This window comes from Bacteroides sp. MSSM.1001136sp1_RTP21357st2_D2_RTP21359_211015, assembly GCF_040913205.1.
Taxonomy (GTDB): domain Bacteria; phylum Bacteroidota; class Bacteroidia; order Bacteroidales; family Bacteroidaceae; genus Bacteroides; species Bacteroides ovatus.
This window is the reverse complement of sequence record NZ_JBDFVF010000015.1, coordinates 1-57,671: the sequence shown is the minus strand read 5'-3', so window position 1 is coordinate 57,671 and position 57,671 is coordinate 1. Positions and strand designations below refer to the sequence as shown.

The window sequence follows — 57,671 nt, the reverse complement described above, 5'->3', positions numbered from 1 at the left end:
TTTCAATAACAAGATTGCCTTCCCGGAGCACTAATGCTTTCTCGGGTCTTACATCCAATAAGGCTCCAATATTACGTTTGGCTTTATCTACCGCTTTATCCTGAAACAGTTCTCCTACTGTATAGAATAACATCACGGCTACTCCTTCCGGATATTCACCAATATAGAAAGCTCCCAAAGTAGCTATAATCATTAGAGTGAACTCACTGAAATAGTCTTTTTCCCTGATACTTTCCCAGGCTTCTTTCATCACTGGAATTCCTACCGGAAGATAGGCCACGATATACCATATCAAGGCAACAGATCCTTCACGGAAGAATGCTAAATCGAGAGCATTCATAATTATTCCACTTGTCAGAAGCAGGAGAGAGAATATCACTTTCCCATATTCATGGAATACCGAAACCTTTGCATCAACCTTTTTTTCTGCTGCGCATGAATGAGCGCCACAACTACAATGTCCCATAACTTTCATTATTTAGTTGATGCAAAGGTAGCAAATGATTTATGCAACAAAGTTGCAAAATCGGTTTTAGAACATATATCCCAACGAGATCATCAGGTTTCTGTTCTTCATTCCTACTTCTTTGATTACCTCAATAAGTCCGAAATCATAGCTTATGGCAACTTGATATTTCTTACTGAACTCAACCCCGGCTTTTAGTCCAAGACCGAAGTCGAATCGTTTTAGACCATCGTCTCCAAATATATCTTCGGACATCGAGTTACCTCCTAATTCCGCAATATCTGCAATATCACCGTCCACTTTCAATTTTGCTTTTCCAAACAGCCCAACAGCCATATAAGGACCTACACTACCAAATAATGAAAAATCATCATTGACGGCATATTTATACCCGACACGTACCGGCACTTCCAGATAGTATGGATTAAATTTTATGCTCGCAAGTGATCCTCCATCAATTTTAGCACCTTTCAATGTAAACAATGCAGCGAAGTCCATATAGGCACCACTACCATTCGCATCCTGCGACAATCCCAACTCTGCTTTAACACCTGCGTGAAAACCTATCCTGCTATCAAAACCTGTAATGGTGTATTTACTAACATTCATACCTGCCATCACACCCCATTTCAGATTGTCTTGAGCATTGATACTCACCGCACTTATCGCTACTAAAGCGAATAATAATAAGGCCTTTTTCATACGAATAAATAATTTAATTATTGTTTAGAAATTATGTGAGGCAAAAATAACAATAATTCGCATAACTCCGAGAGATTTAGTAAAAATATAAAAAATAAACGATATGAATCTTATGAGGTATAGTCATAGCAAGAGAACCGGACTATTTCAAACGATTTTACGAGATATAGAACAAAAACACTCTGTACAGAGAAAAAACAAAGAATGAAAGACTGTATAACTTAATTAATTGTTATCTTTGCACAATCAGTCGTAGCGCGACTGTATTGTTTGTTTTAAGAAAAAAAGCGTTTAGCTGATTTCTGTGCCAGAGAAAAGTCGAAAATTCCAAACACACAGAGAAGCAGATAGATGCTCCTTGCAATATGCGGGGAGTGTTTCCTGTTTGTGTGTTTAGGGCTTCGACTCCCTCTCTGGCGGATAGGCAAATGCTCTCCGCTTTTTTTGTGCCTATAAATTTGCAATAGATACAAACGACAAATTAGTAATAATCACAAAGGCAAGTCAATTCGGGTGGAGCGGCACCCGAACGACTACAGAGTCGAAAACGTAACATTTAGATGTTACTACTTGCCTTTGAAAATATAAGAGACAGAGGCTAGCTACACCTGCAAGGGGAACAAATGGATTCATCCAGGAGTTCCCCTCTATTTTTGTGAAGATGTGTACTATTGGAAAGACAGATATTAGGTCTACATATAAATTTGATGATTCTTATTGTCAACCAAAGCTTTTCCCAAATAATATAATGATTATCATCGGTTTACATGCTGACAATAAGCCATGGCAATAGCCTGACAATAAAAAAATTAGAACTTTTATTGTCAGCCTGTTCTTTGATCCCTTTGGGGCAAGGTTATGGGATTCATTCCAATATGTCGATATACTCTAACTTAATTCCCAGCTTGATCCATGTTATAAACTACTGAAGACTATCATTGTCTACAGTAACAATACCATCGACATAAAAAACACATACGCTTTATAAAATGAGTATGCCCCTGTTAAATGAATGCTACATAACCGGTATCTTTCACTTACCAAGCAGGTATTGTTCCATTAAAGTGTCGGTGTTGTTAACTCCCCACGGCCGTGACGAGATCTTCCCACGGCTGTGGTAGGAATTCATCACGGCTGTGGGAAGAAGTCACCACGGCCGTGGAGAACTAAAGATACCAGTGCTTTAGTGGAACAATACTGATACCCTAGAGGAACTATACTGGCGTGTTAACGGAACTATATAGGTATATTAATGAAAAGATATCACTTTGGAAAGCTGTTATAAAAATGCGGCATTACTTCGAAACATGTTCATAAAGCTATTGTTTATCAGGTTATTAAAAGGATCATAAGAGATAAAAATAAGGCTGACAGTAAAAGTAGATATATTTTATTATCAGCCTATTATCAGCATCTATTGTCAGGTGATATAGCATTGATATTCATATACTTAAATACTATTCTGACAGTTTGACAATAAAACAGGTACAAATCAATAGAAACGATCATAAAGTTTTTAATTGGGAAAGGCAAAGAATTTATAAAAAGAAAGAAAAAGTTTGCTGTTCCCTTCAGAATAAACATCTTTGTAACCGTGGTTACAGTAACCTCAGTTACTAATATAATTCACTGACTATGAGGTTTTATAATAGAGAGGAAGAACTGAAAAAACTGAAAGAGCTAAAATGAAAAAAGACCTTCTCCTTACAGTTTTATTCCTCTCACTAATATATTTACCCAGCGATCTAAAGCTCTTTCCATCAAATTTAACGAAGAACCGAATAACACAAAAGCATCCTATAGCTTACAACATACATATATTCATCTAATATTCAAATATTTATATTAATAGAGTATATTCCACCCAAGACAATATATCAAAATAATCTTTCATATACAATATAAATCTGCAACGTATAAAAGTAATTTAATGACAGGATAAAAAAGAAAAGATTAAGTTTTATCATTTTTCACAGAACAAACATGACCGTAACAAAGAAAACATACTGCAATAAAAGCCTTTTACAATTCTTTTACTATCATAGAGTTAGGTTACGGGAAAATCTCCGGATAAACCTTGTTTCGAGAAGTTTTTTTGTTACTTTTGCCGCAAACTAATATATTTCAGTGCAACGGGAATCTTATTATAATATGAAAGACATCACCTTATGGAACATCATGTTGAAAGGTGACACAAAGCCATTAGAGGTATTGTATAAGAGACATTACGAGCTTCTATTGAATTTTGGACTCAAATATGTTTCAGATGAAGAATTTGTTAAAGATTGCATTCAGGATCTTTTCGTGAAACTTTGCAGCAGCACCCGTTTGTCTCCCACCGATTATGTGCGTTCCTATCTGCTGACTTCTTTGAAAAACCTTATATTCGATAAACTTTCATCTTTAAAATCCACCGAAGATATCAATGCGCTTCCCTTCGACTTAACGATAGAAGACACCTCACTGGAAGTCTTATTTAAGGATAATGATGAGGATATACAAATGATTAAAAATCTGCAAGAGGCTTATAAACAACTGTCCGAGAATCAACGGATGGCGATTTATCTTCGTTACATTAAAGGCTTATCCTATAGAGAAGTTGCAGCTGTCCTGGAGATTAATCCTCAATCTGCCATGAATTTAGTATCCCGCACACTGACGAGCCTTCGCTCTAAAATGACCTTGAAAGAATATCTCTTTTTCCTTCCTTTTTTTCTTTCTTAAATGCTACTATTTCCTTTGTCCGGTTCACCCAATTTGCTGAAGAAATCTTTTTCTGCAAAATAATGAAAGAAAAGTGAGTAGACTTTTTCTTTTCTCCCGTTTTAAATATAAAAGCAAAAAATGGAAGGCAAGAAAGCAAATATACATCAGGTGATACGCAAAGTAATTCTACATGTTCGGAAACAGGAGAGAAATGTCTCAACGACCGAGCTGGATGAATCATGGAGACTTATCGAAAAACAAATCCATGCAACCAAAAAGAAAAAGTTGCATCAACGATTACTTTATGCGGCAACTTATTCATCAGCTGCCGCAATCCTGCTATGTATGTTTTGGCTGGGTAAACAGTTCATCTCTTATTACCATGCAGATGACAGCGCATTAGTCGATTTCGCATTGAAAATGCAGGCAGCCCCATTACAAGAAGATATTCTATTATTGATACCGGGCGAAAAGAACATAGAAGTAAGTGATACGGATGCAAATATCATTTATTCTCAAAATGGCATAGTGGTGGTCAACTCCGATACAGTCAATCAGATTCAGGCACAAAAGAAAAAGCCCGAGTTCAACCAACTGATAACTCCTAAAGGAAAAAGAACTCAATTGACCCTATCAGACGGAACTCATCTATGGGTAAATTCAGGAACACGTGTTATCTATCCCACTCATTTTGAAAAAGAGCATCGTGAAATCTATGTTGAGGGAGAAGTTTTCCTGGATGTATACCGCAATGAAAAAGCCCCCTTTATAGTGAGAACGAAAGACTTTCAGGTGCAGGTATTAGGAACTTCATTCAACGTATCGGCATATTCATTGGAGAAAACGTCGTCGGTGGTGCTGGTTAAAGGAAGCGTGAATATAAAAAATCACAATCGTCAACAGGTAAAACTCACTCCGGGACAACTGGTTAATATTCATAGCAATCAACTGGATGCTCCTCAAAATGTAGATGTTGAGCCTTACATCTGTTGGATAAAGAATATTTTAATGTACACGGATGATCCTTTGGATAAGGTGTTTAGAAAATTAAATTTATACTACGGCAAAGAATTCGTGTTAGATCCGGAAGTTGAAAGCATGCAGGTTTCCGGAAAGCTGGATTTAAAAGATAAACTTGAAGACGTCTTACATACTATATCTTATTCTGCACCCATAGAATATAAAGAAGTGGGTGATAAAATATATGTGAGGAAGAAATAAGTATAGATCATTTATTGTTAAACCTTTATACGTAATATTATGAGAAACAAAAGTCCTTAAAAAGAAGGCTGAATGATAATTGCAGTATCATCCAGCCGAAAAATCAAACAACATTTAATTGTTTAATTTCTTAAAAACGTTGTAAATATATGAAAAATACCAGTAGCACATTTCTTACAAGGGTGAGAATGGCTCGCATATTATTTCTTTTTAGTGTTTGTTTTCTTTCTTTACACTCTTATGCAGCGAACATAGGAGCGTATGCTCAAGAGAAAAATTTAACGATTGAGACGCGGAATAAAACCGTCAAAGAAGTTCTTGATTACATAGAGAAGAACAGCGAATTTATCTTTTTCTACTATAACAAAGCCATTGACACGAAACGTATCGTTAGTTTGTCTGTAAAGGACCAACCGATAACCGTTATTCTCGATCAGTTATTTAAGAATACAGATGTCCGGTATGAAATTAAAGACCGGCAGATTTCTCTGAAAAGAGAAGAGTTGCCTACACAGCAACGTCCGCAGGATTCGAAACAACAAAAGCGCAAATTGGTAGGAACCGTTACGGATGCCTTTTCCAGCGATCCTTTGGTGGGGGTCAGTATTTCCGTAAAAGATTCCCCGGGAACAGGGACAATTACAGACTTGGATGGTAAGTTTTCAATAGAGGTTTCAAATAATACAGAGTTAACATTTTCTTATATCGGATACAAGCAGCAGGTATTGAGTGTAGGCGATTTGGGAGTTTTGAAAGTGAAAATGCAATCGGACAACGAGGTGCTGGATGAAGTGGTGGTGGTAGGAGCCGGCACACAGAAAAAAGTATCCGTAACCGGTGCTATTTCTACTGTAAAAGGTGTAGAATTGCGTGCACCGAGTTCTTCACTGACCAATAATCTTACAGGAAAGCTGGCAGGTGTGGTATCGATGACAACCAGTGGAGAACCGGGTTCCGTATCCGATTTCTATATCAGGGGAATCGGAACATTCGGGGGACGTGCAACACCTTTAATTCTGATGGACGATATCGAAATTTCGAGTGGCGACCTTAATAATATCCCTACCGAATCGATCGCCAGCTTTTCAATCTTGAAGGATGCATCGGCAACTGCTATTTATGGCGCTCGCGGTGCTAATGGAGTGCTGCTTATCAAAACGAAAGACGGTATGGAAAACACGCGGGCACAGATAAATATCACGTTCGAAAATTCATTTCTAAGACCGGCAAACACGCTGAAGTTCGTCAATGGCCCTACGTTTATGAATATGTACAATGAAGCCTTGGTGACTCGTACTCCAAGCGCAACACCCAAATATTCGGATGACGTCATAGAATATACAAGGAGCGGAATCAATCCGTATGTTTATCCGAACGTGGATTGGTATGACCTGCTTTTCAAAAATTCTACCATGAACCAACGGGCAAACATTAATGTACAGGGAGGTAGTTCGAAGGTTACCTATTACATGAGTTTGCAAGCAAATCATGATAGCGGTATGCTCAACTCCCCCAAGCGTTACTCTTTTGACACGAACATCAACAGATGGGAGTACATTTTCCAAAGTAACATATCCTATAAGATGACTCCGACAACCACTGTCGAGCTACGCATGAACGACCAGATAGGATATGCCAAAGGACCGTCTTTTTCAACTTCCGACCTGTTCTATCTTACCTACAATACCAATCCGGTGGCATTTCCGGCATCTTTTCCGGCAGAAGAAGGTGACAAGCATATACGTTTCGGAGGGGCAATGCTTAGTGGAAATTCGATGTATAACAACCCTTATGCATATATGATAAATAATTTCAGAGGATCCAATCATAATACCATCAACACCTCTGTTCGTATTAATCAGAACTTTGATTTTGTGACAAAGGGACTTTCCGCCTCTATTCTGGTTAACTGGAAAAACTATTCAAACTCATCTTATACCAAATCACTTGCCCCCTATTACTATCGCGTACAGGATGGCAGTTGGAATGTCGATTCGCCCGACCTTTATGCATTGGAGCAACTGACTTCGGGATCTGAATATATATCCCAGTCGGATATAGAGCGCTACCAGGACAATACCTTTTATATGGACGGACGCATCAATTACAGCAGGCAGTTCGGCCGACATGCCGTATCGGGAATGTTGATGTATATGATGCGTGAATACAGATCCAGCGTATTACCCAACCGCAACCAAGGATTATCTGCCCGTATCACCTACGATTACAACCAGAAATATCTGGCCGAAATAAATTGCGGTTATAACGGAACGGAACGTCTGGCAGAAGGAGAACGATTCGAGTTATTTCCTGCCATATCTTTAGGCTGGGTTATCAGTAACGAGGATTTCTGGACTCCACTGCGTTCAATTGTGTCTTTCCTCAAGCTCCGGGGATCTTATGGACTGGTAGGCAGCGATGATACGGGAAAAAGTGCGGGAGCTGCCCACTTTCTCTATATAAATGATATAAAGCTCGACGATTTGGGTTATGGAACCGGACCTGATGGAAGTGTTGTCGCCAAAGGACCCAGCGTTTCATATTATGCTGTCAGAAATGCACATTGGGAAAGAGTGAAAAAGTTCGATATCGGTATAGACATGAATCTATTCAACCAGCTCAATATTGTTTTCGACTATTTTCATGACAAACGAGATCGCATCCTTCTCAAACGAGGTTCTTTTCCTAGACTATTAGGATACGCTAATGCTGTGCCATGGAGTAACATTGGTAAAGTAGACAATCGAGGTATCGAGCTGGCTGTCAATTGGCGAAAGAAAATCACCAATGATTTAAATATGGACCTGCGTTTCAATTTGACATATAATAAGAATAAATACATCTACAAAGATGAACCGGATTACCCTTACGTGTGGCAGTCGGAAACTGGTAAACCCTTGAGTAACACGATAGGATACATTGCCGAAGGGTTATTCAAAGACCAGGCGGATATAGAAATGAGCCCTTCGCAGGATGAATTGGGAAGTACGGTAATGCCAGGTGATATCAAATATCGCGATGTAAACGGTGATGGCAAAATAAATTCAAAAGATCAGGTTATGATTTCGCAATATGGCAATGTGCCGCGCATTCAGTATGGAATTGGGCTAGACATGACATATAAATCTTTCGATTTTGGAATGTTTTTCAATGGTTCTGCCCAACGGACAATCATGGTATCAGGCATTATGCCATTTCGCGGTGATGCTTCAACCGGTGATCGAAACGTGATGCAGTTTATCGCCAACGACTACTGGAGCGAAGCTAATCCGAATCCGGATGCGAGATTTCCACGATTAGGTATTACTGACAGTCAAGTGGCAAACAACTCTGTCAACAGCACCTACTGGATGCACAACGGACGTTTTATCCGCTTTAAAACCCTTGAACTCGGATATAGTTTTCCGTACTGCCGTGTTTATATCAATGGGGATAATCTGGCTGTGTGGAGTCCTTTTAAAGAGTGGGATCCGGAATTGTCATGGAATGCGTATCCTCTTCAACGGACTATCAATATTGGAGTGCAGCTAAAATTCTAAGTTCTATATAACCAAAATATAAAATATGAAAACCATTAAGATCATATCACAATTCATACTAAGTGTAACTGCCGCATGTTGCATGGCTTCTTGCAACTATCTGGACGTTGTCCCGGATGAAACAGCCGACTTGCCCGACGCAATGAAAGACAGAGCTTCCACATTGGGTTTCCTTCATTCATGCTATACTTATTTCGAGTGGTTTTACACAGTCGAAAACTCATTCATCAACTCGACCGATGAATATGCCCGCCCCTTACTATGGGCTGACGACGGACAGAAAGCGGCATGGAACCAGCTTTCTCCTTCCAGTCAAACCGCCCCGTGGAATAGTTGTTACGATGGAATAGGACGATGTCATCTATTCATGGATCAGCTTGACAAGAGCAATCCGACGGGAGTAACCGAGAGCGATAAAAGACGTTGGAAAGCCGAAGCTTTGTTTTGTCGGGCACTCTATCATTTTATGTTACTAGAGTCATACGGACCTATACCATTAGTGACTGAACATTACAATCAAAACCTTGACAAAAAGGATTTTCCGGGCAGATCGCATTTCGATGTATGTGTAGACTCCATAGCTGAATGGTTTGACCGGGCTGCCTTCGAATTGCCGCCAACAGTACAGAACAGCGAACTGGGACGTGCTACTTCAACAGCTTGCAAAGCCTTAAAAGCGCGATTGTTGGTTTATGCCGCCTCCCCCCTGTGGAATGGCTCATTCCCTTATTCAAACTGGAAGAACACTAACTTTGAAACTCCGGGATATGGAAAGGAGTTAGTCAGCAGAACATACGATGAAAACAAATGGAAACGCGCCCTGACAGCTTGCAACGAGGCTCTTGATTGGGCACTGACTCAAGGTAACCGCAAACTGTTCGACCTTGCCACTTCCACCAGTATCAGAATAAACCAAGGAGTTCCATTGCCTAATATAGAGGGGGTTGATGACCAGTTTAAAGAGTCGGTAATGCTCATGCGTTACCTCAATACGACACGTGAGACTGATGGCAATAAAGAAGTAATCTTTGCCATCGGAAGCGGTGACAACTATGGCATCTATTCACAAATACCTCATGGCGTCACCACTTACAACGGCTCTCCTGTAGGAGGATGGGGAGGTATTGCTGTTTTCTTGAACTCTGTTGAAAGATTTTATACAAAGAATGGAAAATTGCCCCAATACGATCATTCTTTTCCCGATAAATCGGACTGGTTTGAATCGGCTGGTTTGTCCAATCCGGATATCATAAAACTCAATGTCAATCGTGAACCGCGTTTTTATGCATGGGTTTGTTACGATGGAGGTGAATATAGTTCGTTCATAGCCGATGGCTCACCACTGATACTTGAAGCGCGTAACTCGCAAAAACATGGGTACAACCCTGACAGATATAATAGAGATAATAATGCAACCGGATATTTCTCCAAAAAGAGAATACAACCTAACTTCCAATGGCGTTCTCAAGATAATGGCAATAATTACGCTCATACTCCACTGGCAGTCATACGTTTGGCGGAATTATACCTCAATCTGGCGGAATGTCATGCTGCATTGAACAACAAACAAGATGTCTTGGACAACCTGAACATTGTCCGTAATCGTGCAGGTATTCCCGATTTAGAATTATCTGACATAAACTCTGATATGAGTTTAATGGATTGGGTGCGCAGTGAACGTTATGCCGAACTATGGTTTGAAGGACACCGTTATTTTGATGCCCGGCGTTGGACAATTGCTCCGGAGGTATTCAAAGCCGGTGTCCGTGAAGGTCTTAATGCCATCGCAAAAAAAGATCCATCGTTCCGTGAGTTTAACCAAAGAGTAAAGGTGGACCAACCTTTTATGTGGACCAACAAAATGTATCTTCTTCCGATCAATGACTCGGAGATATACAGCAATCCCCAACTAGTACAGTCGCCCGAATATTAATTTAGAATTACCAGAATTATGAAAACGATATTATTGAAATTAATTTTAATACTTGGTGTATGCCAGATTGTATATTCATGTAGCAACGAATATTCGAATGATAAGTTATTCCCTGAAGAATATCACAAAATATTGTATTTCAAGAACGAGGGCAAGCATATATTTAGTTGGCAGGCTTCTGAAAATACAGTCGAAGAGCCTCTTCTGGTTATTAAGGCAGGAAGTGACCCGTCTTTGACTGCAACGGTTAACGTGCGTGCATTGACACAACAGGAAATCGATGAAAATTATAGCCAGCCCGAAAATCAAAGTTACAAGACAATAACGCCTGATGCATATTCATTTAAAGACAGAGTTCACGAACTAACGTTTGCAACTAACGAGACGTCGAAATATCTTTATCTGAATTTTGATGTAGCTAGAATATATCAGTTAATCAAATCGGCACCTGAATCCAAACTTGTTTTGGCACTCCAATTGGAAAGTACAGAAGAGGGTATTGTGAATGTTGAAATGAACCAGGTCTTATATGTTTTTGATATAAACGGGCAGCAAGTGGAATGGGGAAAAAAAGATATACAGATTGAAAGTGCGACATATAGTTCAATGAGTGTAAAACTCAAAGCCGAAATTGCAGATAATATATCCAATTTCTCTTGCGGACTCGATTTCTCACAAAACGCGCAACTGGTGTCTGCATATAATGATTTTCATTCAACCAATTATGAAACGCTTCCCGCAGGAGCCTACCATGTGAATGATTTTTCTTTTGCAAATGGCAATGATGATGCTACAACGACATTGACAGTAGCAAGTTCAACATTGCAAAAAGATAAGCACTATCTTCTTCCGTTGAAGTTTGCATCCCCCTCGTCCCCACAAATAGAGGTATCAGACGAGATTTATTACCTGACTGTTGTGGTACCTGCTGATCCGCAAGTCATTCCCGACAACAGGGAATGGAAAATATTGCTATGCAACAGCGACCAAAAGATGGAGAACCCATCATCAACGGATGGGGATAATATCGGAGCCGGAGCCATCATAGATGGAATTTTCGACAATCACTGGCATTCGAGTTATTGGGGAAAAGATGTCAATGGATTCAATAATAAAGACGACTATCACTATGGCTTCACTGATTATCATTGTTTTGATGGAATGAGAACACCTATCACAATTGTCATAGATATGAAGAATTCAATAGAAGTAAGCGATATCGGACTGACTCAACGAAGAGATAACGCGAACATTAAGAAGATAGATTTCTATGTTTCGGACGATCCTCAATTTTTATTCAAAACGATTGCCGATGGAGGAACATCTGCTGATTACTCGGCTGTGGCACTGAATAACTGGACGCTTCTCTTTTCTAAAGAGAACACTCCACGACAGAATGAAACCATCTGGTTCGGTGACAGTGAGACGATAACGCCACAAAAGGGACGATTCCTGAAAATTGTAATTTCCAGTGCATACAACGCTCCCTATGGCCTCAACGGTGTGGATTACATCGTTGTCGGTATGGCCGAATTGCAAGTAAAACAACTTTCTACAATGATTGGAAAAATAATTCAATAAGATGAAACACAGATTTAAATTTTTAACACTTTTGCTGGTATTGCTTACAATACCAGCAGGTATCTTTGCCAGAGAAAGCAAATTTACGAAGCGAGGCAGCGGACCATTGTTTTGGAATATGTACCAATACAATTTCCGGTATGGAACATCGATGCCTGAAGATGTTTGGAAAAAGAATATCGACTGGCTTGCCGAGGAGTTTTTACCTTATGGATATGATATGGCAGCTACTGACGGTTGGTTATTTAACCTCAATTCTATAGATCAATATGGTTATCTGACCAAATATGACAGTTCGTGGACATACGGGCTGAAGTATTGGGGCGATTATCTCAAAAGTAAAGGCATGAGATTCGGATTCTATTTCAACCCGTTATGGATACCTAAAGCTGCCTATGTGCAGAATAATAATATCAAAGGAACCTCCATTCCGATAACTGATGTGGTGGGCACTACAAAGTTTGAAGATCATCTGTACTGGATAGATACTGACAAACCAGGAGCGGAACAGTGGGTGAAAGGCTGTATCAGAACAATGATAGATCAGGGAATAGAGTTGCTGAAGATAGACTTTCTTGGTTACTATGAACGGGATTACGGAACCAATAGATACATCAAGGCATTGAAATGGATGGCTGAAGAAGCCGGAGATGAAATGTTGCTTAGTTACTCTGTTCCTAATTGTCGCAACGATGCCCGCAACGAGATTATTTATGCGGATATGATTCGCATAAGTAGTGACTGTGACGGTGGAGGATGGTGGTTTATCAGCGACAAAGAGCGCGGACAGATTAACGAAAGCGGACAAGGTGATAAATACCGAAGTGCTTTTGATGGATTAATCGGATGGGCTGATATTATCGGGGTGAAAGGACAAACTATAATGGATCCCGATTTTGTTCAACTCAACACATTGGCAAGCGATGCCGAAAGAGAGTTTCATATCTCAATGTTGCTGGTTAGCGGTTCTCCAATTGGTATCACCGATCAGTATAATACGATTGGTGATTGCGCCAAATTCTACAAAAACACAGAGATACTGGAATTGAATAAACTCGGTTTTGTAGGTAAGCCACTTAGTACCAGTATATGGGATAAACAAAACAGTTCGAGATGGATAGGACAACTTCCTGATGGAGATTGGATTGTCGGGCTGTTCAATAGAGAATCGACAGTGCTTGAATATGGTATTGATTTTGAAAAGGAACTGGGAATTAAAGGTGGAAAGGTGAAGAATGTACGTGATTTGTGGCTGCATCAGGATTTAGGCGCAATGTCGGGCCGATACTCGGTGCGACTTGAACCACATTCATGTAAGGTTTTACGTATCAAACCCAATTCAAAGAGATACAAAGCGGCTGTTGCCTCACTCAAAAATGGTGCAGTTATAAATAGATAATGATTATGAAAGGATACCCTCAATATTTATGGTTTGTAGTTCTCGCCCTATTACTGGTTTGCACAGGTTGTAGCAATGAGGGTGAGACAGAAGACGATAACAACCAGCATGTTAAAGTCGAAGGCTTTTATGTCAAAGGGCTTGAAAACGTAAATGCACGTGTTGAGTTTGATGTAGAGGTTGATGCCGCCGGTATATATACATTGCATGTCATGGGCTACAACTATTCCAAAGGGACAGCTACGTGTAGCTTATATGTCAACGGTCAAAAACAATCGCAACTTGGATTTCAGGAACAATCCAACTGGAGCGAAAAAGTAGTTCAGGTATCGTTGGCAGCCGGCATAAATCAAATAGCCTTTCAACGGGACGCTGGTGATAACGGACAGTTTTATCTCGATTACATAGAAATAGACTAATAGTATGTTTACCAGAAAGATGAAAATCGTTTTATTGCTTTTTGTATTGTTCTGCCTTGCAGATAATGCTAATGCTACACCTCGCTGGCGTATCCTGGATAGTGGAGCGATAGAATGGCAGATAGACGGTCGGCTCCCCCATTATGACCATATTGAAATGAGCGGTTTAAAGGTTTCAGCGGTATTACGTTATGGCGTAAACGGCGATGGGCAATTTGTGATGGAACGTTCAATGATATGGCCTATGTTGCGGACGATACCCAACAATACACATGCAAGCCTGATGCAACGATTTGCAATTGATTACGCTTCTTTGTTGTTAGTTAATGGTATGGCTCTCAACAATGAAAAAGTGAAATCGATATGTATCGACGGACGACTCACGGTAGTAAGCCTTTTTGCTATTGGATACCAGAATACAGGTACGGCACGCAATAGAGAGCCAGTACCTGTAGTCGAACTTACGAGATCATTCTTTCCTTCAACAGACAAACCGATGCTTTGTGAACGTTATACGGTCAAGAATATCTCATCAAAACCTATTTCTGTTATTGTACCTTTTCAAAAAGCCGTTTACAAAACCGATCCTGTAAAAGGAGTGGATGGATCATACACTATAGTTACCTCTATACAAAATAAGGAAGACTGTTTATACACTATTGCTCCTAAAGAATCATTGACTTTCGACGCTTCTGTTCAGGCTTATAAAAAAGGAGAGAAAGAATTGATAGTCGATATAGCAGACGAGGAACATAAACGAATGGCCTTTGTCGACAAGATATGGAACAATCTTAGCTTTGTCTCCCCTGATCCGGTAGTAAATACAGCATTTGCTTTTGCTAAAGTAAGAGCAGCAGAGAGTATCTTTGCTACCGGAGGAGGATTCATGCACAGTCCTGGAGGAGAATCATATTATGCAGCTGTTTGGGCGAATGACCAAGCGGAGTATGCCAATCCTTTCTTTCCCTTTTTGGGTTATGATATCGGAAACGCGTCCGCATTAAACTCATTCAGGCTTTTTGCCCGCTTCATGAATTCTGATTACAAACCCATACCCAGCTCTATCATTGCCGAGGGGAAGGATACCTGGAACGGGGCTGGCGATCGTGGCGATGCAGCGATGATAGCTTATGGGGCCGCCCGTTATGCACTAGCCAAAGCAGATAAAAAGGAAGCACAAGAGTTATGGCCCTTGATTGAGTGGTGTCTGGAATACTGCAAAAGAAAAATAAATGCTTCCGGAATTGTGACTTCAGATGCTGATGAGCTTGAAGGACGCTTTCCAGTAGGTAACGCAAACCTTTGTACATCAAGTTTGTATTATGACGCTCTGGTATCGGCAAGCTATCTTGCCAAAGAACTTGGCAAGCAGTCTTCTGTTTCAAAAGAATATGCCCGGCAGGCGAAAGTATTAAAAAATAATATAAACAATTATTTTGGTAGCCGTATAGAAGGGTTCGACAGTTACCGCTATTATGAAGGCAATGATATTTTACGTTCATGGATAGCTATCCCTCTGACAGTCGGGATCTTTGAAAAGAAGACAGGAACCGTCGAAGCATTATTCTCTCCCCGTTTGTGGAGCAAAGACGGCTTATTGACACAAGCCGGAACAGATACTTTCTGGGACAGATCTACTCTTTACGCTCTACGAGGAGTGTATAGCGCAGGAGCAAGAGAGAGGGCAATGGAACACATGGCATATTACTCACAGCAACGCCTGCTTGGGGAACATGTTCCATATCCTATCGAGGCCTGGCCCGAAGGAAACCAACGGCATTTGTCAGCCGAAAGTGCTTTGTATTGCCGTATAGTAACCGAAGGTCTTTTTGGTATTCGTCCGACAGGATTTAATTCATTCTCACTCTGTCCACAACTACCTGATAAATGGAATTCGATGAGATTGAATTATGTTTCGGCATTTGCATTTTCGCCGTTTGATATAATCGTTGAACGACAAGGAAATAAAATAAAGACCTATGTGCTACGTAATGGAAAGCCCGTGAAAACATATCACACAGAGAATGGGAAAGATATAAATATTACCTTCTAAAATGGCTTTTATTTAGATATGGACTATGCGGATTCCTACTCCTGATTTTAACTAAATCCGTATTCATCCGTGTAATCCATATCTAATCAATATCATTGTTGGTTTTCTTCTCGGTCTATCCGAATAAACTCCAGAAGTCGTTCTACCGCTTCTTCTTCAGGAATATTTTTCTCCACACACACCTTGCCTTTATAGAGACTGATTTTCCCCCGTCCTGCTCCTACATAGCCGTAGTCTGCATCTGCCATCTCACCGGGACCATTCACGATACACCCCATGATGCCAATCTTCAGCCCTTTCAAATGTGAAGTGGCTGCCTTAATACGGGCAATAGTCTTTTCCAAATCGTAAAGTGTACGGCCGCAACCGGGACAAGATATATATTCTGTTTTGGAGGTACGGGTACGTCCGGCCTGCAAGATTCCGAAAGCAGTAGCATCAACGACGGCATGGCTCAAGTTACCCTGATTGAACAGGAAGATGCCATCACAAAGACCGTCAAAAATCAAGGCTCCCATATCGACTGCGGACTTTATCTGCAAATTCTCCGCATCATCTTCCGAATAATGCTGGAAGAAGACAACCGGATTTTGCAAACCTTCCGTCATTAGTTGATGTACCAGTGCACGGTGCTCGCCCAAACGGTTCGGATGATTGCTTTGGGAAACAATCACTACTTCCGGATGATGTTTCAGGCAGGCTATCACTTCGTCCGTTTGTGCCATGTAGGGCATAAACAGGAATTTAAGCTCTGTATTGCATTCTCCCATTAACGGCAGCTGTGCATGATTGAATGCAGGCCAGGTTCCGTCTTCTCCCTGCCATACATCCGCATCAAGAATATATTCTACTCCGTCTTCCCGTTGATCAGGCAAGGTTCTTCCGGCATAAATATAGTCCGGTGTGAATTGCGGGTTTATCTCTGTCTTCCCATCCATACGGTCGGCAATAACCACAGGTACATGTTCACCTCCGATATTACGGACGGCTTTTGTCTTGCGACGTTCGGGAGACAGATAATTGAATTCCGGTGCTTCCAATCCCGGGATATAAGGATGATCCTGCCTCAACAGAACATAATCCACCAGTTTACGGGCCACCGGGATTTCAGCTTCAGGAGCTTCGCTCAAAGAGACCCGAATGGTATCTCCCAATCCGTCACTCAACAGCGCACCGATGCCAAGGGCGGACTTGATACGTCCGTCTTCTCCATCTCCGGCTTCTGTCACCCCGAGGTGGAGCGGGAAAGTCATCCCCTCTTTTTCCATGACGTCCACCAACAGACGAACAGTCTTCACCATTACCACTGTATTGGAGGCTTTGATGGAAATCACTACATCTGTGAAGTCCTCCACTACACAGATACGAAGGAATTCCATACAGGATTCCACCATTCCTTCGGGAGTATCGCCATAACGGGACATGATACGATCGGACAGAGAGCCATGATTTACTCCGATCCGGATAGCCGTGTGATTCTCTTTACAGATATTCAGGAACGGGACAAACCGGTCATGGATTTTCTGTATTTCCTGCGCATACTCCTCGTCTGTATATTCCAGTTTCTTAAAAGTACGAGCAGCATCTACATAATTTCCCGGATTGATTCGCACCTTTTCCGCATATTGAGCAGCCACGTCTGCCACTTTCGGATTGAAATGCACATCAGCAACCAACGGAACCATATATCCCTGGCTACGCAGTCCGATATTAATGTTCATCAGATTTTCGGCTTCTTTGATGCCCTGGGTTGTGAGGCGTACATACTCTCCACCTGCATCAACAATACGTTTCGCCTGTTCCACACAAGCCTGTGTATCCTGTGTAGACGTGTTTGTCATCGACTGGACACGAATAGAATTGGGGCCGCCCAACGGCACAGCCCCAATATTTACTTCTGTGGTTTCTCTTCGAAAATAATTGAATAGATCCATTAGTTCGTTTTATATTCAAACTTCACTTCTTTCAGTTCTTCGTTTGCTTTTACGATTTTCTTTTTCAGTCCTTCCTTGTAAGCAGCAAAAGCTTCTGCCAGTTTCTCATCGCTCAATGCCAGCATCTGGATGGCAAGGATAGCGGCATTCATCGCTCCATTGATGGCAACCGTTGCTACAGGAATGCCCGGAGGCATCTGAATGATAGAATAAAGTGCATCCACACCATCGAGCACGGAACCTTTTACAGGTACTCCGATCACCGGCAATGTAGTGTTAGCCGCAATTACACCGGGAAGGGCGGCAGCCATTCCAGCAGCAGCGATAATTACTTTAATGCCACGGTTGCGGGCATTCTTCGCAAACTCTTCCACAGCTTCGGGCGTGCGGTGAGCAGAAAGAGCGTTCATTTCGAATGGTACATGCATATCATTCAGTAGCTGTGCAGCCTTCTCCATAACAGGAAGGTCAGACGTGCTGCCCATGATAATACTTACAATTGGAGTCATTTTAATTTACGATTTTACGATTTACAATTTACGATTTAAAGTGTACAGTAAAGGTTATCCGTTTATCACGGCTTTATAGGCTTCGGCATCCAGCAGATCTTCTACAGCTTTTAAATCAGCCGGTTTCACTTTAATCAACCAACCTTCGCCATAGGGATCTTTATTTACCAGTTCCGGGTTTTCTTCCAATGCTTCATTTTGTTCGAGCACCTCACCTGCTATCGGCAGGAAAAGGTCGGAAATAGTTTTCACTACTTCAATCGTTCCGAAAGTTTCACCGGCTTCCAACGTTTCACCAACAGTCGGGATATCTACGAACACAATATCGCCCAATTGTTCCTGTGCATAATCGGTGATACCAACGTATGCAATGTCTCCGTCAACGCGAATCCATTCGTGTTCGTTCGTGTACTTCAAATTCTGTGGAAAGTTCATAATGATTAGTTTTTAGGATTTATACTGTTTTAAAATAAAAATACTCGAAATAAGATGTTACTCACCGGATGAAGTACCAAAAGGGCACATATCAGACCGACAGCAAAACCGGAAAGCACCTCACCCAGTGTGTGATGTCCCAGAACAATGCGTGCAGAACCCAATATACCGGCAATCAAAATAAACAGGCATAGCCATCCGACCGGATTGTAACCGAACAAGGCACTGAAAGAAATCAAGCCTCCGATCACCCCGCCCATTCCTGCCATGTGTTCGCTCAACTTCCATTTCAGGTTTACTGCAATGCAAATGATAGACACTACCAGGGAAGCAAGAATGATACCAGTCATATACCACGGGATATTCAGCCTACGCATCATCAGCAGGCAGAACACATACGAGATAATGGTCAGTAGAATAGGTACATAACGCTTCTTACGTTCACTCAACTCCTGACGGGCAAACCCATTGATTTTACGAAACAAGAAAATTGTAATAGTAGGTGTCAGTATGGTGAAGCAGTAAACGATTCCCAACACTATCAACTTATATTGTATCGGCATGATACGAAGATAAGAAAACAGGAATAACACCAGAAACGATAAAAACGGAATAGAAAATGGAGTAAAGACCATCGAAGTGACTCTCGCCACCTGCAACATCGTCTTATCCGCTATGATATGTTCTCTCTCTCTGTCCACTCTTCTTTGATTACTAGTTACTAATTATAAATTACAATTCTCATTCTTCATTGTCAATTATCCATTATTTCCGCAGTCTCGCCACGGGAATATTCAGTTGTTGACGGTATTTGGCTACTGTCCTGCGGGCAATGGGATAACCTTTCTCCTTTAATATATCCGCCAATTCATCATCGGTCAGGGGTTTCTTCTTGTCCTCGCCTTCAATACACTCTTTCAGGATCTTACGAATCTCACGGACAGACATCTCTTCGCCATCTTCTGTGGTATATCCGTCACTGAAAAAGTATTTGAGCGGATAGATACCGTAATTCGTCTGTACATATTTACTGTTACTCACACGGGAGATTGTCGAAATATCCAATCCCGTACGTTCCGCCACGTCTTTCAGAATCATCGGTTTCAATAGCGATTCATCTCCTTCCAAGAAGAAAGGACGTTGCAGGTCGATAATCGCCTGCATGGTAACCATCAAGGTATTCTGACGCTGACGGACAGCATCGATAAATCCTTGTGCCGCATCCATTTTCTGTTTCAGAAACATCATCGCTTCTTTAGATTCCTTAGACTGGTTAGCCCTGTTTTTTGTATGCTCCTCCACCATTTCCGTGAAGTCACGACTCATACGGAGTTCGGGAACATTGCGGTTATTGAGACTTACATTGATGGTTCCGTCATCATACGTTTCCACAATAAAGTCAGGAACTATTTGTTGGAGATTTCTGCCAATTGCTTCTCCTAAAGAAGCACCCGGACGTGGATTCAGTTTGGTTATTTCAGTAATGGTTTCCTGGAAAGTCTCTTCATCAATATCCAGTTTCTTTATAATCTTCTCCCAATGTTTACGGGTGAATTCTTCGTAACATTCTCTGATAATCCTTTCTTCCAGATTCAAGATAGGACTGGGAGTTTTCTCTTCTTCTTTTTTCCGGCGAATCTGTATCAACAGACATTCCTGAAGACTACGCGCACCGATACCTGCCGGATCGAAGTCCTGTAAGATGTTCAATGCTTCTTCCAGTTCTTCTTCGGTCGATTCGATACCGGCATAAATCGCCAGTTCGTCGCAGATACTTTCCAAAGATTTGCGAAGCAATCCGTCATCATCCAATGAACCGATCAGGTATTCCACCAAGTCACACTGGTGCTCTGTCAGGTTGCGTTCACGCAACTGTTCTTTCAGGATTTCATAAAAAGAGGTGGAGTCGGAAAATGGAATATCCTCCGCTTGTTCATCTTTCGAACGGTTGTTCTCTTGCAATTTATAATCGGGAATATCGTCTTCTGTCAGATAGTCACTCAAAGAATCATAGTCATTGGCATCGCTATCCATGCCATCCTCTGCATTCTCGGTATCGGAATATTCATTATCCGTAGCATTCTCTTCTTTACCTTCTTCAAGTGCCGGATTTTCAAGCAGTTCAGCATGGATACGGTCTTCCAACTCTACTGCGGGAAGCTCCAACAGTTTCACGACCAGAATCTGCTGGGGCGAGAGCGTCTGTACCTGCTGTTGCGCCTGAGATTGTATTTGACGGGAACCTTGTGCCATATTCGTTTTTGCTTTCTACTGTTTCTCGCTACAAAAGTAACTTTTTAACGAGAGATTACACAGATTAGGGAGATAATTTTTAATCCTATAACACAAAATTCGTTATCTTTGTTGCACGAACTTAAAAACTAGGACAATATGTTTGCCAAAGAAACGTATATGCAGCGGAGAGCCCTGCTAAAAAAGAACTTAGGCTCCGGAGTGTTGTTATTTCTCGGAAATGACGAGTGCGGACTGAATTACGAAGATAACACATTCCGTTATCGTCAGGATTCCACTTTCCTTTATTATTTCGGACTTTCATGTGCCGGACTTTCGGCTATTATCGATATAGATGAAGACAAAGAAATTATCTTTGGTGATGAGTTGTCTATCGACGCAATCGTATGGATGGGATCACAGCCGACGTTGCACGAAAAATGCGAACGTGTAGGCGTAAAAAATCTGATGCCGTCTGCTGACATTGTAAGCTACCTCCATCAGTGTGTACAGAAAGGGAAAGCAATTCACTATCTGCCTCCTTACCGCCCTGAACATAAACTGAAACTGATGGACTGGCTGGGTATTCCTCCCGCACATCAGGAAGGTTCTGTTCCATTCATCCGTGCCGTGATCGCTCAACGCAACTATAAATCTGCAGAAGAAATCGTAGAAATAGAAAAGGCTTGCGATGTAACTGCCGATATGCATATTACAGCTATGAAAGTACTTCGTCCGGGTATGTACGAATATGAAGTGGTAGCTGAAATGAACCGGGTGGCCGAATCTAATAACTGCCAGCTATCATTCGCTACAATTGCCACTATCAACGGGCAGACTCTGCACAATCATTATCACGGAAATAAAGTGAAGCCGGGTGATTTGTTCTTAATCGATGCCGGTGCAGAAGTAGAGTCAGGTTATGCGGGTGATATGTCGTCTACCATTCCTGCCGATAAGAAGTTCACCACCCGTCAGCGTGAAGTATACGAGATTCAGAACGCCATGCATCTGGAATCCGTAAAGGCTCTCCGTCCGGGTATTCCTTATATGGACGTATACGAACTGTCAGCCCGCGTCATGGTGGACGGTATGAAGACGCTCGGATTGATGAAAGGAAATACCGAGGATGCTGTACGCGAAGGTGCCCATGCGTTGTTCTATCCGCACGGACTAGGTCACATGATGGGATTGGATGTACATGATATGGAGAATCTGGGAGAGATATGGGTAGGTTACAACGGTCAACCGAAGAGCACACAGTTCGGTCGCAAATCGCAACGCCTTGCTATTCCATTGGAACCGGGTTTTGTACACACGGTAGAACCGGGTATTTATTTTATTCCGGAACTGATCGACATGTGGAAAGCAGAAAAGAAATTTACCGATTTTATCAACTACGAGATAGTGGAGACTTATAAGGACTTCGGTGGTATCCGCAATGAGGAAGATTATCTGATTACAGAAACCGGTGCCCGCCGATTAGGCAAGAAGATTCCTTTGACACCGGAAGAGGTGGAAGCTTTAAGATAAAAAGCCTCATCAAAATAAAAGAAGAACCTTTCTTCTATTCAAAATCAATAGCGGAAGCTTTTCATCCGGATGAAAAACTTCCGCTATTTTTGTCAAAGTACCAAATAGTCCATCTAAAATCACATTTTTTCTACCCTTCTTTTCCCGAATCTTGCGTAATATTGCAACAGAATTAAAATAATTCACTTTTTAATGATATAAAAACAATGAATAACACCATGAAGAGACTACTTTTATCTGTATGGCTATTGTCACTTTCCTTACTGTCCGCCGTAGCTGAAAACTATCCTTATAAAAGCGATGTGCTTTGGGTCACCGTACCCAATCATGCCGACTGGCTTTATAAAACCGGAGAAAAAGTAACTGTAGAAGTACAATTCTATAAATACGGCATCCCCAGGGATAATGTAACCGTCACTTATGAAATTGGCGGTGATATGATGCCTGTTGCCGATACAAAAGGAAGTATAACTTTAAAGAATGGCAGGGGGGTGATTCCTGTGGGCACAATGAAAGAGCCGGGATTCCGCGACTGCCGCCTGAAAGCAACCGTAGATGGAAAGACCTATTCACATCATATCAAAGTAGGATTTTCACCGGAGAAACTTCGCCCATATACAACCATGCCTTCCGATTTCAAGGAATTTTGGGAAAAGGCTAAAGCGGAACAAAAGGAGTTTCCCCTAACGTATACCAAAGAACATGTCGAAAAATATTCCACTGATAAAATAGACTGTTATCTCGTAAAATTGCAACTGAACAAACGTAGACAATGCGTCTACGGATATTTATTCTATCCGAAAAAAGAAGGAAAGTTCCCGGTTGTCTTATGCCCTCCGGGAGCAGGAATCAAAACCATCAAAGAACCTCTACGCCATAAATATTATGCGGAACAAGGATGCATCCGTTTTGAATTCGAGATACACGGCCTGAATCCGGAAATGACTGATGAAGAATTTAAAGAAATCAGCAACGCTTTCAATGGCAGAGAAAACGGCTATCTGACCAACGGGCTCGACAGTCGTGATAATTATTATATGAAACGAGTATATCTGGCCTGTGTACGCGGTATCGACTTTCTAACTTCCCTACCGGAATGGGATGGCAAAAATGTAATCGCACAAGGAGGTAGTCAGGGAGGCGCCCTGGCATTAATCGCTGCCGGACTGGATGAACGGGTGACAGCTTGTGTCGCCAATCATCCTGCATTAAGCGATATGGCAGGCTATAAAGCCGGACGTGCCGGCGGATATCCTCATTTCTTCAGGAATTCGGTAGATATGGATACTCCTGAAAAAATAAAGACAATGGCCTATTATGATGTTGTGAACTTTGCGAAATTAATCAAAGTAGATACCTACATGACATGGGGATTCAACGATGATGTATGTCCTCCGACAACCAGCTACATCGTATACAATGTACTAAACTGTCCGAAAGAAGCACTGATTACTCCCATTAATGAGCATTGGACTTCCAACGATACCGAGTATGGACATCTGCTTTGGATAAAGAAGCATTTAAAGTGAAGTTTTAATCATTCCATCTGGATGCGGGCAATTCTTTTTTCCCGTAACCTTTTTTCCAGGCATACGCTTTCCTCTTCCTGAGATAAAGCGTATCGCCACAATGTTTCATCGCCTCCCAATTAAAGATAGAATGGTGACAGATGATCTTTTCAAACCAATAAAGTATGTGATAAGTCACGAATGGTAACACCATCCACCACCATGAAAGCAGTAACGATAAAATAAGTGCTGGTATCAGGGTTAAAGAAAAACATTCCCAATACTGTCTGGCATGAATTCGGAGTTCCATATCTTCCCAGACTTCCAGATATTTATAGCGGGTAAAGAAAAACCAGCCTAACATAAAATAGTGCTTCTTCCCTTTTCCTAAGAACCACTTTGCTAAAAGACTATTATAAAAAATCATATTCACATTTTTTTTGTTGCATGTAGTCCCTTCTTAACAGCAAAAGTAATTAAAGGTTCAATATTTTAAAGTTTTGCATAACAACCATAACATTCTTTCCCTAAATATCACTCAAATATTGTTTATTTTTGTGTTCCCTTGCTTCACTACAACAAAAGGTTTATTTGTATTTTCTGCAAAGGAAACACAATTCACGAATATATCCTAATTTTTCTGCTTAATATTTAAAGCTGCTTCCTCCTAAAAATTCACGCAACAAAGAAGTAGGCGGAATTTCTTTATCCTGTACCGGAACAAAATATTTGATAAACTTCAACAATCGGTAGGCTTCACAATATTCAGGACAGTTACGCGGAACACCCATCAGAATAGGCTCGGCGTGCAAACGAAGTACGGCAAACTCAAAAAGTAGCGCTGAATTAAACATGACATCAGCATTTTCCTGATAAGGGAATATCCATTTGTCTTCACCGGCACGTACACTAGGCCAGCGTGATATGGTTTCACGTGCAGAATATCCCCGATAATTAAAGTCGCGGATGATGCGGCGCAACAAACGGTTGTCAGTAGTTGGAATCCAGTTATGGTCATCCAACGAAATAGTGGTCAATGCTGAAACGTAAATCTTGAATTTCCGTTCGGCTGGTATATGCGGTGTCAGTTCCGGATTCAAGGCATGAATACCTTCCAGAATCAGAATTGTATTATCTTCTATTTTCAGTTTATCACCTTTATATTCCTTTTTGCCAAGAGAGAAATTAAAACGGGGCAATTCCACCTCCTCGCCACGAAGAAGCGCCTGCAGCTGTTGATTAAACAATTCCAGATCGAGTGCATAAAGTGATTCATAATCATAGTTTCCGTTTTCATCCAAAGGGGTTTCTTCACGGTCTACGAAATAATTATCCAAAGAGATCGGGAATGGCTTCAAGCCATTTGTCATCAGCTGAATAGAAAGCCGTTTGCTGAATGTTGTCTTTCCCGAAGAAGACGGGCCGGCAATCAATACCAGTTTTACCCGGTTGCCGTTTTCACCACGATGGAAGATAGTATCGGCTATCTGCGCTATCTTTTTCTCCTGCAATGCTTCCGCCACATTAATCAAGTCAGTGGCATGTCCTTCTTCACAGGCAAGATTAAAATCTCCGGCATTATTAAGCCCCATGATATAACTCCAGTTCAGATATTCTTTAAAGACATCCAGCATTTTTTCCTGCTTCACAACTTCTTCGAGCATACTTGGGTTTTCACGACTCGGAATCCGGAGTAGCAACCCGTCATAATACTTCACGATATCGAACAATTTAAGATATCCGGTGCTGGGAAGCAGATTACCATAATAATAATCAATTGTATCACCCAATGTATAATAATAGGTATAAAGAGAACCGGAAGTTTCAAGTAATCTCACTTTATCATTCATCCCCCGCTCGCTGAAAACCCGTACCGCTTCCGCCGTATGACATTCAATACGGTGATAAGGAATATTTTCTGCAATGATCTCCTGCATCCGTTGCTTGATACGCGTCACATCTTCGAGTTCAATGGGGCGTCCAATCCGCAAATTGCAGAAATAACCTTTTGAAACAGGATGTTCCACAAACAATTTTCCCTCGGGAAAGAGTTCCGTGACAGCCTTAAACAAGACAAAACAAAGCGAACGGACATAAGTACGCATACCGGACTGATCTCTCACATCCAGAAACTCTACATCCTTATTATTATATACTCTGAAATTAAGTCCCTCGGAGCGATTATTGACCTTGGCACTCACTACTTGATAAGGAAAATTAAGATTAAAACCGTAATAAATATCCAAAAGTGAGCTTCCGATAGGGAATTCTTTGGAATTATTGTTATTTTTGCAACATATTTGTAACATCTGTTTCATCGAGTTCGTTAAAAGGTGAATAATTTGGGACTAATATACTTATAATCAGATTGAGAACAAATAACCATTAAAAATATTATAGATGGAATATTCTTTTTATGATTTTTTAAAGCTCATAGGCTCATTGGGACTCTTCCTCTACGGAATGAAAATCATGAGCGAGGGCTTACAAAAGGTCGCGGGTGATAGATTGCGAAGTATTCTAACGGCAATGACCACCAACCGGGTAACGGGAGTTCTAACAGGAGTGTTGATTACAGCCCTTATCCAGTCTTCTTCAGCAACGACGGTGATGGTCGTTAGTTTCGTGAATGCCGGGTTACTTACACTTGCCGAATCCATCAGCGTTATTATGGGTGCCAACATCGGTACTACTGTAACTGCCTGGATCATTTCAATTTTCGGATTTAAGGTCGATATGGCTGCTTTCGCTCTTCCCCTCTTAGCCATTGCCCTCCCGCTCATCTTTTCTGGAAAAAGCAACCGCAAATCCATCGGTGAATTCATTTTTGGTTTTTCTTTCCTTTTCATGGGGCTCTCTTATCTGAAAGCAAACGCCCCCGACCTGAATGCCAATCCGGAAATGCTTGCCTTCGTACAGAACTACACGGATATGGGATTCTTTTCCATTATTCTGTTCTTGCTCATCGGTACAATATTGACCATGATTGTGCAAGCCTCTGCAGCTACCATGGCAATCACATTAATTATGTGTGCCAACGGCTGGATCAGCCTGGAACTGGGAGCAGCACTCGTATTGGGAGAAAACATCGGAACGACTATCACGGCCAATCTTGCCGCACTTACAGCCAACACACAGGCTAAGCGGGCAGCATTGGCCCATTTTGTTTTTAACGTGTTTGGGGTCATTTGGGTATTGATTGTCTTCCATCCTTTCATGGATCTAGTAAACTGGGTAGTAGACACCTTCTTTCAAAGCAGTAATCCTGAGGTTGCTATTTCCTACAAGCTATCTGCTTTCCACTCTATCTTCAATATCTGTAACGTATGTATCTTGATATGGGCAGTTAAACTGATTGAACGTACCGTATGTGCTCTTATCCACCCCAAAGAAGAGGACGAAGAGCCCCGTTTGCGGTTTATCACCGGTGGTATGCTTTCTACCGCTGAACTTTCTATCCTTCAGGCACGTAAGGAAATCCATCTTTTCGCAGAACGTACCCACCGGATGTTCGGCATGGTGCAGGATCTGTTGCATACGGAAAAGGATGACGATTTCAATAAGCTGTTCAGCCGGATAGAGAAATATGAAAATATCAGCGACAATATGGAACTTGAAATAGCCAACTACCTGAATCAGGTGTCCGAAGGCCGTTTGAGTTCTGAAAGTAAGTTACAGATACGCGCCATGTTGCGTGAAGTGACAGAAATTGAAAGTATTGGCGACAGCTGCTATAATCTGGCACGTACCATCAACCGGAAACGTCAGACTAATCAAGACTTTACCGAGAAACAATATGAGCATATTCATTTCATGATGAAGTTGACTAACGATGCACTTGCCCAAATGATTGTGGTAGTAGAAAAACCGGAGCATCAGAGCATTGACATCAACAAATCCTTCAACATCGAAAACGAAATTAATAATTATCGTAACCAACTGAAGAATCAGAATATTCTGGATGTGAACAACAAAGAATATGATTATCAGATGGGAGTTTACTACATGGATATTATCGCCGAATGCGAGAAACTTGGTGACTATGTAGTGAATGTAGTGGAAGCCAGCAGTGATGTGAAAGAGAAAAGAGCTTCTTAACAGATAAAATAAAGAATAAAAAAGGAGAATCAGTAGTATCAATACATACCTGATTCTCCTTTTTATATCTAATAGTATCTTTTATAAAATCAATTATATACGTATGATTCAGCCAAACGCCAGAACAATGTAGATTCCGGAACAGTAGTTGTACGAAGCACTTTTGCAGTCCCGCCTTCCGAGGCCGGATTTATATTGGCAAAAATATTCCATCCCTTATAAAAAGAGCAGTTACTATAATAGTATGATTTGTCACTGCCTGTCAATGTAAAAGAACGGTCGGCATACTGATAACTCACCAATGTAGCTTTTCCGGCAGAAGACCCTTTACCTGACCAGTTGGAAATAGCAATTCGCCCCACCCTTTTATCTCCATTAAAAACAAAGAAATCTCCTAACGTCGCCACAAGAGCGTCCGCATCATCTGAGGTTCCGGTCCAGTAACCACCCATACCATTACGCTGGTCTACTGTCTGAAGCTTTTCCGAAGAAAAACTAGTGGGAAGTGTCATTACTATTTGCCCGTTCTCATAAGGAAAGCTAAGAGTCTCAATCACTTGCCAATCAACACCCGTCACTTTCACCTCAACCCGGTCAAATGTGAAGTCCGCAGGTATATTCTGTATATCTTTTACTACAAGCGTGCTATAATTCGGAACATCCGGAGCAGGAGGTTGCTCTTCATTCTCATCGTCGCTACAACCAGCCATCAAAAGGCTGAATATCAATAATACAAAGATTACAGGGTATGATAGATACCTTAGATCGGTTATGACGGTTGCTCTATTATACATAACTTCCGTTTTTTGCATCAAAGATATCACATTTATAATCAGCAGAATAATTTCCAACCATAAAAATAAAAAATGACCGGGTATATATTTATACACCCAGTCATTCTCCTCTTAATAATTCTCTCTCTTGGTTTTATCCTTCGTACGGTTCAAAGTCTTCTTTTCCGACTCCACATAATGGACAAGTCCAATCATCAGGAATATCTTCAAATGCTGTTCCTGGTTCAATTCCACTTTCCGGATCTCCTTGTTCGGGGTCGTAAATATATTCACAGACCGTGCAAATGTACTTTTTCATAACGTTCGTATTTTTAATTGGTTTTCTAAATAATATAACACAAATAGCAAGATATTTGTTCAACACTATTTTTAAACTAAAGAAAAAAACTATCTTTGTAGTCATATTATCAAGCTAAAACAACAATATTATACTATGCTTATAGCACTATTGTCTACCTTAATAGTTTTATGCGCAGTCCTACTAATCAGTTTTTTATTGGAACGTAGGAAATGTCTGCGGATGCAACAACGATTGTTCCGTGAATCCAGAAAGTTGGAACGCACCAGCCATATTGCCGGCGCCATCTTGAAAAATGTGCATGCCTTTATCCTATTAATAGACAATGATTTCAAGGTACTGAAAACTAACTATTACCAAAAAACCGGAACCAGAAAAGGAACAGAAGAGAAAAGAGTGGGCGACTTGTTGCAATGTCGCAATGCATTGGCAGCCGAAGGAGGTTGCGGCACACATAGTTTCTGCGGTTCTTGCCCGATACGTACCGCCATACGACAAGCTTTCGAACAGAGGCGAAACTTCACGGATCTTGAAGCCACTTTATCCGTAGTTACATCTGATAATACTACCGTGGAATGTGATGCAGTAATATCCGGTTCTTACTTCCTTCTGAATGAAGAAGAGAACATGGTAATCACCGTACACGATGTTACCCGCCGAAAACAAGCTGAAAAGGAGTTACGGCTAGCCAAAGAAAAAGCAGAAAAAGCCGATATTTCAAAATCTGCCTTTTTAGCCAACATGAGCCATGAAATCCGTACCCCTCTCAATGCTATTACCGGATTTGCAGAGGTATTAGGCAGTGCAACTACAGAAGAGGAAAAGGCCCAATATCAAGAAATCATAAAAATGAATGCCGACCTCCTGATGCAACTGGTCAACGACATTCTCGATATGTCAAAAATCGAAGCCGGAACATTGGAATTTGTGCAGACAACAGTTGACGTCAATCAGTTACTTTCAGATTTACAACAACTTTTTCAAATGAGAGTCGATGACGCCGGAGGAAATATACAAATTATAGCGGAATCATCCCGTTCTTCCTGCATGATTCAAACAGATCGGAACCGAGTGGCGCAAGTGCTTTCAAACTTTGCCGGCAACGCCATTAAGTTCACCCATAAAGGTAGCATCCGCCTCGGCTATGAAGCTAGAGATACCGAGCTTTACTTTTATGTCAAGGATACCGGAACCGGAATTCCAGCAGAGAAATTACCGGATGTATTCGAGCGCTTCGTGAAACTGAATAAAGATAAAAAAGGAGCCGGACTGGGACTCTCCATATCTCAAACTATTGTCGCCAAACTTGGCGGTCAAATCGGAGCGAATTCCGTAGAAGGTGAAGGCTCTACATTCTGGTTTACAATTCCTTATCGGTCATGTGGTAAACCACGCTAACAAATTCGACTTCATAAAAAGTTTTAATTAAACATTCTATCACAATTTTATGTTGTATTTTTGCGGTTCAAACTAAACGCATGTATCTGCATGAGTACAAATAAAAATGACTATTATCATTTAGGACTTACTGATGACGAAGTCCTACAAAGCAGGGAGAAAAATGGTATTAACCTGTTAACGCCCCCCAAGCGTCCTTCTCTCTGGAAACTTTATCTGGAAAAATTTGAAGACCCGGTTGTCCGTGTATTATTAGTAGCAGCCGCTTTCTCATTAATTATCTCCATCATCGAAAACGAATATGCCGAAACAATCGGAATCATAGCCGCTATCTTATTGGCTACCGGAATTGGTTTCTTCTTCGAATATGATGCCAGTAAGAAGTTCGATCTGCTGAATGCAGTCAATGAAGAAACCCTGGTAAAAGTGGTCCGAAACGGACGCGTACAGGAAATCCCTCGTAAAGACATAGTGGTAGGTGATATCGTCATTCTGGAAACAGGTGAAGAAATTCCCGCTGATGGAGAGTTGCTGGAAGCTATTTCTCTGCAAGTGAACGAATCCAATCTGACCGGAGAACCTGTTATTAATAAAACTATTGTAGAAGCTGATTTTGATGAAGAAGCGACTTATGCCTCCAATCTGGTGATGCGTGGCACTACAGTGGTGGATGGACATGGTACCATGCGCGTGCTGCATGTGGGAGATGCTACTGAAATCGGAAAAGTAGCCCGGCAGAGTACAGAGGATAACCTCGAACCCACCCCGCTGAACATACAGCTCACCAAACTCGCAAATCTAATCGGAAAGATAGGTTTCACCGTTGCCGGTCTGGCTTTCCTTATTTTCTTCGTGAAGGATGTAGTGCTATATTTTGATTTCGGTTCGCTGAACGGATGGCATGAGTGGCTTCCGGTTTTCGAACGGACACTGAAATATTTTATGATGGCAGTTACGCTGATTGTAGTAGCTGTACCTGAAGGATTGCCAATGAGTGTTACGCTTAGTCTGGCATTGAACATGCGTCGTATGCTTTCTACCAACAATCTGGTGCGGAAAATGCATGCTTGCGAAACAATGGGAGCCATCACCGTGATTTGTACGGATAAAACCGGTACACTGACTCAAAATCTGATGCAAGTGCACGAACCCAATTTCTATGGTATAAAAAATGGCAGTGACTTGTCTGATGACGATATTAGCGCACTTATCGCAGAAGGAATCAGCGCCAATTCAACAGCTTTTCTTGAAGAATCAACCAATGGAGAAAAACCCAAAGGCGTAGGAAATCCAACCGAAGTGGCTTTATTGCTCTGGCTTAACAAACAGGGAAGAGATTACCTGCAACTCCGCGAACAAGCTCATGTTCTCGATCAACTCACCTTCTCTACCGAACGGAAATTCATGGCGACTCTTGTTGAATCCCCATTGATCGGAAAAAAAATACTTTATATAAAAGGAGCTCCTGAAATTGTTTTGGGTAAGTGTAAAGAAGTTGTTCTGGATGGACGGCAAGTGGATGCGGTAGAGTATCGTTCTACAGTGGAAGCACAACTGTTGAGCTATCAGAATATGGCTATGCGTACACTTGGATTTGCATTCAAGATTGTCGGAGAAAATGAGCCGAACGATTGCACAGAACTTGTTTCAGCCAACGACCTCAATTTCTTGGGAGTGGTTGCCATCTCCGACCCGATTCGTCCGGATGTACCTGCTGCGGTTGCGAAATGCCAGTCTGCAGGTATCGGTATCAAGATCGTGACCGGTGACACTCCGGGAACTGCCACGGAAATCGCACGCCAGATAGGTCTTTGGAACTCTGAAACTGATACGGAACGAAATCGAATCACCGGTGTTGCATTTGCCGAATTGAGCGATGAAGAAGCACTAGACAGAGTGATGGACTTAAAAATCATGTCTCGCGCCCGTCCGACAGACAAACAACGTCTGGTACAACTGCTTCAACAAAAAGGAGCAGTGGTAGCGGTAACCGGAGACGGAACGAATGATGCCCCGGCTTTGAATCATGCTCAAGTAGGTTTGTCAATGGGTACAGGTACTTCTGTAGCTAAAGAAGCCAGTGATATTACATTGCTCGATGACTCCTTCAACAGTATCGGAACCGCTGTTATGTGGGGACGTTCACTGTATAAGAATATCCAGCGTTTCATCGTTTTCCAGCTAACGATCAACTTTGTGGCATTGCTTATCGTTCTGCTAGGCTCCGTAATCGGTACGGAACTTCCGCTGACTGTAACACAAATGTTATGGGTGAACCTGATTATGGATACTTTTGCCGCTTTGGCTCTTGCCTCTATTCCACCCAGCGAAACGGTGATGCTTGAGAAACCTCGTCGCAGTACCGATTTTATTATCAGTAAGGCAATGCGGTCTAATATAATAGGTGTGGGCTCTATCTTCCTCATCGTATTGCTCGGAATGATTTATTATTTCGACCACAGTACGCAAGGAATGAATGTACACAACCTGACTATTTTCTTCACCTTCTTTGTCATGCTGCAATTCTGGAATCTGTTCAATGCCCGTGTATTCGGTACTACCAATTCGGCATTCAAGGGACTTTCCAAATCGTATGGGATGGAGCTTATTGTACTGGCTATTCTTGCCGGACAATTCCTCATCGTACAATTCGGTGGAGCCGTATTCCGCACGGAACCGCTCGACTGGCAAACCTGGCTTCTTATTATAGGCGTTTCGTCCACGGTGTTATGGGTTGGAGAACTTGTTCGCCTTGTTCAACGTATTATTCACAAAAAAGACAGAAATGAAAAGTAAAGGAATAAAAAACCTTCTTATTGATTTAGGTGGTGTACTTATCAATCTCGACCGCCAACGTTGCATTGAGCACTTTCAGAAGTTAGGGCTCCAAAACGTAGATGCATTGCTGGATATCCAGAACCAGGACGGACTCCTGATGCAACAGGAAAAAGGATTGATTACACCTGCCGAATTCCGTGACGGAGTTCGTAAAATGATAGGCAAAGCAGTTAGCGACAAACAAATAGATGCAGCCTGGAATAGTTTTCTGGTAGATATACCCACACAGAAACTGGATTTATTATTAAAATTACGTGAGAAATATGTCGTCTATTTATTGAGCAATACCAACCAAATTCATTGGGAATGGACATGTGCTCATTTGTTTCCTTACCGCACCTTTAAGGTGGAAGATTATTTTGAAAAAACGTACCTCTCTTTTGAAATGAAAATGGCCAAGCCCGAACCGGAGATATTCAAGGCAATCATAGAGGATGCCGGTATCGAGCCGAAAGAAACGCTTTTTATTGATGACTCTGAAATGAACTGTAAGACAGCCCAAAATTTAGGAATTTCTACCTATACAGCGAAAGTAGGCGAAGACTGGAGCCATCTTTTCAACCTCAAATAATTTTAGAGATATGCAGATTATACGTGACACATCGGCAATTACCCCGGAACCCTGCGTAGCTACCATCGGTTTCTTTGATGGAGTACATGCAGGACATCGCTATCTGATTCAGCAAGTGAAAGAGATAGCCGCCGCCAAAGGTCTACGCTCTGCATTGGTTACTTTTCCCGTTCATCCCCGAAAAGTGATGAATGTGGAGTATCGTCCGGAACTTCTGACTACCCCCGAAGAAAAAATAAGTCTGCTTGCAGACATCGGGGTAGACTACTGCCTGATGCTTGATTTCACTCCGGAAATTTCCCGGCTCACTGCCCGGGAGTTTATGACACAGTTGCTAAAAGAGCGTTATCAGGTAAAATATCTGGTTATCGGCTATGACCATCGTTTCGGACATAACCGCAGCGAAGGTTTCGAGGATTATGTACGTTATGGAAAAGAAATTGGCATAGAAGTAATTCGCGCCAAAGCGTATACCAGCAATATAGAAATAGGGAACGAACCCAACATTCCGGTGAGCTCTTCCCTGATCCGCAAACTTCTTCATGAAGGAGAAGTTAGCCTGGCCGCCCATTGTCTGAAATATGAATATTTCCTTGACGGGATCGTAGTAGGCGGCTATCAGGTAGGCAGAAAGATAGGTTTCCCAACGGCCAATTTACGGGTGGATGATCCCGATAAACTGATTCCTGCCGATGGCGTATATGCCGTATGGGTAACATTTGACGGGAAAACGTATATGGGGATGCTGAATATAGGTGTCCGCCCGACGATTGACAATGGTCCGAACCGGACGATTGAGGTGAATATCCTCCACTTCCATTCTGACATATATGATAAATTCATCCGGCTTACTTTTGTTAAACGGACACGTCCCGAACTGAAATTCTCCAGTATCGACGAGTTAATAACACAGCTCCATAAGGATGCTGAAGAGACAGAAACAATTCTTAAAAAATAGATTCTTATGCAAAAGTCATTTATGAGCATCTCTTTGGTGGTAATAGCTATATCCATGTTAGCTATGTTTATCTATAGTTTCTTTACCACTAAATAAAAAAACATGAAAACGGCTATCAAATTAGTATTAATAGACCTTCTCATTGCGCAGATTATTGCTCCAATCCTGATTATGATTCCCTGTACGATCTATTTGTTCGTCACCACGGGAAATCTGGATAAAGTCACTCTGACGCAAATGATTATGATCCCAGCACAACTAGCCGGTCAGATTATGATGGGTATTTATCTATGGAAAGCCGGTTATATCAGTAAAAAGAAGGCAACATGGTTACCTGTGTCAGCCCCTTATCTGGTCTGTAGTGCCATTGCAATCCTAACTTGCGGGTTTGCAGTTTCCTCACTAATGAGCCTGCTGGATTGGATTCCCAATATCATGGAACAATCTTTCAACATTCTCCAATCCGGTTGGGGCGGCATTCTTGCAATAGCCATCGTAGGTCCCGTACTTGAAGAGTTATTGTTTCGCGGAGCCATCACCCACGCTTTACTTCAGCAATACAATCCGACTAAAGCAATTCTGATTTCCGCACTTCTGTTCGGTGTCTTTCATATAAATCCCGCCCAGATCCTTCCGGCTTTTCTGATCGGTATCCTGCTGGCATGGACTTATTACAAAACAGGCAGTCTGATACCTTGTATACTGATGCATGTACTAAACAACTCATTGTCAGTCTATCTTAGCATCAAATACCCCGAAGCAGAAAATATGGACGACCTGATTAACGGTACCCCGTATCTCATCGTCCTATTCGGGTCAATCCTCCTGTTTATCGGTATCATACTGACCATGAACCACCTGACTTCCCAAAAGCAGCAATAAAAAAGGGAAGTTTTTACTTCCCCTCTTTCGCTTTGAATGCTAATGCATACATTCGTATTTGTTTTACCATCGACAGCAAACCGTTGCTACGCGTTGGCGATAGATGTTCTTTCAGCCCGATCTTGTCTATAAAATAAAGATCTGCATTCAAGATTTCATCAGGAGTATGTCCGGAAAGGACTTTAATCAATAGGGCAATAATCCCCTTTACAATCAAAGCATCACTTTCTGCTTTAAAAACGATTTTACCATCCACATCATCTGCTTGAAGCCATACCCTGCTCTGGCATCCTTCAATCAGATTTTGTTCCGTCTTATATTTTTCTTCAAGTGGTTCCTGTTCATTTCCCAGATCAATAAGTAATTGATAACGGTCCATCCAATCGTCGAAGTCACTGAATTCCGCAATCACTTCATCTTGTAGTTCATTAATTGACATTATAGTAATTATTTAATTAGACAATATACCAATGTGCGAATAGCAGATGCCGTATTTAAAACCGGCATACCAATCTATCAACACCTTATTATATTATTTCTCAATTCTATTATTTCTCATTGTAAATCACTTCCAATACCGTCTGACCGACTGCTTTCAACGTATTCTTATCAATATGTTCCATATTGTCATTGACAGTATGCCATGTCGGGGTAAAATCACCTTCCTGATTGTAGGGAATGATATCGATCGTTTTAATACGTGCCAGACGATTTATGAACAGATGGTCGTCTGTTACAAATCCTCCGTTTCCATCCATGAAAGTCTTTCCGTAACCCGCTTTCTTTGCCGCTTTCCAAACCTTCTTATTTATGTCCGGAGCAAATTCTTCCGAATACCCTTCTTTCATAAACACACTGCCTTCACCTCCTACCATATCGAGCAGGATACCAAAACGTGCATTATATCCTTGTACATGAGGATTACGTGCCCAATACTGCGATCCCAGACACCAGAATTCCTCCTTATGCTTTCCTGTATAAAACTGTGGCGCACCGTAGTCCTCTGCATCCAACAGAATGATATCAATCCCCAATTCCGGTTGTTGCTGATTGACCAGACGAGCTATTTCGAGCAAAGCTCCTACCCCACTGGCACCATCATTTGCACCCAGAATCGGAGTTTTATGGTTCTTCTCGTCAGGATCGTTATCAGCCCATGGGCGTGTATCCCAATGTGCAAACAAAGCGATTCTCTTTTTACTTTCCGGCTTATAAGAACCGATAATGTTTCTCGCTTTCAACAACGTACCGTCATAAGCAATCAAATCAGCATATTGATTAGTCACTTGAGCACCGAAAGCCTCTAATTGACTGGCAAGGTAATTGCCACAGGCAACATGTTCTTTAGTGTTAGGAACACGAGGTCCGAAATCTACCTGATTCTTTACATACAAATAAGCACTATCCGCATCAAACTGAGGTACATTCACAACTGTCTTTTCGTCTTGTTCACTCGTACTATTTGCCTTGTTACCTCCACCGCAAGAGAATGCTGATAATAACAAAAAGGCACTCATTAATACTATCATAGTTTTCTTTTTCATCGTCCTTTTATCTATTAAAGCCTCAAAATTAGTCATTTTCACCACAGCATCGTTCAGATGGAATGGATTATTAACATATAAACTTTAGTTCCACATTTTTCTTTCCCACCACAAGCTCTACTTTTGCACCGTTGATAAGCGGGAGATTATGAGTCACATGCCCCACCGGGAAATTGAAACAGACGGGATAATCATACTCTTTTACTAAATCTGCCAAAGCAGCATACAGTTCCTTGCCCAACGAACAGTCTTCTTCATATTCTGTAAATTGACCGATAATCAATCCGGACAGTTTTTCTAACACGCCCCCCAGTTTCAAATTATACATCATACGTTCGATGGCATGCGGACGTTCGCTAACATCTTCAATAAACAGTATAGTGCCTTCCGCCGGAATATCATAAGGAGTGCCACGCAAACCGTAGGCTACCGCCATGTTACCGCCATGCAAAACGCCTTGTGCCGTCCCCTGCTTGTTCAGTTTATGCTTCTCGCACATGTAAGAAGGAATATTTCCCAATAGAATATCCTTCAGATAGTTCGCACAAAGATCGTCTTCCGGTTCCACCGTAAGATGACGTGCCATCAATGAATGAAGGGAAGCATATCCATTTTTCTGAAACAGATTGTGCAAAGCGGTTATATCGCTAAAGCCCAGTAACCATTTCGGATGTTCACAAAAGGCCGTAAAATCAATTTTATCGATCAAATGTACCGCCCCGTACCCTCCACGGCTGCAAAGAATAGCCTTCACTTTAGGGTCGTCCATCGCATCCTGCAAATCTTTCAGCCGCTGCTTGATTGTCCCGGCATATCTTCCGGATGAACTTCCGGCATGCTTTCCTATAGCCACTTTCAAGCCCCATGATTCCATCCGTTTCTTGGCTCCTTTTAGGAATTGTTGGTCTATCTTACTCGAAGGTGATACAATAACCACTTTATCACCTTTCTGCAAAAAGGGAGGAAATTGAATATCCATATATGTTCTTATTTTATTGACTTTCGTTGATAAAAACGCACCCAGTCCACTTCCATTTCTACCGGAAGATCCTCGGGAGAGACTGCTCCCACCCACGAACCTCCCAACTGCATATCAATCAGCAGATAAAAGGGCTGATTAAAAGGGAATTGTCCTTCTTCTTTCGTTTGTATGCGGGGGTAAGTAAACGTATGTACATCATTGACATAAAATGAAAGACTATCCGGATACATTTCGACTGCAAAAATATTGTAGCGGTCAGGGTGAATCACTCCCGTAGAATGTGATACCGGATGATCCTTGATCCCCAGCGTATAAGTGTAATGGGAATGAACTGTCTGATAAGCAATAGAATCGTTATTCAAACGTTCCATGATATCAATCTCACCGCCGGATGGCCATGCCGCTCCTTCAGGCAACATCCAGATGGCAGGCCATGCTCCTCCCGCCGCATTCAACTTGGCACAAATCTCAATACGCCCGTTCGTAAAAGCCTTTTTGCCTTTTGTATACACACCGCCTATCAAATAAGGGGCAGTGTCATTGCGTTGGGTATGATTGACAATACCTCTCAACACCAGTTTGCCTTTACGCATGGCATAGCAGGAATCAAAGTCTGTCATATAGTTATTCCAGTCTGACTTACCTCGTGGAATCTTGCTCCAGACCTGTGAATCGAAACTCTTTTTCTGATTAAAGTTCTCTTCCCAGATCAAAGACCAACCGGAAGACGTCTTGCTGCTTTTACAGGAAACAAGCGTCCAACAAAGGAGAATTAAGCTAAGAAATAATAGATTTTTAAACTGTTTCATGGTGCTTTTATTTTATTGGGGGATTTATTTGCAAAAATACAGGAAAAAACGGTTCCATGCACATCCAACAGCCAAAACAAATAAAATATAGCAAAATGTTACATAATGGATGTAATTTTTCGGGTTATAATCATTATTTTTTCAATCATTTTTCTGATATTTGCTAAAAATCTAACGTTATGGAACCTATTCTAAATTTTGCCCAGTTAACGGCTCATCTTAAAAAACTAAACCATAGAAAACGAATTGCCGTGGTCTGTGCGAACGATCCTAACACTGAATATGCCATCTCCCGTGCTTTGGAAGAAGGGATTGCAGAATTTCTGATGATTGGAGATTCTACCATTCTGAAGAAATATCCCACGCTCAAACAATATCCTGAATACGTAAAAACCATCCACATAGAAAATCCGGATGAAGCGGCGCGCGAAGCTGTCCGCATTGTGCGTGAAGGAGGAGCGGATATTTTGATGAAAGGGATTATCAATACGGACAACTTACTGCATGCCATACTCGACAAAGAAAAAGGTTTGTTACCGAAAGGGAAAATCCTCACGCATCTGGCAGTAATGGAAATTCCTACTTACCATAAACTGCTTTTCTTCTCGGATGCCGCCGTCATTCCGCGTCCTACTTTACAGCAACGTATAGAAATGATTTGGTATGCTATCTGCACCTGCCGTCACTTTGGTATCGAACAACCGCGTGTCGCATTGATTCACTGCACAGAAAAAGTGAGTGCCAAGTTCCCTCATTCACTAGATTATGTGAATATCGTAGAACTTGCCGAAGCGGGAGAATTCGGAAATGTGATTATTGACGGCCCGCTGGATGTACGTACTGCCTGCGAACAAGCAAGTGGTGATATTAAAGGGATTGTATCTCCTATCAACGGACAGGCAGATGTCTTGATATTCCCGAACATTGAATCGGGTAATGCATTCTACAAATCCGTCTCTTTGTTTGCACAGGCAGAAATGGCAGGATTGCTGCAAGGTCCTATTTGCCCTGTAGTACTTCCATCGCGTAGTGATTCCGGCTTGTCCAAATATTACAGCATTGCAATGGCATGCTTACAAGTGTCAGGAGATTGCAAATGCAGAAAACAAGTCAGCCAAGTCACCGGCTCATCATTCTAAATTCACCACTAAAAGCCTACTATTCATGAAAATTCTGGTTATCAACCCCGGTTCTACTTCTACTAAAATAGCAGTTTACGAAAATGAAACTCCGCTGTTTGTCAGTAATATAAAACATTCTGTAGAAGAACTATCCGCTTTTCCCGAGGTGATAGACCAGTTTGAATTCCGGAAAAACCTGGTGTTACAAGAATTGGAAAACAATAAGATACCTTTTTCTTTTGATGCAATCATCGGACGCGGCGGTTTAGTGAAACCGATACCGGGCGGAGTGTATGAAGTAAATGAGGCCATGAAACGTGATACAGTGCATGCTATGCGTACCCATGCTTGTAACTTAGGAGGATTGATTGCCAGCGAACTGGCCTCCACATTACCCGACTGTCCGGCTTTCATTGCTGATCCGGGAGTGGTGGATGAACTGGAAGATATAGCACGCATTACAGGTTCTCCCTTAATGTCGAAGATCACCATCTGGCATGCATTAAACCAGAAAGCAATCGCCCGCCGCTTTGCCAAAGAGCAGGGAACCCAATACGAAAATCTGGATTTAATTATCTGCCATCTGGGAGGTGGCATCTCTGTCGCAGTCCATCACCACGGACGAGCCATTGACGCCAACAATGCATTGGACGGTGAAGGTCCTTTCTCACCGGAACGTGCCGGTACACTTCCCGCCGGTCAACTGATCGACCTATGTTTTAGCGGTCAACTCACCAAAGACGAATTGAAAAAACGTATCTCCGGACGCGCTGGACTGACCGCCCATCTAGGTACAACCGATATTCCCGCCATTATACAATCTATCGAAGAAGGAGATAAGAAAGCGGAACTGATACTGGATGCCATGATTTACAATGTTGCAAAAGCGATAGGAGCCAGTGCCACCGTACTTTGCGGGAAGATAGATGCCATCCTTCTGACAGGAGGTATCGCCTATTCGGACTATGTGATTTCAAGACTGAAAAAAAGAATCTCTTTCCTGGCCCCCATCTACGTTTATCCCGGAGAGAATGAAATGGAGTCACTAGCATTTAATGCCATAGGAGCACTAAAGGGGGAATTGCCGATACAAATCTATAAATAGGCGGGCGCACAAAAAGGCTATTCAGTTACCAATCACCAAGCAATCTGATAGTTTCTGTTTCTAATTGGAAACGGCTAACTGTACAGCATCATTCACAATGCCTGCTAATATAAAGTCTTGAGCACATAAATGGTTCGACCAAAAAGAACACTAATACAAATAATAACAGTAAGGTATATTTGTCTATTTCACATAGATAGTTGAATAACATAGTAAAAAAGTACTTTTGCGATAGTTTCTTTAGCGGGGTTAATAAAAAAAGCGCCTATTAGCCATCGCATTAACCACGATTTTAACCACGACCTTAACCACGAAGCTATACCTTTGCCATGTCTCAACCCGTGGGAACATTCAACATTGGCAACACATGAAAACGCTGTGATTACTTCGCAAGCTATAAACTCAAAAAGAAAATTATGAAGAAATGTTGGTTATTATTTTTAGTGCTTAGCTGCACGCTTCTTGCCCAGTCCAAAGACTGGACACAATACGTTAATCCGTTAATGGGAACACAATCATCTTTTGAATTATCAACAGGTAACACCTACCCCACCATTGCCCGCCCTTGGGGAATGAATTTCTGGACCCCACAGACCGGAAAAATGGGAGACGGATGGCAATATGTCTATACAGCCAATAAAATCCGTGGATTCAAACAAACTCATCAGCCCAGCCCATGGATAAACGATTACGGACAGTTCTCCATTATGCCGATGGTGGGTAAACCTGAATTCGACGAAGAAAAGCGGGCTAGCTGGTTCGGACACAAAGGAGAAGAAGCAACTCCTTATTACTACAAGGTGTATCTGGCCGAATACGATATTGTCACGGAGATGTCTCCGACCGAACGTGCTGTTCTCTTCCGGTTCACTTTCCCGGAAAACGCACATTCGTATATTGCAGTCGATGCATTTGACAAAGGTTCTTTTATTCAGATTATCCCAGAAGAAAACAAAATTATCGGTTATAGTACACGCAATAGCGGAGGAGTTCCCGAAAACTTCAAGAACTATTTTATTATTCAATTCGATAAGCCTTTCACCTATAAAGCCACTGTAAATAATGGAAATATTCAAGAAAATGCAACCGAACAGACAACTGACCATGCAGGAGCCATTATAGGTTTTAAAACTCAACGTGGAGAACAAGTACATGCACGCATCGCCTCTTCCTTTATCAGCTTCGAACAGGCTGCAAGAAATATGAAAGAATTAGGAAATGACAATCTAGAGCAGATAAAACAAAAGGGACAGAAAGCATGGAACCAAGTACTGGGAAAAATCGAAGTGGAAGGAGGAAACCTCGATCAATACCGCACTTTCTACTCCTGCTTATACCGTTCGTTACTTTTCCCCCGAAAATTCTACGAACTGGACGAAGCCGGAAAACCTGTTCATTACAGCCCTTATAACGGGCAAGTTCTACCGGGATATATGTTTACCGACACCGGATTTTGGGATACCTTCCGGTGTCTTTTCCCATTACTGAATCTGATGTATCCGTCGATGAATAAAGAAATGCAGGAAGGGCTCATCAATACCTACAAAGAAAGCGGATTCTTCCCCGAATGGGCCAGCCCCGGACACAGAGACTGCATGATAGGAAATAATTCGGCTTCCGTACTGGCAGATGCTTATTTAAAAGGTATTAAAGTAGAAGATGTGAAAACTTTGTACGAAGGGTTAATACACGGAACAAAGAACGTACATCCCACCGTATCTTCCACAGGAAGACGCGGATACGAATATTATAATAAGTTAGGCTATGTCCCTTATGACGTAAAAATCAATGAAAACACAGCCAGAACTTTGGAATATGCCTACAATGACTGGTGTATCTATCAATTAGCCAAAGAATTAAAGCGACCGGAAAAAGAAATACAGCTCTTTGCCAAACGGGCGATGAACTATAAGAATGTATTCGATAAAGACTCCAAGCTCATGCGAGGAAAAAATGAAGATGGAACATTCCAATCTCCATTCTCACCATTGAAATGGGGAGATGCATTTACCGAAGGAAACAGCTGGCACTACTCATGGTCTGTATTCCACGATCCACAAGGATTAATTGACTTAATGGGAGGAAAAGATATGTTTATCACTATGCTGGATTCTGTATTTTCCGTACCTCCTGTCTTTGATGAGAGTTATTACGGGCAGGTTATTCATGAGATTCGTGAAATGACAATCATGAATATGGGGAATTACGCGCATGGCAATCAACCAATCCAACACATGATCTACCTATACAACTATGCCGGTCAACCCTGGAAAGCGCAGTATTGGCTACGCCAGGTCATGGATAGAATGTACACACCGGGCCCTGACGGATATTGTGGAGATGAAGATAATGGGCAGACTTCGGCATGGTATGTTTTCTCCGCATTAGGTTTTTACCCCGTATGTCCGGGAACCGACGAATACGTCGTTGGAGCTCCTCTTTTTAAAAAAGCAACCTTACATCTTGAAAACGGTAACAGCCTCATCATCCATGCAACCGATAACAACAAGAAGAATATGTATATTCAAACAATGAATCTGAACGGCACAGAATATAAAAAGAACTATCTACGCCATGAAGACTTATTAAAAGGAGGAAACATTAACTTCCAAATGGGAAGCCAGCCCAATTTAAACAGAGGAACGGAAGAGGAAAGCTTTCCTTACTCCTTCTCTAAAGTCCTAAAAAAGATTCGTTAAATTCATAAAAAACAAGAGACTGTTTAACTAAGTCTCATGTTGATAAGTTTGCCTCTATTATGGGAATCCATAGCAGAGGCAAATTTTATTCTTCAAGACTTATTAGGGATATTCATTAAAAGGAAAAAGTGATCTCCTTATTCATCAACGTTTCAAAAATCAGAAAAAGATAGAGGAGCCACACACCTTATAGCAACATGTATGCTACTTCTCTTAAGAAAGAGTAACTTCTTCCAATAAAGCAAGCTCCCAACTACGCCAAACAATAGTAATTAACTTCAGTTCACCTTTCGCCCTGGCTTCTGCCACCAGTTCATCTTCACTATAACGAAGTAACTGTTCGCGCGCCTCATCAGCAAGGGCACGTATTTCTTTTTCCGAAGCACCGGCTTTTGCATATTTCACCTCAAGCAGATAGGTGAAAGGAGGCAGTACAGGAACCGACGGACTAGGTTTGAAGAAGAAATCTGCAAAACCCTTATTCAATTCGTATTCCGGATAGAGCTGATAATAACGATACATTCCTAAATAGGCAAGCAAGAAGCCTTTAATGTGCGCTTCACCTTCAATATATTCACGGATACGACTTTGCTCACGAACAGCATTGGCGATAAAATCGAACAAAGGTTTCCAGTCTCCCCTGAAAGCCATATTCTCAAATAAAGCACTCATCCTGTTCATGTCAATTTTAAAGATATCATGCTTGATGTAGCCTTGTATCAAGAAATTAAACAGTTGTTCTCTTACAACCAAATTCGGTACATGTAAAATGGGTCTTCCCACCATGTCCACACCTTTGATGGAAAGAAGTCCGAAATAGAATAATAAAGACTTGAAATTACTGGGGTCCGTCATCTCCAATGCAGAGAAATGAGTAACGATGTCAGTAGTGATTTCTCCTTGCTCGGCTATTTCCTTTATAACGGAAAAATTCTCTCCCAACCCGTGATCTAGCTTTATCAAGTATGCCAACTTGTTAAAGTCAGTGCGAATATTGGGATCTACGATTTCTTCAGGCTTTTCCCCATGTAAAACAAAAGACTTCATAAAATAAAGTACCATATCAGAGTTAAACATACAGTCCACCAATCTACTTCTACTAAAGCAATAATTGTCATAATTAGGTTTCATCATGACAACAGTTTCATCTACAGATTGTATCAACACTCCTTGTTCTTTATAATAAGTCAGCATTTCACGCAATTCTTTCTCACTAAAACCAACTAAATCATTAAACCAAGGATCAGTCGTTATATTGGTTCCGATGTTAAAGCCACTAGTCACATCATCCATCGTCACCGGACTCACTCCGGTAATAAACAACCGTTCAAGAGCAGCTCCGGTTCCGGTAGTAGCGGATTTTATCACGTTAAAGAAGCCACGAATAAAACCTTCGCCATGCGTTGCTTTCCTATAAAATTCCGTACCGTAAGTCGAAAGAATGGTATTGGTGAAATTATCATATTCATCAATGAGTAAATAAATACGAATATTTTTCTTACGGGTAGCATAGGAATTAATCGCAGACAGAAAAGCACCGGGTTCTTCTTGTATTTTCTCATCAAGAACATCCCAAATTTCTTTTCCTAACAAATCTTCATACTTAAAGACAAAATCTTTAAGTTTGCTACAACAATGCAGCTTAAACGATAGTTCTACTTCATTGACATTGGAACTCACTTCCGAAAAATTAAATCGCATGATGAGAAACTGATTGTGGAGCTTCGTCGGATGCTGACCTATGTATAGCTGACCAAACAACTCGTCAAACTGTTCAGCATGATTTACGTCATAATAGGCCTCTAACATAGCCAAAGTCAGACTCTTCCCAAATCTACGGGGACGTATCAGAAACAGATAAGGCGGTTGCATCTCTATTTTTTCAATGAACATTGTCTTATCTACATAATAATAATTCTCTTTCTGAATTCGGCTAAAATCAGTTATTCCGTAAGGTATTTGTTTCATCATATTGCGATTCCTTTCAATTTATCTGTCCCTTATTTCTGCAGACTTTTTTCAATATTCTGCAAACGGCGTTCTAACGCAGCATACTTTTCATCCTTTTCTTTTAAAAGACGCTCGTAGAGTTCAGTGATTTTGTCGATAGGATTGAAGTTGTTAACTCGACTATCATTAATACTATCTTCGGTATCAGACTTAACTATACCCATGCTGATGTTTGCCCCACCTGCACTTTGTTCTGAATTATTCACCGTATTATTTTCAAACACCACCGTCTGTGCATCCTCCTCCAAAGTCTTGAGATAATCGAAAGGGACATTCAATGCACGTGCAAAACGTTGCAACATCTCATCATCAATCACTTTCATCTTCTCATATTTAGAAACAGCAGGTTGTGAGAGATGTACTAATTCACTCAAACCCTCCTGGTTCATATCCTTTTCAATACGGGTACGACGTATATTGCGTCCGTGATGGACTCTCCCAATTGTCAATTCTTCTGTTTCCATTTTTATTTTCTTTCTTTTTAAAATCCAACAAATATACAAATGAAAAGTTTCGCTCGAAGCAAATATACGAAAAAAACGAATAGATGTGATAATATGGATAAAAGGAATATTACAACCTGACAAATAGAATAAAATGAATACTTCAAACAGCGCATAATGTGTTAAATTATCACGAACTTTACCGCACGAAAGGGCAACAAAACAAAAGAGCTTACGGACATGAAAAGAATATTGACAAATAAAGAATACAGGTTCATAAAAGGGCTCAAAGAATTGATGATTAAATACAATGCGGTGATCTCTACAGATGCGCAAGGGAAAATTGAGATTGTGGTGAATGAAGACAACGAATCATTTGATTTTGAAGCAGAAAGCACGATCTATTTAGGAGCTTGTTTTTCAGATTATGAGTTAAATGAATTACTGGAAAAGAACTTCGCACACATAAAACGAATAAAAGAGGAGTATAAAACAAACTTGTAAACGGATCTATATAATCGAAAAATCATTAATCCTAATCTCTATATAAACACCCCACCGGTTTCTTTAAAACCAACGACCTCTTCCTTTTAAAGGAAGGGGTCGTTCCTTTAAAAGGAGTGAAGCTTTGGTTTTAAAGCAAGAAAAACGACCTTATTAACAGGTATATTTGCCTGTATCATAAACTTTTTAAATAAAAAAGCTCTTTCAAAGAAATTTTTCTCATATCTTTGCGACGTGTTAAGTTAATAAATTGATTAAGGTCGATTTTTGACTGTTTCGAATCGGGAAGTATGGGGGTACTTTCCGATTCTTTTTTTGGGGAGGATATAACAAGGTGTCTTTCATCTTTTTAAAGGTTTTAATAAACTGAATAAATCTAATATATACTAACTCTATATATAAAACAGTTCAACCCCGGATGATACTAATAAAAAAAGAAGGCTGTTTCAAAATTGAAACAGCCTTCTTTATATATAGACGCTATCGCGTTCTTATTTCTTTTCTGGTCTTGGCATCAACACTTTTCTTGAAAGTTTGAATTTACCAGTTTTCTGGTCAACATCAATCAGTTTTACTTCGATTTCATCACCTTCCTTAATTCCAGCTTCTTCTACTGTTTCCAGACGCTTCCAATCAATTTCAGAGATGTGCAGCAAACCATCCTTGCCCGGCAAGAATTCGATGAATGCACCGTAAGGCATAATAGAACGAACTTTACCTTTATAAACTTCGCCCACTTCAGGAACAGCAACGATTGCTTTAATCATGCGCATTGCATTATCAATACATTTTTTGTTTGTTCCGGAAACTTCGATGCGTCCCATACCATCAATTTCTTCGATAGTAATCACAGCACCGGTTTCTTCCTGCATACCTTGGATGATTTTTCCACCAGGGCCGATTACAGCACCGATAAATTCTTTAGGAATTGTCATCGTTTCAATGCGTGGAGCATGTTCTTTCAGGTCAGCACGTGGTTCAGCGATTGTTTCAGTAATCTTACCCAGAATGTGCATACGTCCTTCTTTTGCCTGATTCAAAGCACGTTCCAGAATTTCGTAAGACAGACCGTCTACCTTGATATCCATCTGGGTAGCCGTAATACCATCTTTTGTTCCCGTTACTTTGAAGTCCATATCACCCAAGTGGTCTTCGTCACCCAGAATATCAGACAATACAGCATATTTTTCTTCGCCCGGATTCTTAATCAATCCCATAGCGATACCTGATACCGGTTTCTTGATCTTCACACCAGCATCCATCAATGCCAATGTTCCGGCACATACAGTAGCCATAGAAGAAGAGCCGTTAGATTCGAGAATATCTGAAACCACACGTACTACATACGGATAGTCAGCAGGAATCTGTCCTTTCAAAGCACGCCAAGCCAAGTGACCGTGACCGATTTCGCGACGACCTACACCACGTTGTGCTTTTGCTTCACCTGTAGAGAAAGGAGGGAAATTATAATGCAATAAGAAACGTTCTTTTCCGTGTTCCAAAACATCGTCAATGATCTTCTCATCCAGTTTGGTACCCAGAGTAACAGAAGTCAGTGATTGTGTTTCACCACGAGTAAAGATAGCAGATCCGTGAGGACCAGGCAGAGGACCAACCTCACACCAGATCGGGCGGATTTCAGTAGTCTTACGACCATCCAAACGCTTACCTTCGTCAAGGATAGAACGGCGCATGGCTTCTTTTTCTACATCGTGGTAGTAACGGTCGATCAACGCACCCTTTTCGTCCAACTCTTCTTCAGAGAATTGAGCTTTGAATTCTTCACGGATAGCTTCGAAAGCAGCAAAACGTTCGTGTTTGTTATTGTTTCCGGAAGCGGCAACAGCGTAAGCTTTTTCGTAGCATGCTTCACGAACAGCCTTGCGCAAATCTTCGTCGTTCACTTCATGGTTGTATTCACGTTTCACTGTTTTTCCAACCTCTTCAGTCAACTCCATCTGTGCTTTACAATGAACCTTGATAGCTTCATGAGCTACTTTCATTGCTTCCAGCAATTCAGCTTCGGATACTTCGTGCATTTCACCTTCTACCATCATGATGTTCTCATAAGTAGCGGCCACCATCAGATCCATATCAGCTTTTTCCAGTTGTTCAAAAGTAGGATTGATAACGAACTGACCATCGATACGTGCTACACGTACTTCAGAAATCGGTCCGTTGAAAGGAATATCTGAAACGGCAAGTGCTGCAGAAGCGGCAAGTCCTGCCAATGCATCCGGCATATCCACACCATCAGCAGAAAAGAGGATGATGTTCACATATACCTCTGCGTGATAATTATCGGGGAATAAAGGACGGAGAGCACGGTCGACAAGACGGCAAGTCAGAATCTCATAATCAGAAGCTCTACCTTCTCGCTTGGTGAAACCACCGGGAAAACGGCCGAATGCCGCAAATTTTTCTTTGTACTCTACCTGTAAAGGCATAAAATCTGTTCCGGGAACTGCATCTTTAGCGGCACAAACAGTAGCTAACAACATGGTGTTTCCCATGCGGAGCATTACAGAACCGTCTGCCTGTTTTGCCAACTTTCCCGTCTCGAGCGTGATGGTTCTTCCATCAGGTAACTCGATTGTCTTAACAATTGGGTTAATCATAAAAATTGTTTTATCTATACTTTTTCTTTCAAAATTCCTGCAAAGATATACATTTATCGTGGTAATTAGGTGGAAATGAGGTAAAAAGTTAGTGGCGAACTGATTTTTTTTCAAAATTAGGATGAAGAACACAGCAAAATGCTTTGACTAATCTCGAAAAGAAGTATATTTGCATCTCGTTAATAACACACACTATATGAAAAAGGTTACTTTTGCAGCGCTCGCCGCACTTACTATTACTGCTTGTAGTTCTGGCCCTAAATTCCAGGTGAACGGGGATGTATCAGGAGCCGACGGTAAAATGCTTTATCTCGAAGCTTCCGGTCTGGAAGGTATTGTTCCGCTCGATTCAGTGAAGCTGAAAGGGGAAGGTACATTCAGTTTCAAGCAGCCTCGTCCCGAGTCACCCGAATTTTACCGTTTGCGGATTGACGACAAAATCATCAATTTTTCTGTAGATTCTATCGAAACAATTCAAATCAAAGCTCCGTATGTGGATTTCTCTACTACTTATACGGTGGAAGGTTCGGAAAACAGCAATAAGATAAAAGAACTGACGTTGAAGCAGATTCGCCTTCAAAAAGAGGTGGACAATTTACTGGCATCCCTGCGCAGCAACGGAATAGGGCATGATGTATTTGAAGACAGCCTGGCAACATTGCTCAACAACTATAAGGAAGATGTCAAAGTGAACTATATTTTTGCTGCTCCCAACACGGCTGCAGCTTACTTTGCCCTGTTCCAGAAGCTCAATAATTATCTGATATTCGATCCGTTGAACAATAAAGACGATGTGAAATGTTTCGCAGCTGTTGCTACGAGCCTCAACAATGCGTTTCCTCATGCGGTACGTTCCAAGAACCTTTATAATATTGTAATCAAAGGAATGAAGAACACGCGTCAGCCGCAAACAAAAGCTCTGGAAATTCCACAGGACAAAATCGTAGAAACCGGTATTATCGACATTGCCTTGCGTGATGTGAAAGGAAATGTGCGCAAGCTGACCGACCTGAAAGGCAAAGTCGTTTTGCTCGATTTCTCTGTATTCCAGTCGCCTGCCGGAGCTCCTCACAACCTGATGCTTCGCGAACTATATAATGAATACGCAAAACAAGGACTGGAAATATACCAAGTATCTCTCGACGCGGACGAACACTACTGGAAAACAGCGGCAGATAATCTTCCATGGGTCTGTGTGCGCGATGGAAACGGAGTTTACTCTACCAACGTAGCCGTATATAATGTTCGTCAGGTTCCATCTATCTTTTTGATTAATCGTAACAACGAATTGAAGCTTCGTGGCGAAGACATTAAGGATTTGGAAGCAGCTGTCAAGTCATTGCTCTAAGTTGTTATAATTTAGCATATTTCATTTAAATATGTTACATAGCATCTTTTTTCACTTGACACGTATCACTTAAAAGGCTATCTTTGCAAAGAAATAATGAAAAGAGGGTTCCAACATGGCTCATGTTGGAATTCTTTTTTGTTTATATGACCATTTAAAACAATTAAAGGAGGAAAACATCATGGCTTATATGTCAGAAGAAGGTTACAAGAAACTGATGGCGGAACTGAAGGAACTGGAAACAGTGGAACGCCCGAAGATCTCTGCGGCAATAGCCGAAGCCAGAGATAAAGGAGACTTGTCTGAAAACGCTGAATACGATGCAGCAAAAGAAGCGCAAGGTATGCTCGAAATGCGTATCAACAAACTGAAAGCTACCATTGCAGATGCCAAAATCATCGATGAATCTAAATTGAAAACAGATTCCGTACAGATTTTAAATAAGGTGGAACTGAAGAATGTAAAGAATGGCATGAAGATGATTTATACCATCGTTTCAGAAAGTGAAGCTAACCTGAAGGAAGGGAAGATTTCCGTTAATACCCCGATTGCACAAGGTCTGCTTGGCAAGAAGGTGGGTGATGTAGCAGAAATTACTGTTCCACAAGGTAAAATTGCACTGGAAGTAGTAAACATATCAATTTAACGTAAAGGCAGGTCTCCATGTGAGGCTTGCCTTAATTTATCAATAAAAGTTATGGCAACAATATTCAGTAGAATCATCGCAGGAGAAATCCCCTGCTACAAGGTGGCAGAAAACGAAAAGTTTTTTGCTTTTCTCGATATCAATCCATTGGTAAAGGGACATACATTGGTAGTGCCCAAACAGGAAGTAGACTATATTTTCGATTTGAGCGATGAAGACCTGGCTGCTATGCACGTGTTTGCAAAGCAAGTAGCCTATGCCATTAAAAAAGCATTCCCTTGCCAAAAGGTAGGCGAAGCTGTTATCGGACTGGAAGTACCCCATGCACATATTCATTTAATTCCTATTCAAAAGGAATCGGATATGTTGTTTTCGAATCCGAAACTGAAATTGTCGGATGAAGAATTCAAGTCCATAGCGCAAGCAATCAACTCCTCTCTATAAAACATGATGATGAAATAATGAAAGGCATTCCGTGATGGAATGCCTTTTTTCTTTACTTTTCTTTACTTTCGGCCACTTCAACCAGGTAAACTCCAATACAGATAAAAATGATTGCAAATGTCTGCGTCCAGCTAAAACGATCTTGTCCTAGAGCAAGGGAAGCAATGGTCGCCACAATCAGAATCAAATAACCATAGATAGCGACTACCGTCGTCTTCAGATATTTCAAACCGACAGGCAGCAGCATATAACTGATAGTGGTCGGGAAAATCAATACGAACATCAGAATAAGGAAAGGCGTCCAATGGAACGGCATGGAGAATACCGGGGCATCAAATCCTGTAATAAACGTGACTATAATGGCAGACACGGCAGCACCGGAAAAGGTATATCGCAACATCGTTATCGCTCCAATGGCCGTGAGGATGCGCTGACTAAGAATCAGATAGACAGCATACACCACAGAACTTAGAAGACAAAGCATATTCCCCGTAAAAGCATCAGAGGCCAAATCATCGCTTTGCTGGGTTAGGATGCAAACCAACGCTCCTATCAGACCGATAGAAATTCCTATTATTTTTTTAGCGCCCGCCTTCTCCTTATAAAAGAATATCATGATAAGAAAAACCCAAATAGGCTGGAGACTGGTAAATATGGAACTGGAGACAGGAGTTGTTTTACTCAATCCGGCCAGATAGAGAAACATAAAACCGTAAAGTCCCAAAGCCCCCAACAGAAAGAGGAGCCATTTATCTCTGGTTGACGATTTCTCCGGAGGCATAAACCACCCGATCACCCCAAAAGCAGCTGCTGCAAATGTGCAACGAAGCGTGGCTCCTGTCAATGGACTCATCCACAAAGGCAGAAGATACTTTAAGGCATTCATATTTAAACCGCTAAATACTTTCGAGACAGCCATACTAAGATTGGCTTCCAGTTTCTTATTCTTCATTTTCTATTTTAATTGGTCGTTAAACAAAAAGGTATTACGGCGCCGATATGCCCAGAAAAGAGTAACAATAGTTATCAGAAGATTAAAGATAAAAGGAAACTCCTGTGATTGGGTATGGAATATCCACTGGAAAAAATCGACAATAAAGGGATAAAGCAAGATAGCCAGATAATTCATCATCATCACAAACGCCAAAGCCAATGTGGTCTTTTGCGGCAGTGCGGTCTGGGTGGTCTTATCATAAAGCATAGGTTGAATAATGCCATATCCCAAACCAACCAGGATACATCCGGGAATAATCAGCCATTCGATCGGAGCTATCCAGATTAATAACAATCCCAATGCCATCGACAGCAGGCTGTATGCTTTTGTACGTCCTTTCAGCAGGGCTACAATCTTGTCCAGGCAAAAACCCGGAGCAGTGATGGCCAGAAAGAAAAGCGAAATCATCAATCCGGAATTGCCACTGGAGAAGTGATGCTTTTCCATTAAGAAAGGTAGATTGAAGATCACCACTACCACGATATATGTTATCACGCCATAGAAGAGCATCAACTCTATCAGATGTTTGATGTGAATACCGTACTTGCTGCCTCCTATATCTATGGAAGTAGATTGTTCGGAGGATTCGTTGTCTTTTGTAGTATCTGCAGAAGAAGAAGGTGTAAAAGCGACTTCTCCCGTCCGGTCTTCTTTTAAATGTCCTACCAGCAGAATGGAAATCAATGGGAGGAGATAGACCAGGAAAGGCAGATGCCAGCTGACTTCTGCAAGATAGCCCGTTACGGCAGTTGCTATCACTAATGTGAAATTAGTAATAGCGGAGCTTAATCCGAACTGTTTCACCCGATAGGTTCCTACAAAGTATCTGGAAACCAACCCGGTAGATAAAGGGATAATCAGACCGGAACCGATACCGAGCAAAGCACTTACCACAATTAATTGCCACATTCGATTGGAAATCAGATACAAAATACCGCTCGCGGCAAAAAGCCAGAGTCCGACCTTTAATACACGGACATAATCGACTTTCTCTGTCAGTTTACCACCCAGCAATATAAAAGGAATAATGAGCAGTGATGGCAGCGAAGTCAACATCTGTATGTCCAGATCCGTAGCTTTTGGAAATATCTTCGTAAGATCACCCAATATAGGTGAAACAGCCAGTCCCGGCAATGAAGTCAATGCCGAAATAGACCAGATGGCAATTAAAGTAATAAGAGGAATTGTTCCCCGTCCCGTCTGTATCTTCATAATGCTTATTCGTTAAAAGTTTAGGTTTGAAGAAAACAATAGTTGCTTTATAAAGTTCAAATATGCACCGAAATGAGCCAAATGAACATTTATTGAAACGCAGATTAACGCAGATTTTCGCAGATTATTAGAAGGCTGCGCCATGTTTGAGAACTTTTTTATTCTTTGCGAAAATCTGCGTTAATCTGCGTTTCAATACTTATTTGCTAAAATATCAATTGATTCATAACCGTGTGGGAATGAACTAATCTTAGTTCTTCTAAAATTTAATTGGTAATATGCGATGATTTAATATTCATCATACATAAATTTATTCGTCTGACAGTTGTTGAACTTTCGTCTGACAGCTGTTATTCTTTCGTCTGACAACTGTCAGACGAAAAAGAAACAACTGCCAGACGAATAAAATTATGTATCATTAGCCATAAACCCATTAGGCATCAAAAATAAATCTGCACAAGCTCGAAATTAGTTCAAAACTAGTACGATCATAAGCTTTTCCACTAAATCACAAAAGCTCCGCTTCAATAAGGGCGTCCTCCTCCTTAATAAACGCCAAATAATGTAAAACCGGGAAACTTTCAAACCTATCTGCTGTTGTTGTGGGAAATTCGACGGGGAAAATCCCCATCGCCCTAAACCTTTAAAAAAACAAATTAGTATGGAAGATTTAAATTTCAGAAAAGGTGATGCAAAAACCGATGTATTTGGTTCAGACAGAATGTTACAACCCTCTCCGGTAGAGAAAATACCTGATGGACCTACTACTCCTGAAGTCGCCTATCAAATGGTGAAAGATGAAACATTTGCTCAAACTCAGCCCCGTTTGAATCTGGCTACTTTCGTTACCACTTATATGGACGAATATGCAACCAAGCTGATGAATGAGGCCATCAACATCAACTACATTGATGAAACAGAATATCCGCGTATCGCTGTGATGAACGGTAAATGTATCAACATCGTTGCCAACTTGTGGAACTCTCCTGAAAAAGATACCTGGAAAACAGGTGCTTTGGCTATCGGTTCTTCAGAAGCATGTATGTTGGGTGGTGTAGCTGCCTGGTTGCGTTGGCGTAAGAAAAGACAAGCACAGGGCAAACCATTTGATAAACCAAACTTTGTTATTTCTACAGGTTTCCAGGTTGTTTGGGAAAAGTTTGCACAGTTGTGGCAGATTGAAATGCGTGAAGTGCCTTTGACGCTTGAAAAAACCACTCTTGACCCCGAAGAAGCTTTGAAAATGTGTGATGAAAACACCATCTGTATCGTACCGATTCAAGGTGTTACATGGACTGGACTGAATGATGATGTCGAAGCATTGGATAAAGCTCTGGATGCTTACAATGCCAAGACCGGTTATGACATTCCTATCCACGTAGATGCCGCCAGTGGTGGTTTCATCCTTCCGTTCCTGTATCCGGAAAAGAAATGGGACTTCCGTTTGAAATGGGTACTTTCTATCAGCGTATCCGGCCACAAGTTTGGTTTGGTATATCCGGGACTCGGATGGGTTTGTTGGAAAGGCAAAGAATATCTGCCCGAAGAAATGTCATTCAGCGTCAACTATCTGGGCGCCAACATTACACAGGTAGGTTTGAACTTCTCTCGTCCGGCCGCACAAATTCTGGGACAATATTATCAATTCATCCGCTTAGGATTCCAGGGTTACAAAGAAGTGCAGTACAACTCCCTGCAAATTGCCAAATATATCCATAGTGAAATAGCCAAGATGGTTCCGTTCGTTAACTACTCAGAAGATGTTGTGAACCCGCTATTCATCTGGTATCTGAAACCGGAATATGCAAAGAGCGCCAAATGGACTTTGTATGATTTGCAAGACAAACTATCTCAACATGGTTGGATGGTTCCTGCTTATACATTGCCTTCTAAACTGGAAGATTATGTAGTGATGCGTGTCGTTGTTCGTCAGGGATTCAGCCGTGACATGGCAGATATGCTTCTGGGCGACATCAACAATGCCATCGCCGAACTGGAAAAACTGGAATATCCAACTCCTACCCGTATGGCTCAAGAAAAGAATCTTCCGGTAGAAGCCAAGATGTTCAACCACGGTGGTCGTCGTAAAACCGTAAAAAAATAAAATGATCTATGGATAAAAAAGTAACACTCGCTCAATTGAAAGAAGTGGTACAGGAGGCATACGATCAGGTAAAGGCCAATACCGGCGGCAAGAATGCCGACTATATTCCTTATCTGGCAAATGTCAACAAGGATCTCTTTGGAATCAGTGTCTGCCTGCTCAACGGGCAGACCATCCATGTGGGAGATACTGACTATCGCTTCGGTATAGAATCCGTATCCAAAGTACATACGGCTATCCTGGCACTGCGTCAATACGGTGCTAAAGAGATTCTGGACAAGATTGGAGCCGACGCAACAGGCTTGCCCTTCAATTCAATCATCGCTATCTTGTTGGAGAACGATCATCCGTCTACCCCACTGGTAAATGCCGGAGCCATCTCTGCCTGCAGTATGGTGCAGCCCATTGGTGACTCTGCCAAGAAATGGGATGCCATCGTAGGAAATGTGACAGACCTATGCGGCAGTGCCCCGCAACTGATTGATGAATTGTACAAGTCGGAATCGGACACCAACTTCAACAACCGTTCTATCGCATGGCTATTGAAGAATTACAACCGGATTTATGATGACCCGGATATGTCATTAGACCTTTACACCCGCCAGTGTTCATTGGGAGTTACCGCATTGCAGCTTTCCATCGCAGCCGGTACAATCGCCAACGGTGGTGTGAACCCTGTGACTAAAAAAGAAGTTTTTGATGCCGTCCTGGCTCCTAAAATCACTGCCATGATTGCCGCCGTAGGTTTCTACGAACATACCGGCGACTGGATGTACACTTCCGGTATTCCTGCAAAAACAGGTGTAGGTGGCGGTGTGATGGGCGTACTGCCCGGACAGTTCGGTATTGCCGCATTTGCTCCTCCTTTGGATGGTTCGGGCAACTCCGTGAAAGCGCAGCTAGCTATTCAATACATCATGAACAAGCTGGAATTGAATGTATTTAGCAACAACCATATCACCGTTGTTGACTAAAATTCTCTCAATCTCTTTTATAAGAAAGGTAAGAGGTTGTGTCAAAACGCTGACACAGCCTTTTTTTATGCGCAAAGCCCAGACTTTCTCAAGCCCGGGCTTTGTTA

At 41.5% G+C, this 57,671-nt stretch carries 45 protein-coding genes (1 of these 45 running past the window's edge); 25 read left to right on the top strand and 20 right to left on the bottom strand.

The window, feature by feature from the left end; all coding sequences use genetic code 11:
* Together AB5217_RS11320 and AB5217_RS11315 are read right to left on the bottom strand one after the other, a co-directional pair.
* Nucleotides 1–466: the 5' portion of a heavy metal translocating P-type ATPase gene (locus tag AB5217_RS11320; RefSeq protein WP_004311956.1), read on the bottom strand. Its footprint begins 1,481 nt before the window's first position; only the first 466 of its 1,947 coding nucleotides appear in the window; its start codon is at nt 464–466; its stop codon lies off the left edge, out of view.
* Nucleotides 467–532: 66 nt separating this feature from the next.
* Nucleotides 533–1,168, bottom strand: a complete 636-nt coding sequence (locus AB5217_RS11315; RefSeq protein ID WP_032842973.1) for a porin family protein — start codon at nt 1,166–1,168, stop codon at nt 533–535.
* 2,151 nt (nt 1,169–3,319) lie between these two features.
* On the opposite strand from AB5217_RS11315, the gene AB5217_RS11310 reads away from it, so the two are divergent.
* From AB5217_RS11310 to AB5217_RS11275, 8 genes are all read left to right on the top strand, one after another.
* Nucleotides 3,320–3,892, top strand: a complete 573-nt coding sequence (locus AB5217_RS11310; RefSeq protein ID WP_004296222.1) for an RNA polymerase sigma factor — start codon at nt 3,320–3,322, stop codon at nt 3,890–3,892.
* Between the two features lie 120 nt (nt 3,893–4,012).
* A complete protein-coding gene (locus AB5217_RS11305; protein ID WP_032844194.1) occupies nt 4,013–5,095 on the top strand; it encodes a FecR family protein in 1,083 nt (360 codons plus the stop codon).
* Nucleotides 5,096–5,244: 149 nt separating this feature from the next.
* Entirely contained in the window at nt 5,245–8,634 is a 3,390-nt protein-coding gene (locus AB5217_RS11300; protein ID WP_070782512.1) for a TonB-dependent receptor, read from the top strand.
* Nucleotides 8,635–8,659: 25 nt separating this feature from the next.
* Nucleotides 8,660–10,567 carry a RagB/SusD family nutrient uptake outer membrane protein gene (locus AB5217_RS11295; RefSeq protein WP_032844192.1) on the top strand — a complete coding sequence of 636 codons (1,908 nt, stop codon included), beginning with the start codon at nt 8,660–8,662 and terminating at the stop codon, nt 10,565–10,567.
* 18 nt (nt 10,568–10,585) lie between these two features.
* Nucleotides 10,586–12,148: a BT_3987 domain-containing protein gene (locus tag AB5217_RS11290; RefSeq protein ID WP_032844191.1), complete on the top strand. Its 1,563-nt coding sequence runs from the start codon at nt 10,586–10,588 to the stop codon at nt 12,146–12,148.
* 1 nt (nt 12,149) lies between these two features.
* The gene (locus AB5217_RS11285) at nt 12,150–13,547 is read left to right on the top strand and encodes an alpha-galactosidase (RefSeq protein WP_032844190.1); all 1,398 of its coding nucleotides are present in this window, start codon (nt 12,150–12,152) and stop codon (nt 13,545–13,547) included.
* 5 nt (nt 13,548–13,552) lie between these two features.
* Nucleotides 13,553–13,966 (top strand): CBM35 domain-containing protein, encoded by a 414-nt coding sequence (locus AB5217_RS11280; RefSeq protein WP_032844197.1) that lies wholly within the window; start codon nt 13,553–13,555, stop codon nt 13,964–13,966.
* 4 nt (nt 13,967–13,970) lie between these two features.
* On the top strand, nt 13,971–16,019 hold the full coding sequence (locus AB5217_RS11275; RefSeq protein WP_032844189.1) for a hypothetical protein: 2,049 nt from the start codon (nt 13,971–13,973) through the stop codon (nt 16,017–16,019).
* 92 nt (nt 16,020–16,111) lie between these two features.
* Here AB5217_RS11275 and AB5217_RS11270 read toward each other — a convergent pair whose 3' ends face one another.
* The 5 genes from AB5217_RS11270 to rpoN all read right to left on the bottom strand — a co-directional run bounded on the left by AB5217_RS11270 (nt 16,112) and on the right by rpoN (nt 21,150).
* Nucleotides 16,112–17,953 (bottom strand): 4-hydroxy-3-methylbut-2-en-1-yl diphosphate synthase, encoded by a 1,842-nt coding sequence (locus tag AB5217_RS11270; protein WP_032844188.1) that lies wholly within the window; start codon nt 17,951–17,953, stop codon nt 16,112–16,114.
* The gene (gene purE / locus AB5217_RS11265) at nt 17,953–18,462 is read right to left on the bottom strand and encodes a 5-(carboxyamino)imidazole ribonucleotide mutase (RefSeq protein ID WP_004296231.1); all 510 of its coding nucleotides are present in this window, start codon (nt 18,460–18,462) and stop codon (nt 17,953–17,955) included. Before purE ends, AB5217_RS11270 begins: the two co-directional genes overlap by 1 nt.
* A gap of 54 nt (nt 18,463–18,516) precedes the next feature.
* Nucleotides 18,517–18,897 (bottom strand): glycine cleavage system protein GcvH, encoded by a 381-nt coding sequence (gcvH, locus tag AB5217_RS11260; RefSeq protein WP_032854841.1) that lies wholly within the window; start codon nt 18,895–18,897, stop codon nt 18,517–18,519.
* A 29-nt stretch (nt 18,898–18,926) separates the two neighbouring features.
* On the bottom strand, nt 18,927–19,598 hold the full coding sequence (locus tag AB5217_RS11255; protein WP_004296233.1) for a phosphatase PAP2 family protein: 672 nt from the start codon (nt 19,596–19,598) through the stop codon (nt 18,927–18,929).
* Between the two features lie 64 nt (nt 19,599–19,662).
* Nucleotides 19,663–21,150, bottom strand: coding sequence for an RNA polymerase factor sigma-54 (gene rpoN / locus AB5217_RS11250; RefSeq protein WP_004296234.1), 1,488 nt, complete (start codon nt 21,148–21,150; stop codon nt 19,663–19,665).
* A gap of 138 nt (nt 21,151–21,288) precedes the next feature.
* Here rpoN and AB5217_RS11245 point away from each other — a divergent pair, with 138 nt between their 5' ends.
* Both AB5217_RS11245 and AB5217_RS11240 read left to right on the top strand, forming a co-directional pair.
* Entirely contained in the window at nt 21,289–22,662 is a 1,374-nt protein-coding gene (locus tag AB5217_RS11245; RefSeq protein ID WP_004296235.1) for an aminopeptidase P family protein, read from the top strand.
* Nucleotides 22,663–22,880: 218 nt separating this feature from the next.
* Nucleotides 22,881–24,191 (top strand): acetylxylan esterase, encoded by a 1,311-nt coding sequence (locus AB5217_RS11240; protein WP_004323281.1) that lies wholly within the window; start codon nt 22,881–22,883, stop codon nt 24,189–24,191.
* 4 nt (nt 24,192–24,195) lie between these two features.
* Here the strand turns inward: AB5217_RS11240 and AB5217_RS11235 are convergent, their stop codons facing one another.
* Together AB5217_RS11235 and AB5217_RS11230 are read right to left on the bottom strand one after the other, a co-directional pair.
* On the bottom strand, nt 24,196–24,597 hold the full coding sequence (locus AB5217_RS11235; RefSeq protein ID WP_004296238.1) for a hypothetical protein: 402 nt from the start codon (nt 24,595–24,597) through the stop codon (nt 24,196–24,198).
* Between the two features lie 217 nt (nt 24,598–24,814).
* Nucleotides 24,815–26,488 carry a nucleoside kinase gene (locus AB5217_RS11230; RefSeq protein ID WP_004296239.1) on the bottom strand — a complete coding sequence of 558 codons (1,674 nt, stop codon included), beginning with the start codon at nt 26,486–26,488 and terminating at the stop codon, nt 24,815–24,817.
* Between the two features lie 82 nt (nt 26,489–26,570).
* Between AB5217_RS11230 and AB5217_RS11225 the strand changes: the two genes are divergently transcribed.
* The gene (locus AB5217_RS11225) at nt 26,571–28,268 is read left to right on the top strand and encodes a Na/Pi cotransporter family protein (protein WP_004296240.1); all 1,698 of its coding nucleotides are present in this window, start codon (nt 26,571–26,573) and stop codon (nt 28,266–28,268) included.
* An 89-nt stretch (nt 28,269–28,357) separates the two neighbouring features.
* On the opposite strand, the gene AB5217_RS11220 is transcribed toward AB5217_RS11225, so the two are convergent.
* On the bottom strand, nt 28,358–29,080 hold the full coding sequence (locus AB5217_RS11220) for a hypothetical protein (protein WP_032844196.1): 723 nt from the start codon (nt 29,078–29,080) through the stop codon (nt 28,358–28,360).
* A 115-nt stretch (nt 29,081–29,195) separates the two neighbouring features.
* Complete coding sequence (gene rd, locus AB5217_RS11215; protein WP_004306971.1) at nt 29,196–29,360, bottom strand: rubredoxin; 165 nt, start codon at nt 29,358–29,360, stop codon at nt 29,196–29,198.
* A 222-nt stretch (nt 29,361–29,582) separates the two neighbouring features.
* On the opposite strand from rd, the gene AB5217_RS11210 reads away from it, so the two are divergent.
* The 5 genes from AB5217_RS11210 to AB5217_RS11190 all read left to right on the top strand — a co-directional run bounded on the left by AB5217_RS11210 (nt 29,583) and on the right by AB5217_RS11190 (nt 36,007).
* The gene (locus AB5217_RS11210) at nt 29,583–30,758 is read left to right on the top strand and encodes a sensor histidine kinase (protein WP_004296243.1); all 1,176 of its coding nucleotides are present in this window, start codon (nt 29,583–29,585) and stop codon (nt 30,756–30,758) included.
* 90 nt (nt 30,759–30,848) lie between these two features.
* Nucleotides 30,849–33,554: a calcium-translocating P-type ATPase, PMCA-type gene (locus tag AB5217_RS11205; protein ID WP_004296244.1), complete on the top strand. Its 2,706-nt coding sequence runs from the start codon at nt 30,849–30,851 to the stop codon at nt 33,552–33,554.
* Nucleotides 33,544–34,167, top strand: a complete 624-nt coding sequence (locus AB5217_RS11200) for an HAD family hydrolase (protein WP_004296245.1) — start codon at nt 33,544–33,546, stop codon at nt 34,165–34,167. Before AB5217_RS11205 ends, AB5217_RS11200 begins: the two co-directional genes overlap by 11 nt.
* 10 nt (nt 34,168–34,177) lie before the next feature.
* Nucleotides 34,178–35,125 carry a bifunctional riboflavin kinase/FAD synthetase gene (locus AB5217_RS11195; RefSeq protein ID WP_004296246.1) on the top strand — a complete coding sequence of 316 codons (948 nt, stop codon included), beginning with the start codon at nt 34,178–34,180 and terminating at the stop codon, nt 35,123–35,125.
* A 102-nt stretch (nt 35,126–35,227) separates the two neighbouring features.
* Nucleotides 35,228–36,007: a CPBP family intramembrane glutamic endopeptidase gene (locus AB5217_RS11190; RefSeq protein ID WP_004296247.1), complete on the top strand. Its 780-nt coding sequence runs from the start codon at nt 35,228–35,230 to the stop codon at nt 36,005–36,007.
* 13 nt (nt 36,008–36,020) lie between these two features.
* On the opposite strand, the gene AB5217_RS11185 is transcribed toward AB5217_RS11190, so the two are convergent.
* From AB5217_RS11185 to AB5217_RS11170, 4 genes are all read right to left on the bottom strand, one after another.
* Entirely contained in the window at nt 36,021–36,446 is a 426-nt protein-coding gene (locus AB5217_RS11185) for a SufE family protein (protein ID WP_004306960.1), read from the bottom strand.
* 109 nt (nt 36,447–36,555) lie between these two features.
* Complete coding sequence (locus tag AB5217_RS11180) at nt 36,556–37,551, bottom strand: M20 family metallopeptidase (protein WP_004311944.1); 996 nt, start codon at nt 37,549–37,551, stop codon at nt 36,556–36,558.
* A gap of 70 nt (nt 37,552–37,621) precedes the next feature.
* Entirely contained in the window at nt 37,622–38,530 is a 909-nt protein-coding gene (locus AB5217_RS11175) for an LD-carboxypeptidase (RefSeq protein ID WP_004296250.1), read from the bottom strand.
* 8 nt (nt 38,531–38,538) lie between these two features.
* Complete coding sequence (locus AB5217_RS11170) at nt 38,539–39,342, bottom strand: glycoside hydrolase family 16 protein (RefSeq protein WP_032844186.1); 804 nt, start codon at nt 39,340–39,342, stop codon at nt 38,539–38,541.
* Between the two features lie 179 nt (nt 39,343–39,521).
* Between AB5217_RS11170 and AB5217_RS11165 the strand changes: the two genes are divergently transcribed.
* The 3 genes from AB5217_RS11165 (at nt 39,522) to AB5217_RS11155 (ending at nt 44,267) form a co-directional block, all read left to right on the top strand.
* Complete coding sequence (locus tag AB5217_RS11165) at nt 39,522–40,481, top strand: phosphate acyltransferase (RefSeq protein ID WP_004296252.1); 960 nt, start codon at nt 39,522–39,524, stop codon at nt 40,479–40,481.
* Between the two features lie 25 nt (nt 40,482–40,506).
* Complete coding sequence (gene buk / locus AB5217_RS11160; RefSeq protein WP_004296253.1) at nt 40,507–41,568, top strand: butyrate kinase; 1,062 nt, start codon at nt 40,507–40,509, stop codon at nt 41,566–41,568.
* Nucleotides 41,569–41,984: 416 nt separating this feature from the next.
* On the top strand, nt 41,985–44,267 hold the full coding sequence (locus AB5217_RS11155; RefSeq protein WP_004296254.1) for a GH92 family glycosyl hydrolase: 2,283 nt from the start codon (nt 41,985–41,987) through the stop codon (nt 44,265–44,267).
* 213 nt (nt 44,268–44,480) lie between these two features.
* Here AB5217_RS11155 and AB5217_RS11150 read toward each other — a convergent pair whose 3' ends face one another.
* Together AB5217_RS11150 and AB5217_RS11145 are read right to left on the bottom strand one after the other, a co-directional pair.
* Nucleotides 44,481–46,238 (bottom strand): ATP-binding protein, encoded by a 1,758-nt coding sequence (locus AB5217_RS11150; RefSeq protein WP_004296255.1) that lies wholly within the window; start codon nt 46,236–46,238, stop codon nt 44,481–44,483.
* Between the two features lie 29 nt (nt 46,239–46,267).
* Nucleotides 46,268–46,741 (bottom strand): helix-turn-helix domain-containing protein, encoded by a 474-nt coding sequence (locus AB5217_RS11145; protein WP_004296256.1) that lies wholly within the window; start codon nt 46,739–46,741, stop codon nt 46,268–46,270.
* 219 nt (nt 46,742–46,960) lie between these two features.
* On the opposite strand from AB5217_RS11145, the gene AB5217_RS11140 reads away from it, so the two are divergent.
* A complete protein-coding gene (locus AB5217_RS11140) occupies nt 46,961–47,224 on the top strand; it encodes a hypothetical protein (RefSeq protein WP_004296257.1) in 264 nt (87 codons plus the stop codon).
* Between the two features lie 491 nt (nt 47,225–47,715).
* On the opposite strand, the gene pnp is transcribed toward AB5217_RS11140, so the two are convergent.
* A complete protein-coding gene (gene pnp / locus AB5217_RS11135; RefSeq protein ID WP_004323285.1) occupies nt 47,716–49,842 on the bottom strand; it encodes a polyribonucleotide nucleotidyltransferase in 2,127 nt (708 codons plus the stop codon).
* 196 nt (nt 49,843–50,038) lie between these two features.
* Between pnp and AB5217_RS11130 the strand changes: the two genes are divergently transcribed.
* The 3 genes from AB5217_RS11130 (at nt 50,039) to AB5217_RS11120 (ending at nt 52,280) form a co-directional block, all read left to right on the top strand.
* Complete coding sequence (locus tag AB5217_RS11130) at nt 50,039–51,190, top strand: TlpA disulfide reductase family protein (protein ID WP_004306934.1); 1,152 nt, start codon at nt 50,039–50,041, stop codon at nt 51,188–51,190.
* Nucleotides 51,191–51,371: 181 nt separating this feature from the next.
* A complete protein-coding gene (gene greA / locus AB5217_RS11125; protein WP_032844195.1) occupies nt 51,372–51,836 on the top strand; it encodes a transcription elongation factor GreA in 465 nt (154 codons plus the stop codon).
* Nucleotides 51,837–51,887: 51 nt separating this feature from the next.
* The gene (locus tag AB5217_RS11120; protein ID WP_004323286.1) at nt 51,888–52,280 is read left to right on the top strand and encodes an HIT family protein; all 393 of its coding nucleotides are present in this window, start codon (nt 51,888–51,890) and stop codon (nt 52,278–52,280) included.
* Between the two features lie 52 nt (nt 52,281–52,332).
* On the opposite strand, the gene AB5217_RS11115 is transcribed toward AB5217_RS11120, so the two are convergent.
* Together AB5217_RS11115 and AB5217_RS11110 are read right to left on the bottom strand one after the other, a co-directional pair.
* Nucleotides 52,333–53,232 carry a DMT family transporter gene (locus AB5217_RS11115; RefSeq protein WP_270415368.1) on the bottom strand — a complete coding sequence of 300 codons (900 nt, stop codon included), beginning with the start codon at nt 53,230–53,232 and terminating at the stop codon, nt 52,333–52,335.
* Between the two features lie 3 nt (nt 53,233–53,235).
* Nucleotides 53,236–54,486 (bottom strand): MFS transporter, encoded by a 1,251-nt coding sequence (locus AB5217_RS11110; RefSeq protein ID WP_004323288.1) that lies wholly within the window; start codon nt 54,484–54,486, stop codon nt 53,236–53,238.
* A gap of 661 nt (nt 54,487–55,147) precedes the next feature.
* On the opposite strand from AB5217_RS11110, the gene AB5217_RS11105 reads away from it, so the two are divergent.
* Nucleotides 55,148–56,590 carry a glutamate decarboxylase gene (locus AB5217_RS11105; protein ID WP_004311934.1) on the top strand — a complete coding sequence of 481 codons (1,443 nt, stop codon included), beginning with the start codon at nt 55,148–55,150 and terminating at the stop codon, nt 56,588–56,590.
* A gap of 8 nt (nt 56,591–56,598) precedes the next feature.
* A complete protein-coding gene (gene glsA, locus AB5217_RS11100) occupies nt 56,599–57,564 on the top strand; it encodes a glutaminase A (protein ID WP_004311933.1) in 966 nt (321 codons plus the stop codon).
* Nucleotides 57,565–57,671: the final 107 nt, after the last annotated feature.

Excerpts from the sequence above, each read along its gene's own strand:
- AB5217_RS11315 (WP_032842973.1), bottom strand. The coding sequence starts at position 1,168 with ATGAAAAAGGCCTTATTATTATTCGCTTTAGTAGCGATAAGTGCGGTG.
- AB5217_RS11310 (WP_004296222.1), top strand. The coding sequence starts at position 3,320 with ATGAAAGACATCACCTTATGGAACATCATGTTGAAAGGTGACACAAAG.
- AB5217_RS11305 (WP_032844194.1), top strand. The coding sequence starts at position 4,013 with ATGGAAGGCAAGAAAGCAAATATACATCAGGTGATACGCAAAGTAATT.
- AB5217_RS11300 (WP_070782512.1), top strand. The coding sequence starts at position 5,245 with ATGAAAAATACCAGTAGCACATTTCTTACAAGGGTGAGAATGGCTCGC.
- AB5217_RS11295 (WP_032844192.1), top strand. The coding sequence starts at position 8,660 with ATGAAAACCATTAAGATCATATCACAATTCATACTAAGTGTAACTGCC.
- AB5217_RS11290 (WP_032844191.1), top strand. The coding sequence starts at position 10,586 with ATGAAAACGATATTATTGAAATTAATTTTAATACTTGGTGTATGCCAG.
- AB5217_RS11285 (WP_032844190.1), top strand. The coding sequence starts at position 12,150 with ATGAAACACAGATTTAAATTTTTAACACTTTTGCTGGTATTGCTTACA.
- AB5217_RS11280 (WP_032844197.1), top strand. The coding sequence starts at position 13,553 with ATGAAAGGATACCCTCAATATTTATGGTTTGTAGTTCTCGCCCTATTA.
- AB5217_RS11275 (WP_032844189.1), top strand. The coding sequence starts at position 13,971 with ATGTTTACCAGAAAGATGAAAATCGTTTTATTGCTTTTTGTATTGTTC.
- AB5217_RS11270 (WP_032844188.1), bottom strand. The coding sequence starts at position 17,953 with ATGGATCTATTCAATTATTTTCGAAGAGAAACCACAGAAGTAAATATT.
- purE (WP_004296231.1), bottom strand. The coding sequence starts at position 18,462 with ATGACTCCAATTGTAAGTATTATCATGGGCAGCACGTCTGACCTTCCT.
- gcvH (WP_032854841.1), bottom strand. The coding sequence starts at position 18,897 with ATGAACTTTCCACAGAATTTGAAGTACACGAACGAACACGAATGGATT.
- rpoN (WP_004296234.1), bottom strand. The coding sequence starts at position 21,150 with ATGGCACAAGGTTCCCGTCAAATACAATCTCAGGCGCAACAGCAGGTA.
- AB5217_RS11245 (WP_004296235.1), top strand. The coding sequence starts at position 21,289 with ATGTTTGCCAAAGAAACGTATATGCAGCGGAGAGCCCTGCTAAAAAAG.
- AB5217_RS11240 (WP_004323281.1), top strand. The coding sequence starts at position 22,881 with ATGAAGAGACTACTTTTATCTGTATGGCTATTGTCACTTTCCTTACTG.
- AB5217_RS11235 (WP_004296238.1), bottom strand. The coding sequence starts at position 24,597 with ATGATTTTTTATAATAGTCTTTTAGCAAAGTGGTTCTTAGGAAAAGGG.
- AB5217_RS11230 (WP_004296239.1), bottom strand. The coding sequence starts at position 26,488 with ATGAAACAGATGTTACAAATATGTTGCAAAAATAACAATAATTCCAAA.
- AB5217_RS11225 (WP_004296240.1), top strand. The coding sequence starts at position 26,571 with ATGGAATATTCTTTTTATGATTTTTTAAAGCTCATAGGCTCATTGGGA.
- AB5217_RS11220 (WP_032844196.1), bottom strand. The coding sequence starts at position 29,080 with ATGCAAAAAACGGAAGTTATGTATAATAGAGCAACCGTCATAACCGAT.
- rd (WP_004306971.1), bottom strand. The coding sequence starts at position 29,360 with ATGAAAAAGTACATTTGCACGGTCTGTGAATATATTTACGACCCCGAA.
- AB5217_RS11210 (WP_004296243.1), top strand. The coding sequence starts at position 29,583 with ATGCAACAACGATTGTTCCGTGAATCCAGAAAGTTGGAACGCACCAGC.
- AB5217_RS11205 (WP_004296244.1), top strand. The coding sequence starts at position 30,849 with ATGAGTACAAATAAAAATGACTATTATCATTTAGGACTTACTGATGAC.
- AB5217_RS11200 (WP_004296245.1), top strand. The coding sequence starts at position 33,544 with ATGAAAAGTAAAGGAATAAAAAACCTTCTTATTGATTTAGGTGGTGTA.
- AB5217_RS11195 (WP_004296246.1), top strand. The coding sequence starts at position 34,178 with ATGCAGATTATACGTGACACATCGGCAATTACCCCGGAACCCTGCGTA.
- AB5217_RS11190 (WP_004296247.1), top strand. The coding sequence starts at position 35,228 with ATGAAAACGGCTATCAAATTAGTATTAATAGACCTTCTCATTGCGCAG.
- AB5217_RS11185 (WP_004306960.1), bottom strand. The coding sequence starts at position 36,446 with ATGTCAATTAATGAACTACAAGATGAAGTGATTGCGGAATTCAGTGAC.
- AB5217_RS11180 (WP_004311944.1), bottom strand. The coding sequence starts at position 37,551 with ATGAAAAAGAAAACTATGATAGTATTAATGAGTGCCTTTTTGTTATTA.
- AB5217_RS11175 (WP_004296250.1), bottom strand. The coding sequence starts at position 38,530 with ATGGATATTCAATTTCCTCCCTTTTTGCAGAAAGGTGATAAAGTGGTT.
- AB5217_RS11170 (WP_032844186.1), bottom strand. The coding sequence starts at position 39,342 with ATGAAACAGTTTAAAAATCTATTATTTCTTAGCTTAATTCTCCTTTGT.
- AB5217_RS11165 (WP_004296252.1), top strand. The coding sequence starts at position 39,522 with ATGGAACCTATTCTAAATTTTGCCCAGTTAACGGCTCATCTTAAAAAA.
- buk (WP_004296253.1), top strand. The coding sequence starts at position 40,507 with ATGAAAATTCTGGTTATCAACCCCGGTTCTACTTCTACTAAAATAGCA.
- AB5217_RS11155 (WP_004296254.1), top strand. The coding sequence starts at position 41,985 with ATGAAGAAATGTTGGTTATTATTTTTAGTGCTTAGCTGCACGCTTCTT.
- AB5217_RS11150 (WP_004296255.1), bottom strand. The coding sequence starts at position 46,238 with ATGATGAAACAAATACCTTACGGAATAACTGATTTTAGCCGAATTCAG.
- AB5217_RS11145 (WP_004296256.1), bottom strand. The coding sequence starts at position 46,741 with ATGGAAACAGAAGAATTGACAATTGGGAGAGTCCATCACGGACGCAAT.
- AB5217_RS11140 (WP_004296257.1), top strand. The coding sequence starts at position 46,961 with ATGAAAAGAATATTGACAAATAAAGAATACAGGTTCATAAAAGGGCTC.
- pnp (WP_004323285.1), bottom strand. The coding sequence starts at position 49,842 with ATGATTAACCCAATTGTTAAGACAATCGAGTTACCTGATGGAAGAACC.
- AB5217_RS11130 (WP_004306934.1), top strand. The coding sequence starts at position 50,039 with ATGAAAAAGGTTACTTTTGCAGCGCTCGCCGCACTTACTATTACTGCT.
- greA (WP_032844195.1), top strand. The coding sequence starts at position 51,372 with ATGGCTTATATGTCAGAAGAAGGTTACAAGAAACTGATGGCGGAACTG.
- AB5217_RS11120 (WP_004323286.1), top strand. The coding sequence starts at position 51,888 with ATGGCAACAATATTCAGTAGAATCATCGCAGGAGAAATCCCCTGCTAC.
- AB5217_RS11115 (WP_270415368.1), bottom strand. The coding sequence starts at position 53,232 with ATGAAGAATAAGAAACTGGAAGCCAATCTTAGTATGGCTGTCTCGAAA.
- AB5217_RS11110 (WP_004323288.1), bottom strand. The coding sequence starts at position 54,486 with ATGAAGATACAGACGGGACGGGGAACAATTCCTCTTATTACTTTAATT.
- AB5217_RS11105 (WP_004311934.1), top strand. The coding sequence starts at position 55,148 with ATGGAAGATTTAAATTTCAGAAAAGGTGATGCAAAAACCGATGTATTT.
- glsA (WP_004311933.1), top strand. The coding sequence starts at position 56,599 with ATGGATAAAAAAGTAACACTCGCTCAATTGAAAGAAGTGGTACAGGAG.